This is a genomic window from Irregularibacter muris, from assembly GCF_024622505.1.
Lineage (GTDB): Bacteria > Bacillota > Clostridia > Eubacteriales > Garciellaceae > Irregularibacter > Irregularibacter muris.
Genome location: NZ_JANKAS010000002.1, coordinates 173,014 through 230,684 on the forward strand (window position 1 = coordinate 173,014; position 57,671 = coordinate 230,684).

Sequence of the window (57,671 nt, forward strand, 5' to 3'; positions counted from 1 at the left end):
ATGGTTTTGCATGGCCCTAATTTAAACCTGTTAGGTTTCAGAAAGCCCCATATATACGGAAAAGAAACATTACAGGATATCAATGGAGAGATTTTAGAAAAATCATCAAAATTAAAAGTAAGGGTAGAAATTTTTCAATTTAATAGTGAAGGCCAATTAATAGAACAAATACATAAGGCACATAATATGTATGATGGCATAATCATTAATCCAGCAGCCTTTACCCATTACAGTTATGCTATACGAGATGCTATAGAGGCTATAGAAATTCCGACTATTGAAGTACATCTTAGCAATATTTATAATAGGGAATGTTTTAGAGCTAAATCAGTGATATCTCCTGTCTGCCTTGGTCAGATTTCGGGCTTAGGTAAAGAAGGATATATTTTGGCATTAGAGAAACTAGCATCTTTATAATAGAATTTATGTTTATAATAGAATTTATGAAAATTACAATGGAGGGATAAGAATGATATCAGCAGGTGATTTTAGAAAAGGGCTAACTTTTGAGATGGATGGTGAGGTGTACTCAATCGTAGATTTCCAACATGTTAAACCAGGTAAAGGAGCTGCCTTTGTTCGTACAAAAATAAAAAACATAAAAACTGGGGGAGCGGTAGAAAAGACTTTTAATCCCAATGATAAGTATCCTAGAGCTCATATCGAAACCAAGGAAATGCAATATTTATACCATGATGGAGAGCTTTACTATTTTATGGATTTGGAAAACTATGAGCAAATTCCATTAAATCAGGACCAAGTAGAGGATGCTGTAAAGTACATCAAAGAAAACATGAATGCTGTCATAAGATTCCATAAAGGACAGGCCTTCTCTGTGGAGCCACCTAATTTCGTTGAACTTGAAGTCATAGAAACTGAACCAGGATTTAAGGGGGACACAGCCACGGGAGCAAATAAACCAGCTACTGTAGAAACAGGTGCCACTATAACCGTACCCCTATTTGTGAATATTGGGGATGTTATTCGTATTGATACTCGAACAGGGGAGTATATGGAAAGAGTTTAGTGGTATAATAGATAAAGTAACCTGTTTTTTAATTTAGAATAAAATTTATCATGAGGAGGGGTTATAATGGATTACATTAACGAAAAGGTAGCCTATTTAAGAGGGTTAGCTGAAGGACTTGGGTTAAATGAATCAACTAATGAGGGAAAGGTTATCTTACATATGGTTGATATACTCGATGACATCTCAGATGTTTTAGAAGGTTTAACTGAGGCCCAAAATGATTTAGAAGATTACATGGAAGTAATTGATGAGGACTTAGCTGAAATTGAAGAAGATTTCTATGATCTTGACGATGAAGATGAAATAGATTTCTGCCAAGTGGAATGTCCCGAGTGTGGGGAGATCGTATTTGTAGATATGGATATGTTAGATGAAGAAAATGCCATTACTTGCCCCAATTGTCAAGAAGAAATGGAAGTAGATTTGACAAGTTGCGAAGATGACGACTGCGAATGTAAAAAATAAGTAAACTCTTTAAAGGAATCCTAAGGGATTCCTTTTTTTATTTCAAAAAAAAATAATTATTATCATAAATTAGCCTGTACGTAAATAGTTATTAATATAGAAAGGGAGGACAACTTATATGAGTTTAGAAAAAAACAAAAGAAAAAATAAAACCTTAGTCAGTATTTATCATGATATATTACCTTCATTATCCCATGAAATCAGGGAATGTATCGAGGAAATAGAAGTAAACTATTTGGAAAAAATTGAGGAGATAAGAATTAGAGAAAATCGTCCTTTGATGATTTCATTTAATAATAAAGATTACTTTGTAACCAAAGAAGGAACTTTGACCAATCATCCCCAGAGAGGATATTTGGTTACTAGAAAAGATAGAGAGAGTATTCTTCAATTAATAAGTGATTATTCCCTATATGCCATTGAAGAAGAATTAAAACATGGTTTTCTTACTTTAAGGGGTGGTCATCGTGTGGGGCTGACGGGAAAAACTGTTTTAGAAAATGGTCATATAAAAACCATTAAATATATATCGGGATTTAATTTTAGAATATCTAGAGAAATAAAAGGGGCTGGAGATAAAGTAATGCCCTATATCAGAGAAAAAACAGGAATACTGCATACTTTAATTATTTCCCCTCCCCAGTGTGGGAAAACAACTCTCCTAAGGGACATTATTAGGCAATTAAGCGATGGAGACCAGAGGCGGGGCATTCCGGGGGTGAAAGTAGGAGTAGTGGATGAACGTTCAGAACTGGCTGGCTGTTATCAAGGTGTACCACAAAATGATATTGGTATTCGCACTGATGTCTTAGATGCCTGTCCTAAGGCCCAGGGGATGATCATGCTTATAAGATCCATGTCCCCAGATATCATAGCCACAGATGAAATAGGATGTAAGGAGGATATGGCAGCAATAGAAGAGGCTTTAAATGCGGGAATAAAAATTATTACCACTGTACATGGAAAAACCCTTGAGGAAATAAAGAGAAAGCCCTTTCTAAAGGAGCTAATACATCAAAAAATCTTTCAAAGAATAATTATTTTAAGTAACGCTAAAGGAGTAGGTACCATCGAAAACATAGTAGATGGAAGTACTTTTAAAGAATTACTTATGAAATAAAAAGATTCACGGAGGAAAAATATGATTGTAAAAATTATTGGTATTATAATACTTCTAACATCCAGTTCACTCCTAGGCTTCGTTATATCCAATAAATATAAAACTAGGGTGAGGGAACTAAAGGAAATTAGAAATCATTTTCAAATGATAGAGACGGAAATTATTTATACAGCAACACCCATTATTGAGGTGATGGATAAAATATCCCAACAGGCCAAAGAACCCTTTAAGGACGTATATAAAAATATAGCCTTAGAACTGCGAAAGAAGGAAGGGGAAAGTTTAGGAAGTATATGGAGAAAAGCCTTTGACGATAAAAAAAATTATACCCGATTAAACAAAGAAGACCTAGAAACCATAATTTTTTTTGGGAATGTATTAGGGACTTCAGATAGGGAAAATCAATTAAAAAACTCTCAACTGATCCAAAGCCAACTAAGTAAATTAGAGGAAATAGCGGAAGAAGAACGTCAAAGAAGCGAAAAATTGTATAAAAATTTAGGCGCTTTGTTGGGACTTGCATTAACCATAATACTAATTTAATGAAATATAAAAGAAGGAGTGGTATGAGTGGATGTAGGAATGATTTTTAAAATTGCAGGAATTGGTATTGTTGTGGCAGTGCTTAATCAAGTCTTAAAAAAGACTGAAAGAGATGAAATGGCTACTATGGTCACATTGACAGGTATTGTGGTGGTTTTAATGATGGTTATTACTATGATCGGACAATTGTTTGATGCAGTAAGGACAATATTTCAATTATATTAGGAGTGCTAAATATGGAAATAATACAAGTTGTTTCCCTAGGGATAATAGCTACAATTTTAGCAGTAATACTTAAAGACGAACGACCTGAATTTTCAATGATGATTGGCTTAGTAGCAGGAGTAATTATATTTTTCATGGTATTAAGTAAAATACAAATCGTTTTAGAGGTATTTAATAAAATTTCTTCAAAAATGAATGTGGATATTTTATATCTTTCTACTATTTTTAAGATTATAGGAATAGCCTATATTACAGAATTCGGCGCCCAAGTATGTAGGGATGCAGGGGAGAGCTCAATTGCCTCTAAAATCGAATTAGGAGGAAAAGTTTTAATAATGGTATTGGCCATTCCGATCCTAATGGCTTTACTAGATTTGATCACCAAAATAATGCCTTGAACAGGAGAAGAATATGAAAAAAATCATATTGATTATGCTAATAATATTATTGGTACCTTCAGTAGTAATGGCACAAGAGGACGGGCATGATGAGAATTTGGATAATGAGCAATTGGTGGATGAAATATTAAATAAAATGGATACTAGTGATCTTGAAGAGATTATCGGGCAAACAAATATGGAAATGAATGAATATCTTCCCCAATTAAATCTCAGAGATTTACTTTCCTCTATAGCTAAAGGAAAGTTTAGCTTCGATATTAAAAGTATTTTTACAGGAATGGCAAAATATTTATTTAATGAAGTGATTAATAATTCTGGATTACTATCCAGATTGGTTTTACTATCTATTGTATGTGCAATTCTTCAAAATTTACAAAATTCATTTGAAAGTAATGCTGTAGGACAGATTGCATTTAACGTTGTATATTTGGTTATTTTGGCCATTGCTATTCAAAGTTTTGCGACAGCAATAGAAATAGGTAAGGAGACCATTGACAGTATGGTAGTTTTTATGCAGGCCCTATTACCTACGTTGATAATTTTATTAACATCTATGGGGGCTTTTGCATCGGCTGCATTGTTTCAGCCTCTGATCACCATCACAATTACAATGCTAAGCACCTTTGTGCAAAATGTTATATTGCCTATGATATTTTTCGCATCTATCCTAACCATAATTAATTATATCAGTGAGAGGGTACAAATTTCTAAATTAGCGGGTTTAATTAAACAAGTTTCTATAGTTTTACTGGGTTTTGCTCTAACTATATTTTTAGGCGTCATGACCATACAAGGTGTATCCTCAGCTTCTTTTGATGGGGTGACGGCTAGAACGGCAAAATATGCTGTGGATAATTTATTACCTATTATTGGAGGGTTTTTATCTGATGCTTTAGATACAATTATCGGGTGTTCCTTGTTAGTAAAAAATGCCATAGGAGTAATTGGTTTAATCTTTTTATTTTTAACAATGGCTTTTCCTATTGTAAAAATATTGGCTTTAATTTTTATTTATAAAGTTTCCAGTGCCATTATACAACCCATAGCCGATGGTAGAATTGTAAATTGTTTAAATGATATGGCAAAATCTTTAACTTTAATATTTGTGTCTGTTGTTGCTGTTGCCATGATGTTTTTTATTGTTATAACTATAATTGTGGGAGCAGGTAATGCTACAGTAATGATGAGGTAGGTGTTTTTATGATAGAAATATTAAGTTCTTGGGTACAAAACATTATCTATATCGTAATATTTGTGGTTTTTTTAGAATTACTATTTCCCGATAATTTTATGCAAAAATATGTAAGAATGGTAAGTGGTTTGTTAATCATAGTTGTGATATTAACACCTATTACTAAATTATTTAGTAAAAATTTTAATGTAGAAAATGCCATATCACAAAACTATGTTGATATGGCACAAATTGAAATTAAAAGCCAACAAGAGGCATTACAATCCCATCAAGAGGATTTGGCGATAAATATCTATAAAGATAAGATTACACAACAAATAAAACAGCAACTATCCAAAAAACTAGAGGGTTTAAGTATAAAAGTAGAGTTAGAGATTTTTGAGGATATCGAGGAGGATAATTATGGTGGAATCAAAGAAGTAACTCTTTATCTAGCGAGATCGAAAGAACAGAAAAAAGATATCAAGACTATAGAAAAAATAGAGATTGGAAAAAATACAGATGAAAGCCAGGGACAAGACAGTAAGAAACAAGATTTAATAGACAAGGAGAAGGAAAAGGAAATAAAAGAGTATTTTTTGGACTTCTATAATGTCCCTATAGAGAATATATCTATTAATATACAAGAAAACATTGGGGAAGAGGGGGAAGAATAATGAAAAACATCCTAAAGGAATACATGGAAAAAATCCAAAAAGGCGATATGAAGAAGAAAATACAATATTTAAGTATTATTGGAGTGGTGGGGATTGCATTGATTTTGACCAGTCCTCTTTTTATAAACAAGAATTCAAAGAATCCCCCAGCCCAGAAAGAAGAGTATAATGAAAGTTTAAAAGAGGACGATTATGAGACAAAGGTAAAGATGGAACTGGAAGGGATATTAGAGACGATTGAAGGGGTAGGAAAGGTAGATGTTATGGTGTCCATTGCCAATGAAAGTGAGTCAGAAATTGCCTTTAACACCACCGAATCCCAAAATGTTATTCAGGAAACGGATAATCAGGGTGGTCAAAGAGTAACCGATCAAAATAATTTATCAGAAACGGCTGTTATGGTTAATGAAGGAGGTGGAAATGCTCCCTTTATAACCAGACAAAATAGACCAGAAATAAAAGGGATTATGGTAGTAGCCGAAGGTGCTCACGATCCGGCAATCAAATACCGATTAGATGAAGCAGTGCAGACAGCATTAGATCTACCTTCACATAAAGTTGTCATATATGCTAGAAAAAATAAATAAAGGGGAGTGGACCATATGATGTTTTTTAGAAAAAAAACTTTTTTGATAGTAGCTTTATCTTTATTATTAGGCGTAGTTGCGGTTTTAAATTATAATTATGTGTTAAAGGATAAAAATGTAGCTCAAGAGGATATATTAGAGAAAGAAGGCCCTATGAATGCAGAATTAGTTAAAGGGAAATCAGAAGAAGATATTATGGCCAATAGCAAGAATATTTCTAAAGAGTTTTTTATTGATTATCGTTTGGAAAGAGACAAAAACAGAAGTCAACACATTGTTTTATTGGAGAATATTGTAGGGAATAAGGAAACGGATAAAGATACGAGAGGCCAAGCACAAAAGGAAATGATAAATCTTGTGAAATTAAGTGAAAAAGAAATGGTAATAGAAAATTTAATTCGAGCAAAGGGATTTAATGATGTAATTGTATTTATACATGATGGATATGTAAATGCTATAGTAGATGCAGAGAATTTATCAGCTGCCCATGCGGCACAAATTCAGGATGTGATCTCAAAGGAAACCGGAATAACCCTTGAAAAAATTTCTATAGCTACAACCAATTAATAAAGGGAATGTTTGTTAATTCAATAGGTTTCTGATATAATATATCCATAGTTAAGCCATTGGAGGTGAACAGTTTTGGAGAAAAGTCTACATAATGAAGGGGAACAATTTGGAAAATTAAATATATCGGATGATGTGTTGAGTACAATTGCCAGTATTGCTGCATCGGAAGTGAAGGGTGTTACTTCTATGAGTGGTGGTATTACTGGTGGAATTGTTGAGATGCTAGGGAAAAAGCCAGTGGGAAAAGGCGTAAAGATTGAAATAGAAGAGGAAAAAGTCAAAGTAGATATTTTCCTTGTAGTGAATTATGGTGTTCGAATACCCGATGTTGCTTGGGAAGTGCAAGAAAACGTAAAGAAGTCTATTGAGGCCATGGCAGGGCTAAAAGTTGCTCAGGTGAACATAAATGTGCAGGGTGTTAACTTTCAAAAAGTTAATCCCAAAGAAGGGGATTTGAAAAGTCAGGAAGAAAAATAAAAAATGCTTAAACCCTCTGATTTTAATCAGAGGGTTTATTTAGGTAAAGAATATTCTAAAACTGACATATAGCTGGCATCTATAGGATAAAATACTTTAATAAAGATAGGAGGGAGAGCATTGAGTAGAAGACGAGTTAGAGAAGTTATTTTGCAGATTATTTTTCAAATAGATTACTATAAAGAGGGCTTTGATGAAAATGCTTTTAATTATATGGAGGAACAAAATATCCCAGAGGAAGAACAGACATACATTAGAGAATTTGTAGAAGACCTCATAAAAAATAAAGAGACTATTGATGAAACCATTGGAAAACATCTAAAAAGTTGGACGATTGGCAGATTAAGTAAAATTGATTTGGCTATTTTAAGAGTTTCTACCTATGAAATGTTATTAAGAGAGGATATTCCTAAAAAAGTATCCATGAATGAAGCTATAGAATTAACAAAAAGGTTTAGTGATGAGGAATCCAGCAAGTTTGTCAATGGAGTTTTAGATTCTATTGCCAATAGTAGAGATGAATAATGGAAGGACTATATCTTGGCTTAGATACAAGTAACTATACTACTTCCATCGCCCTAGTAGACGAGAAGGAACAAGTAGTATTGGATAAAAGGAAAATTATACAAGTGAAAAAAGGTGAACGAGGGATAAGACAGTCGGAGGCAGTCTTTCAACATATCAATAATCTTTCCCAATTAATAGAAGAAATAGAAAATAGTACAATAAATAAGAATATATTAGGGGTATGCTCTAGTACATGTCCAAGACCTACCGAAAAATCCTATATGCCGGTATTTAATGTTTCCAAAACCATGGGACAAGCTATTGCGAAATTTTTAAAAGTTCCTTTTTACAGCACTTCCCATCAAGAGGGTCATATCATGGCAGGAATTTGGTCATCCCAAGGAACTATTGGAGAAAAGTTTATCACAGTACATTTGTCTGGGGGGACTACCGAGATTCTAATGACACAAAGGCAGCAAAAGGGTTTTAGGGAAGAGATTATAGGAGGAAGTCAGGATTTAAATGCAGGGCAATTTATTGATAGAGTAGGAGTGGCTTTGGGGCTTAATTTTCCTAGTGGTCCTGAATTAGAACATTTGGCCATGAAGGGGAGCAAAGGAGGCGTAATCATTCCTTCCTCGGTTTCAGGAAATAAGATAAGTTTTTCAGGACCAGAAACGAAGGCACAAAACTTGATTGCACAAAACTGCAAAGATGAAGATATTGCCTTAGGGGTTATTCACTGTATAGCTAAGTCATTGGAGAAAGTTATCATGAATATTGTAAGCACTACCAAAATCACGGATATTTTATTTGTAGGTGGTGTGGCTTCCAATAAACATATAAAAAATCACTTGGTTACCCGTTTGAAACTTAAAGGAATACAGTTGTATTTTTGCCAGCCACGGTATTCTACCGATAATAGTGTAGGAGTTGCCCTAATGGGAAGAGCACAACATCAAAATAGATAGGAGGGAAGTTATGAACTCTAAAATTTTAGACGGCAAAAAACTTGCAAAGAAAATTAGGGAGGAAATAGCTCAAAAAGTTATCCATCTAAAAAATGAAAAAGCCATCATTCCAGGTATTGCAGTAATTATACTAGGGGAAGATCCTGCCTCTCATACATATGTAAATATGAAGGAAAAGGCTTGTAAGGAAGTAGGTTTCTATTCTGAAATACATAGGCTTCAGAATAGTACTAAGGAGGAAGAACTTTTAAAATTGATTGAACAATTAAATCATAATGAAAAGATTCATGGAATATTAGTACAGCTCCCTCTTCCCGATCATATTAATGAAAATATTATCAATGCACATATTAGTCCTTTTAAGGATGTGGATGGTTTTCATCCTTCCAATTTAGGAAAACTATTTTTGGGTCAGCCCAGTTTTGTTTCCTGCACTCCCAAGGGTATAATTAAATTATTAAAATATTATGGCGTGGAAATTCGGGGTAAACACGCTGTGGTCATTGGACGAAGTAATATTGTTGGCAAACCTATAGCTACTCTACTTTTAAATGAAGATGCAACAGTGACTCTTTGTCACTCCAAGACAAGAGACTTGGCTCAATACACCCAACAGGCAGATATTATTGTATCTGCTGTAGGGAAGGCACATCTGATTAATCATAAAATGATAAAAAGAGAAGCGATTATTATAGATGCAGGGATGAATAGATTAAATGGAAGTTTAGTAGGAGATATTGATTTCCATGATGTCATAGAAAAAGTAAAATTGATTACTCCTGTTCCGGGTGGGGTAGGACCTATGACCATTACCATGTTGCTGGAAAACACCTTAGAGGCGGCTTTGAGATCATGAAGATGAAAACTTTTAATGTAAGCGAAGTAAATGATTATATAAACAGACTATTGTCCATAGATGTGATTTTAAATAACTTACAGGTAGTGGGAGAAATTTCAAATTTTAAATTTCACTCCTCGGGACACATGTATTTTACTTTAAAAGATAAAAAAAGTCGCATTCGTTGTGTAATGTTTAATAGTTATTGTCAAGACTTAAAATTTATGCCTGAAGATGGAATGAGAGTGATTATAAAAGGATATATTTCAGTTTATGAGAGGGATGGTCAATACCAATTATATGCACAACAAATGCAGCCTGATGGCATAGGTTCATTATATTTAGCCTTTGAACAATTGAAACAAAAACTAGAATTAGAAGGGCTTTTCGATGATCATATTAAAAAGCCTATACCATTTTTACCAAAAACCATAGGCGTTATAACATCCGCTACTGGAGCAGCAGTAAGAGATATTATTTCAGTGATCACTCGGAGAAATCCCAATGTGGAAATTGTTATCTTCCATGTATTGGTACAAGGGACAGAGGCCTCTGGACAACTGGCTAAGGCCATAGAGTTTTTTAACAAAGAGAATAATGTAGACGTAATTATAATAGGAAGAGGCGGAGGATCTATTGAAGAACTTTGGGCATTCAATGAGGAAAAAGTTGCAAGGAGTATAGCCGCATCTAAAATACCAATAATTTCCGCAGTGGGTCATGAAACTGATTTTACAATCGCAGATTTTGTAGCCGATATGAGAGCAGCCACTCCTTCAGCTGCAGCTGAATTGGCAATACCACCAAAACTTGATTTGCAATATAATATTGCTATGCTTAAACAAAGATTAATTCAATTGATGAAAGGTATAATAAATAATAATAATCAAAAGCTTAAAGAAATAGAGAGATATTACAATCGGACTAGACTCCTTAATCTTTTAAATCAGTATAAGCAACAAATGGATTGGATAAATGTCAATCTAATAAGAGAAATGAATAAAAGGGCTTTTATTGAGAGGGAAAGGTTCCAAAGTGGATTGAAACAATTACAAAGTATAAGTCCACTGGCAGTATTAAATAGAGGTTTTGGAATGGTTAAGAATCAAGAAGATAAATTAATTGTAAGTATAGAAGAAGTAGAGAAAGGTGAGTCAATACAAATACTTATGAAAAATGGAAGCATTTATTGTAAAGTAGAGGGAACAGAGAAGGGGGGATACAACTTTGAAGGATAGTGAAAAAACCTTTGAACAAGGAGTAGAAAGATTAGAAGAAATTGTATCTATATTGGAAGATGGGAAAATTTCCTTAGAAAGAGCTGTGGAGATATTTGAAGAGGGAATACAACTTACGAAGTATTGCAATAGAAAATTAGAATCTATAGAAAATAAAATTAGTCTTTTGATAGAAGAAGATGGAAGTGTACAGGAGAAAAAGTTTGATTTATTTGGAGAGGAAGGGAAAAATGACATTTAACAAAAGATTAAAAGCATATGTTGAAGAGATTGACCAGTATTTAAAAAACGCTCTCCCAAAAGAACAAGAAATTCCCGATGTATTAATTCAGTCTATGGAATATAGTGTTTTTGCGGGAGGAAAGAGATTAAGACCCATATTACTTCTAGAGGCTATCAAATGCATTGATGAAAATAAGAGAGCACAAGCTATCCCATTAGCCTGTGCCTTAGAAATGATCCATACCTATTCCCTTATTCATGATGATTTGCCAGCCATGGATAATGATGATTTTAGACGGGGAAAACCTACAAACCATAAAGTCTATGGCGAGGGTATGGCTGTACTTACGGGGGATGCCCTTTTAAACTATTCTTTTGAGCTGATGCTCAATAATGTTCCCTTTAATACAGAGAGGGAAAAAGACAATTATATTCGGGCTATTCAAGAAATTGCAAAGGCCGCAGGGATATTTGGAATGATAGGAGGACAAACCAAGGATTTAGAATGTGAGAATCAAGGGTTGAACTTTGAAACACTGCAGTATATTCATTCCCACAAGACAGGAGCATTAATTCGGGCATCTTTAAGAGCAGGAGCTATGTGTGCAGGTGCCAATGAAAAGCAGCTAGAAGCTCTTACCTTGTTTGGGGAAAAAATAGGCCTAGCTTTTCAGATTGTGGATGATATCTTAGATATCATTGGTGATGAAACAAAATTAGGAAAGCGTGTAGGTAGCGATGATAAGAATAAAAAATTAACTTATCCCTCTATTTATGGTTTAGAAGAATCTAAAAAAATGGTAGAGGAACTTTTAAATGAAGCTCTTAAGGCTATAGAATTATTTGGTGCAAAAAGTGAATTTATAGGTGAATTAGGGAAGTTTATATGTATAAGGGATTATTAATTAAGGAGGAACAAGGGTGGAATTTTTTAATGGGATTATCCGGAACAGGGCGTTAAATGTTGCTATTTTATCATGGTTTATCGCCCAGGCTCTAAAGGTTATCATTACATTAATCCAAGAGAAAAAATTTGATTTTACGCGATTTATGGGTTCTGGAGGTATGCCTAGTTCTCATTCATCTTTTAGTATGGGATTAACCACCACCATAGGAAAAATGTATGGTTGGGATTCACCTATATTTGCCATATCTTTGTCTTTTGCTCTTATTGTTATGTATGATGCTGCCGGTGTTAGAAGAGCAGCAGGAAAACAAGCAAAAATTTTAAATAAAATGATTTATGATATACATGCAAGTAAAAAGCTTACTGAGGAGAGGTTGAAGGAATTATTGGGGCATACTCCTAAAGAGGTTTTCATGGGTGCACTATTAGGAATTATTATTGCAAATTTAATATATTAACTTTTGATTTCCATAATAATTTATGCTATAATTTATTTATTTTAAAATATAAAAGTTTATCCAATGGTAAAGAAGTAAATGTTCATATTTTATAAGTATGAAGATCGCCGTTTCTATTCTAATGACGTAGTATTTTAGTCAGGACTATCCAATCCGAAGGCCGCCAGAGGACATATGGATAAAGTTTCTTGGTTTGACTGCTGACGTCCAATGATGTTTAAATAGACCTTTAATACAATATTGTGTACATTATAGAGGAATTATGAATTTCATAATTCCTCTATAATTATCTAATAAGGTATGAAGGTAATTGTTGCTGATAATGAAAAATACATAAGAATGCCTAAAAAAGTGAAGAGAAGTTCAGAAAAAAAGAAAATCACAGTGCAGATGGGTTATACTAGTATCCATAGAGACCTTGATTATATCCATATTCTAAGTCTTTTTTAGAGATTCCACTGAAAAATACAAACTTATATAGTGTTTTTGTTCTTCTAATCTTTATTATTTTTATTGGTATAATATTTAATATGATGAAGATAGCTGTTCGCGCGATAAATGAAATACCTTTTCATTAAATAACTACAAATAGGTATAAACAAGTACAAAGTCTAAAAAGGTTGAAGATGTATAGGGAAATAAAAAATGGGTAGAAAAAATAGATTTACCATATTAATTTAGGAGAGAATAGAATGAAAAAAAGATTAGATACAATCCTATATGAACAGGGTTTTTTTGAAAGTCGTGAAAAAGCCAAGGCGGCTATCATGGCTGGAATAGTGTTTGTCCAAGGGCAGCTTAGGGATAAACCCGGGGAAAAAATAGATGAAAAGGCAACAATCAAAGTAAAAGGTGATGCTAATCCTTATGTTAGCAGGGGAGGACTAAAACTACAAAAAGCTTTTGAGATTTTTACCTTTGATGTAAAAAATAGGACGGTATTGGATATCGGTGCTTCCACAGGGGGATTTACCGATTGTCTTCTACAGCATGGGGCACAAAAAGTATATTCCATAGATGTAGGCTATGGACAATTGGCTTGGAAACTTAGACAAGATCCACGGGTAGTTCCCATGGAACGTACAAATTTTAGATATATAACCTTAGAGAATATCGGAGAAATTGCCACCCGTGCTACCATAGATGTATCCTTTATTTCTCTTGCAATTATACTAAAAAATTTATATCATTTAATAGACTCAAAGGGAGAGATTATTGCATTGATAAAGCCTCAGTTTGAAGCGGGAAGAGAAAAAGTAGGGAAAAGAGGTGTGGTAGCCGATCCCAAAACCCATATTGAAGTTATTAAAAAAGTTACTGATCAAATGAGGGATATAGGCTTTTTTATAAAGGGATTGTCTTATTCACCTATAACAGGTCCCCAAGGAAATATTGAGTTTCTTTCCTATATTACTAAAGATCCAAACAGTGGGATGGATTTAATAGAAGAGGAAATAGTCCGGGTTGTGGAAGAAGCTCATAATAGCTTGGAGAAAAACTAATATCTGTGAATAGAGAGCACATTTTTATGATGAATATATGATGAAAATGCAGGAAAAATACATAAGGTAGTAGAATAATTATAGATAAACAGGCGGTGGTGATGTGAAAAGGGTAGGTATTATCCCTAATTTTACTAAAGACAAAAATTTAGACTTAACGAAAAAAATAATACAATGGATTGAACAACATGATGGGGAAGTATTGTTGCAAAAAATAGACGCGGAAAAAATACATAGAAAAGATTTAGCATATAAAGCTGATGAAATATACGCTTATGCTGATTTTATCATCGTTCTCGGTGGAGATGGTACACTCCTAGGTGTATCTAGAAGGGTAGGAAAAAATGAAACTCCAATTCTAGGAGTAAACTTAGGACATTTAGGCTTCCTTACAGAAGTAGAAATAGGAGATATTTATCAAGCCCTAGAAAATATTATGGCAGATCATTATGCTTTAGAAAAGAGAATGATGTTAGAAGTTGCTGTTTTTAATAACAATAAATTAGTAAAAACTTTTTTTGCCTTAAATGATGTTGTTATCACCAAAGGAGCCTTTGCAAGAATTATAAACTTAAAAACCTTTATTGATAATAATTATTTAGATACTTATCCTGCTGATGGGCTTATTATTTCCAGTCCTACTGGTTCTACAGCTTATTCACTTTCTGCCGGTGGACCTATAGTAGACCCCAAAAATAGCTTGCTAATTATTACTCCCATATGTCCCCATAGACTTAATGCAAGGTCAGTTATTATCTCGGATAGAGAAAAAATCCGAGTGGAAATAGAGGATAGGAAGAATGATATTTTATTGACAATAGATGGTCAGGAGGGATATAAACTTCAAGATGAAGATGACATTGTTGTGAAAAAAGCTGAGTTTTCTGCTAACTTTATTAGGGTTAATCATCGGACCTTTTACGATGTATTAAGAAATAAATTAGCGGAAAGAACAGTGCTCCACAAGGATAATGTTTAGGGAGGAATAATATTGAAGATCTCAAGACATGCAAAAATATTAGAAATTATTAAAGAAAATAAGATTGAGACCCAAGAAGAATTAGCAGAAATTCTTAAAAAAAATGGATTTAATGTAACTCAGGCCACTGTATCACGGGATATAAAGGAATTAAGACTCATAAAAGTAATGTCAGATAATCATCGTTATCATTATGCACCATTACAAAACACCGACAATTTAATGAATGATCGTATTATAAAGGTATTTAAAGAGTCTGTTCAAGGTATTGACTATGCTGGTTATACCATAGTCATAAAAACATTATCGGGTACAGCCTCAGCCGCATCAGTAGCTATTGATGCTTTGCATTGGGGAGAGATCGTAGGGTGTATTGCGGGAGATGATACCATTTTTGTTCTAATAAGAGATATTAGCATGATGGAAAATATGGTAGAGCGATTTAAAAAATTAATCAAATAGTTAGTGAGGAGAAGAGTAATATGTTATTAGAATTAAATATATCTAATTTTGCTTTAATTGACTCCTTAAAGATAAACTTTAATCAGGGTTTAAATATACTAACAGGTGAAACTGGTGCAGGGAAGTCTATAATCATAGATGCTCTGGGTCTAATATTAGGTCAACGAGCTAATAGAGAAAGCATTAGACAAGGTCAAAAAAAGATGATTATAGAAGCATTATTTCAAGTGATTCCCCATAATCAATCAAGAATACAAAATCTTTTAGAGGAAAAAGGAATTGATATGGAAGAGGATTACACCATGATTATGACTCGTGAGTTAACCAATAATGGGAAAAGCATATGCCGGATAAACGGTAGAATAGTCCCTGTAAGCACGATGAAAGAGCTGGGAGAATTATTAGTGGATATACATGGGCAACATGAACATCAATCCTTATTACACTGGGAAACCCATAAAGAGCTTTTAGATTCCTATGGTGGAGATACTATTGGAGAGTTAAGTAGTGAAACGAAAAAGCATTATCAGCAATATAAGAATGTCCAAAAATCCTTAGAAGAACTTATACAAGATGATATGTATCTAGAAAGGCAAAAGGATATTATAAAATTTCAGGTGGTAGAAATTGAAGAGGCTAAGTTAAAGGAAAGTGAAGAAGAGCTGCTGGAAGAAAGAAGAAATTTATTAGTAAATGCAGAAAAACTTTTTCAAAATGCAAATCAAGCATATGAATTGCTCTATGGAAGAATAGACGGACAGGCTTCTATTTATGACCAATTGAGCCAGGCTTTGGATTGTATTGAAAAAATAAGTACTATTGATTCGGGAATGAAATCTGTTTTAGATCAATTAAATAATGCTTTTATACAAGTTGAAGACGTTAGTTTTGCCATAAGAGATTATAATGAAGATATGGAGTTTAATCCCCAAGAACTGGATCAAATAGAAAAACGGCTGAGTACAATAAATGATTTAAAAAGAAAATATGGTGGAAGCATAGAAGAAATACTGCTGTATAAGCAAGAACAACAAAAAAAATTATTGAGAATAGAAAATAAAAATGATGAAATTGAAAAACTTCAAATGAATATGAAAAAATGCTGGCAGGATTATATCACAGTCTCACAAAAACTATCCTCCACTCGACATATAATCGCCAAGCAATTGGAAGACAATATCATCAAAGAACTCAGAAGCTTAGGTATGGAAAAAGCGCAGTTTAAAGTCAATATACAGACTTCAGAAAAGTACGCCAGTGACAATGGTATAGATAAAATTGAATTTTTAATATCCACTAATCTTGGACAGGAAGCAAGGCCTTTAATCAAAATAGCTTCTGGAGGAGAAATATCAAGGATTATGTTAGCTTTTAAGACAATTTTAGCTAATGTAGATAAAAAAGAAACTTTAATATTTGATGAAGTAGACACAGGGATTAGTGGAAGAACTGCACAAGTAGTAGCAGAGAAAATGGCAAAGATTGCTAAGACCTATCAAGTGATATGTATAACCCATTTGCCACAGCTGGCTTCTATGGCTGATACGCATTATCTTATTGAGAAAAAAATAGAAAATAATGAAACCAGAACCAATATCTATGAACTCTTAACCAAAGAACAAACAGGAGAATTAGCTAGAATGCTTGGAGGAGCAGAGCTTACAACTCTTACTCTTAGTCATGCAAAGGAAATGTTGCATATGGCAAAACAAATAAAAAGTAATTTAAAATAGGATTATCCTATTTTTTTTGCAAAAATTATTTTGCGGCAAGATCATATGCAAAAATTCAAGCCAGAACTAAAAATATTTTAGATGCTTTTCAATTTATTCATGGAAATATTTAAAAATATCCAATTGAATAACAGATTACGCAAAAGGAAATCTTAATAGTAATGCTTTTATTTTGGAGGTGAAAAATATTATAACAAAAATATTGGGAGAGTGGTTTTTTTGAATAAAATAAAAATAAAAAAAATTCTAGGGATTTTTTTAATTATATTATTATTATCTGTTAATTTTAGCGATTCTTTTCAAAAGATAGTAAATTTCCCTCATGAAATATACGTCATAGAGGGGGAAGAAAGAGTGCTAAACTTTAACCTCCCGATTAAATTAAAGGCAACAGCTGAGGAAAATTATATTATGGAAGTTAATGGTTCAAAAAAAGCTGACTATAATTTAAATCTAAAAAATCCTATTAAACTTCAGTCAGATAAGACAGGAGAAATAGATTTAAATATTAAACTATTTGGTTTCTTGCCTATACGTTCTATGAAAGTTAAGGTATTGCCAGATGTTAAATTATATCCTGGCGGTCAATCTATAGGAGTAAAATTAAAAACAAAGGGTGTAATCGTAGTAGGATTATCTGAGATAGAAGCAGAGGATGGCAAAGCTCATTCTCCAGGGCTAGATGCCAATGTAAATGTAGGAGATATCGTGTATAAGATAGATGACCAAAAAGTAAATACAGCAGAGGAAGTATCTAAGGTTATTAATAATATTTCTGATCGGCCAGTAAAGCTTGAAATCAAAAGAAAAGATACATGGGAAAAAATTAGTGTCCAACCTATTAAGGATAAAACAGATGGCAAATACAAAATTGGATTATGGGTAAGAGATAATACTGCAGGAGTAGGAACATTAACATTTTATCATGATAAATCAAAAAAATATGGTGCATTGGGACATGCTATTACAGATATAACAACTGGCATTATTATGCCAGTGAATAATGGAGAAATAGTCTCTTCCAAGGTTGCCTCTGTTATACAGGGTAAAAAGGGTAAGCCAGGGGAAATAAGAGGTATTTTTTATAATGAGGATAAGAAAATAGGAAATATCGAAAAAAACACCTCACAAGGTCTTTATGGAACAGTTTATTCCCAACTCATTAATGATAAAATACCCAAAGCGCTTTCCATCGGATTACAGCAGCATATAAAGGAAGGACCTGCAAAAATACTAACGACTCTTGATGATAATCAGGTAGAAATGTATGATATAGAAATAGAAAAACTAACAATGCAGCCCTCAAAGACAGGAAAAAGCATGATCATTAAAGTTACTGATCCTAGATTATTAGAAAAGACTGGTGGTATAGTACAAGGAATGAGTGGTAGTCCTATTATACAAGAAAATAAAATAGTAGGGGCGGTAACCCATGTTTTTGTGAATGATCCTTCCAAAGGTTATGGAATATTCATAGAATGGATGCTAGAAGAGGCAGATATCAATTTAATGGAAAAACAGTAGGAATACTTTAAAAGAACTCTTAAAAGGGTTCTTTTTTTTGAAAGAATAAATCCTGTCTTCCCCTTGATGATTAAACTCATTTCTTTCTCTAGAGTAAAGATAGTTGCTCTCATAAAAAAATTCAAAATATCCTATTAAAAATAAAGTATTTAGAAAAAGTTCATAAATTTGAAGGATAAAATTAACTATTGTCGAATAATTTAAAAAGATGTACTTTAGGAATGGAATAATAAGGGGGATATGAACAATGGAAAAAATCAAAATAGTGATTGCAGATGATAATAAAGATTTTTCTAACATTTTAAGTGATTTTTTGGAGCAACAGGAGGATATGGAAGTAATAGGCGTTGCCAAAGATGGCATGGAGGCCCTGGAAATAATAGGAGATATGCAACCAGATGTATTAGTCTTAGATATTATTATGCCAATTCTGGATGGGTTAGCTGTGCTAGAAAGGCTAGACTCTTTAAATACACCTAAGAAACCTAAGGTAATTGTTTTGTCAGCAGTAGGACAAGATAAAATTACCCAAAGGGCTGTGGAATCAGGAGCGGATTATTATGTAGTAAAGCCCTTTGATATGGAGATTTTTGCAAAACGTATTCGTCAGATCGTGGATACTACTTCAGTTGCACAGGAAAATGATATCGTACATAGACCTTTACCTATTACCAATGTACACAAAATGGCCCAAGGAAATAAAGCAAATATAGATTCTCAAATAACAAATATCATCCATGAAATTGGCGTACCTGCACATATCAAAGGATATATATATCTTAGAGAAGCAATAAAAATGGTAATAAAAAATATTGATTTATTAAGTGCAGTTACCAAAGAATTATATCCTTCCATTGCAAAAAAACATAACACTACTCCTAGTAGAGTAGAAAGAGCTATTCGACATGCTATAGAAGTGGCATGGAGTAGAGGGAAACTAGATACAATTAACGCTTTGTTCGGATATACTATAAATAATGAAAAGGGAAAACCTACAAATTCAGAGTTTATTGCTATGGTAGCAGATAAGCTTCGTTTAGATGTCTATGCGGAATAAGCAAAATAAATTGTATACAAAATTCACAGGATATATGTTACAATATTGACTAGAAATAATATTAAACATGGTATGAGGAGGAAATGATATGAAAAACATGATACCAGTAGCTATGTCCAATAGACATATTCACCTAAGTCAGGAAGACTTAGACATTTTATTTGGAGAAGGATATCAATTAACGAAAATGAAAGACCTATCACAGCCAGGACAATATGCCTGTGAAGAAAAGGTAGATATTGTTGGACCAAAGGGAACCCTTAAAGGAGTTAGAATACTAGGACCAGTAAGAACCCATACGCAAATTGAAATATCTGTTTCAGATGGATTTGTTTTAGGAGTAAAGGCACCTACTCGTGACTCTGGAAATATTGAAGATACACCTGGAGCAAAAATTATAGGACCTAAAGGTGAAGTTGAAATCGAAAAAGGCATAATTGTAGCGGCAAGACATATTCATATGCACGCAGAAGAAGCCAAGCAATTTGAAGTGAAGGACAAAGACATAGTCAATGTGAAAATCAATGGCCCAAGGGGATTGATCTTTAATAATGTTTTAGTCAGAGTAAGTCCTTCTTATGCTTTAGAAATGCACGTGGATGTTGAAGAAGGTAATGCTGCGGCAATAAAAAATGGACAAATGGTAGAATTAATTAAATAAAAAATATAAAAATATCTCTCTAGGTAGAATGTGATTTGCCCAAAAGAGATATTTTTATCTTTAAAAACTAAAAAGAATATTCCTTTCTGTATTACATAAATATTTAAGTAATAGGAGGGTGGAATATGATTTTTAAGAATACTAAGTCCTATTTGGTCCATGGAATATTGTTAGGTTGCTTTGCTACAAGTTATATGACAAGTTCAGTTTTGATGGAAAATAAGATGCTTTTTGTTGCTATATTTTTATTGTTTTGGGCAATAAATAGATTTAAGAGCATCAAAGATAAAAAGGCTTTTACAAAAATCATGATTTTAGGAATATTTATTGGTTACTTTCTAAACTTCCTATTTCTATATGGTGGTCAGATTGATTATCAATATTCAGTAGAACAGCAAGCAGAACAGGAGATAAATGAAAATGCTGCAATATTAGTTTTACCAACATACCCTAAATTTTATGAACCTAAAACTTGGAAACATATCATATCAAACTCTCCCAATTATTCAAAAATTCAGAAAAAAATATTTTCTCCATTTATACTCTATAAATATAAGAAAATATATAAGAAGGCCGGATTAGATCCTTCTACACAGATTGCAAAAGAATTCGAAAATACCATAAAAAAGTCATGGAAAAACAATGATGGGAATTTATATATTGCTTATTTAAATCAAAAGCCACTTTTAGAAGAACAAATTATAAAAGCTATACAAGGGGGAGCAACAAATATAGGGATAATAAATATCCTATTGGATCAATCAGACCAGTGGTTTCAAATTCAGGAAAGAGTAGAAAAAGTTAGATTTTATAACTATAATGCCCATGTTTTTTATAATAACCCATTTTGGGAAGAGGAAGATTTAAAACAAGCATTGGTAAAAAAAATAGAAGATGCTACAAAAGAGAAAAAGAAATCCAAGGTAGGGGTATTATTGGTGGGCAGTGGATATACAGATAGAGCAAATATAAATGTGAAAGAGGCGGATAAACAGCAAATCGCCTTTGCAAGAGATATAAAAAACCATCTAATGCTAAGGGGTTATGAAAATAAAAAGACCAAAATGGCATTTTTAAATAGCAATCAATATTCTATAAAAAGAAGCATGTCAGAAATCCTAGACCAAGGTATTTCAGAACTAGTTGTAGCACCTATATATATTCCTTTTGATAATCTATATAGTACAATAATTATTCCAGAGCAGGTAGAAAAAATAGAAATTCCCTCTTCAATTAAGGTGAATTATGTTTCAGGTTGGAACACTCACCCAGATTTTATGAAAGCAGTTTATAGGAAACTAGATGACATATATAATGAGAAGTCGCCCATGACTAAGTAGAAAACATAGGATTAAAACCTTGAAACATTCAATAAAGAATTCTATAATATTTAAGAAGAATAATTTAAAAAAATTATATAAAAGGAGAGTGCACAGTGGATCCAATAGCTTTTAATATATTTGGTTTACCAGTAAGATGGTATGGATTATTAATGTCAAGTAGTATTCTAATAGGATTACTCTTAGCTATGCATTTAGCGAAAAAAAATAATTATGATGCTGAAAAAATATTAGATTTAGTTTTTTATGCCACTCCAGCGGCTATAATTGGTGCTAGACTATATTACGTGATTTTCAAATGGGAATATTATTCCCAATATCCAAAGGAAATATTTGCCATATGGCATGGAGGATTGGCAATTCATGGAGCAGTTATTGCAGCTATAATTGTGGCTATAATCTATACTCGTAAAAAGGGGCTGTCATTTTGGGAGATCGTTGACTATATGGCACCTAGCTTAATCCTAGGACAGGCTATTGGAAGATGGGGGAATTTTTTTAATCAAGAGGCCTACGGGGGAGAAACCAATCTACCTTGGGCCATTACAGTCAATGATCCTATTAAGGGAATGATCAAGGTGCATCCTACATTTTTTTATGAGTTTCTATGGAATTTAGCTATCTTTTTTTTCCTTCTTTGGTATGGAAAAAGAAAAAAAGCTAATGGTGAAGTATTTCTGTTGTATGCAATACTATATTCAGTAGGCAGATTTTTTATTGAAGGACTAAGAACGGATAGTCTAATGTTTGGAGAAATTCGTGTAGCTCAACTCATCAGTGTTTTAACCATAATAATGGGAGTAGTTATAATAAATTATTTAAGAAAAAATAGAACTTCATGAAGTTCTATTTTTTTTTGCCAAAAAGAAGGATTTTCATGATAAATGTGTAATTAAATAACTTAGTGGGTAAAAGTGGGGATAAGTGGTAGAATCCTCAATGAGGTGTGATCATATGTTTATTGGGGAATATCAACACAACATAGATAATAAAGGAAGAATGATTATTCCGTCTAAGTTTAGAGAAGGATTAGGAGAACATTTTGTACTTACCAAGGGACTAGATGGATGTTTATTTGTATATTCTATTGACGAGTGGAAAATACTTGAGGAGAAATTGCGTTCTCTTCCTTTAACCAGCAAAGATGCAAGGGCTTTTGTGCGTTTCTTCTTTGCTGGAGCAACAGAATGTGAATTTGATAAACAAGGTAGAATTGTTATTCCCGGTAACTTAAGAGAGTACGCTGGCATAGTTAAGGAAGCTATCATTATAGGGGTTTCCAATAGACTAGAAGTATGGAGTAAAGAAAAATGGTTGGATTATAATGATGATGAAGACCTAAGCTATGATGCCATTGCAGAGAAAATGTCTTTGCTAGGGATATAAAGATATCAAAATGACAAAATAAAATAAAAAAGTGATTAGGAGAGTGACAAAATGGAATTTAATCATATCCCTATTATGCTGGATGAATGTATTGAACATTTAAAAATCAATCCCACAGGAACATATATAGATGGCACCTTAGGTGGTGCTGGCCATGGACAAGCTATTTGTAGCAGATTAGAAGAAAAAGGACATTTTATAGGCATCGACCAAGATGAAAACGCCATTCATATAGCAACAGAAAGATTAATAGGACAAAGACCTCAAATATCCATTGTAAGGGACAATTTTAGAAATATAAAACAAATATTAAATAGTCTTAAAATAGATGAAATTGATGGAATGTTATTGGACTTAGGAGTTTCTTCCCATCAATTGGATGAACCTGAAAGGGGATTCTCCTATCAACATGACGCTCCGCTTGATATGAGAATGGATAATAGACAATCCCTTAGTGCTGAATATATTGTAAATAATTATTCACAGGATGAATTAACAAGAATTATAAAGGAGTATGGAGAAGAGAACTGGGCCAATAGGATTGCAAAATTTATTATTGATTACAGAAAAAATAGAACAATTCATACCACCGGGGAACTAGTGGAAATAATCAAAAATGCAATTCCAGCAAAAGCTAGGAGAACCGGAGGTCACCCCGCCAAAAGAACATTTCAGGCATTAAGAATAGAGGTGAATAATGAATTAGGCATTCTTGAAAATACCATTCGGGATATTCTTGAACACCTGATTCCAGGAGGAAGATTATGTATTATTACTTTTCACTCATTAGAAGATCGTATAGTGAAAAAAGTGTACAAACATTTTGAAAATCCTTGTACATGTCCTCCAGAATTTCCCCAATGTATATGTAATCAAAAATCCTTAGTAAAAGTAATTACTCGAAAACCAATAATTCCACAGGCACAAGAAATAAAAGATAATCCAAGATCTAGAAGTGCGAAATTAAGGGTGTTAGAAAGGAATAGTTCTAAATAAAAAAGGAGTGAATAAAAATGTTAGTAGCAGAAAAACGAAATTATCAATATGCATTAGAAGAACCTGTATATAAACCTAATAGGAAACCAAAAAGCAATTCAAAGAGCAAAACAAAAACTCATGCTAAGACAAAAAGAATAGTAAAGGTAAAGTACATGGCATTTACTATGCTGATTTTTGTGGTGGCATTAACAATACTTTTTCAATATACAAAACTAAATACTATGAATGCAGAAATTCTAAATCTAGAGCAGGAATTAAATGAATTACATATGTTAACGGATAGTGTTGAGGGTCAGTTATTGGCAAGTGAAGACCTAGGAAAAATAGAAGATATCGCAAAAAATCAACTGGGCATGATAGAGCCTACAGCTGAACAAATGGTTCCTATAAAGGTGAGTCATTCTGAAAATGCAAAATTAGGTGCTAGTAATTCAAATACCACTCCTAATCACGATAATTCGGTAGCTTTCCTTTCTAAAATCCTAAATTTTATTGATTAGTTTGGTTAAGGGGGTTGTATTACTTGTCTGCATTACAACTGCGACTTAAAAGAAGATTAATTTTTAGTTTGCTTACTTTGGTAATTCTATTTATGGTGCTCGTAGGAAGATTAACTTATCTACAAATTTTCGCCTCTGTAGACTTAATGGAAAAGAAGCTAGATCAGTTGGTGGCTACTATACCCATTACGGCTGCTAGAGGCGATATTTATGATAAAAACATGGAAATCTTGGCAAAGGATGCAACCAGTACCAGCATATATGCCAGACCTAAAGATATAAAAGATGTTCAAGAAGTAGCAAACGTCTTATCAGAAGTATTAGAGTTAGATCAAGAAAATATTTATAAAAAATTGAAAGATGATACCCAGAGTATTGTACTCATTCAAAGAAAAGTCGATAATGACAAAGCACAACAGATTAGAAAACAAAACTTAAGAGGACTGGAGTTTGCGGAAGATAAGAAAAGATACTATAAAAATGGTCACTTTGCTCCCTATGTACTAGGTTTTACAGGCGTGGATCATCAAGGACTTTATGGTATTGAACGACAATATGATGATGCATTGAAGGGGCAAGATGGTACATTAACATATCAAAGAGATGCAAGGGGAAGAAAAATTGCAACAGGCACAGAAACACGTGTTGATCCAATCTCTGGTAATAGCATACAATTGAGTTTAGACTCTACTATACAACATTTTTCAGAAAGAGCTGCTGAAAAGGCTATGTATGAAAATGATGCTAAACGAGTAACAATATTAGTAATGGAACCTAAAACAGGAGATATTCTTGGGATGGCTACTAAGCCAGACTATGATCTAAATAATCCACGGGAAATTCCAGATATTTTAAATACCAAATTATATCATGATTTTACTGAAAAGAGTGATGATGATTCAGAAAGAAAAGAAAAAGATTTAGGACAAAAACAACAAGAAATGTGGAAAAATCCAGCGGTTGCATTTAATTATGAACCGGGTTCAACGTTTAAGATTATTACCTCCTCTGCAGGGTTAGAAGAAGGGGTAGTTACACCAGAGTCATCCTTCTATGATAAGGGCTTTATCGTTGTTGGAGATAGAAAACTTAAGTGCTGGAGGTATCCAAGGGCCCATGGGGCTCAAACCTTTAAAGAAGCTGTACAAAACTCATGTAACCCTGCCTTTGTAGAGGTCGCTTTAGAATTGGGGGCAGATCGCTTTTATAAACATATCTATGGATTCGGCTTTGGTGAAAAAACAGGTATAGATCTAGAAGGGGAAGAAGCAGGAATTGTGCCTGCAAACCATGATGTTAGTGATGTATCCCTTGCAACAAGATCCTATGGCCAGGGAATTACAGTAACGCCCATTCAATTAATTTCTGCTGTCTCGGCTGTGGCTAATGATGGGGTATTAATGAAACCACGGATAGTGAGAAGTCTACTTGAATCGGATAGCAATAAAGTGATCCATGAGTATAAACCAGAGGAAGTGAGACAAGTAATTTCAAAGGAAACGTCACGAACTCTTTTGGATATACTTGAAACAGTTGTTAGCGAAGGTACTGGGTCTAAAGCTCAAGTGCCAGGTTATGCAGTAGGAGGGAAAACAGGAACGGCAAACAAAGTAATTGATGGTAAATATGGTGATGGAAAATATGTAGCCTCTTTTGTTGGCATAGCCCCTACAACTGATCCAAAAGTAACTGTTTTAGTAATTATTGATGAGCCTGGTCCATACAATCACTATGGGGGTCAAATTGCAGCTCCTGTAGCCGGCGAAGTGATGGGAGAAGTTTTGAAATATTTGGATATTCCTCCAAACTATGAAGAAGAAATAGACCAGGTAGAAAAGGTGACTATTCCAGAGGTACGAAATATGACCATGGATGAAGCCGCACAAATATTGTCAACCAAAAAATTATCTTTCATCACAGATGGTATAAAGGGAGAGGATATCATTATTGATCAAAGTCCTTTACCAGGTGTTGAAGTAGATGTGAATACAAAAATACAATTGAAAATAAAGCACGCCCAAGGAAACTCCACAGAAGATAGCAAAAAAATTATGGTGCCAAATGTGATTGATAAATCCATTCAGCAGGCCCATGAGATTTTAAAAGAGAATGACCTAAATATCCAGATAGTGGGAAGTGGAATTTCGGTAAAACAAAATCCTTCACCGGGAGAATATGTTGAAAAAGGATCTCACATAACAGTAGAATTTAAACCAGTAGAATAAAATTACTAAAGATGTGAAATGCAACTTGATAATTCATTAAGTTGCATTTCTACATTAGGTGAAAAATGACATGGAAACAACTCTTTTTCACTGCCATTATTAGAGAATATAATGAGAAATCAAGCATACATAGTTAAAAATGTGCAAATAATAGGCAAAGAGCCTTCTAATATAGAGGAGGATATATGCTTTGAACTTAAAAAAATTAATCCAAGGACTTGATATTGTATCCTGTGAAGGAGAAACCAATAGGGAAATAACGAGTATACACTATGATTCTAGAAAATGTCAAAAGAATAGCATGTTTATTGCTATAAATGGTTTTAACACAGATGGACATGAATATATATCAGAGGCAATAGAAAATGGTGCGACTACAATTTTATATAAAAATGAAGTGAATAAAAAGCAATCCCATATCACCTATATAAAAGTAAAAAACAGCCGTTTAGCCATGGCTACTTTATCCAATAGATTTTATGATTATCCCTCTAAAAAAATGAAGTTAATCGGTATAACAGGTACAAATGGCAAAACTACTATTTCTTTCTTATTGGGGGAAATTTTCAAACAATGGGGCGTAAAACTGGGGATAATCGGCACTTTAGGAAACTATCTAGGAGAAACTCTATATAAAGGAACCCATACAACTCCTGAATCCGTTGATTTACAACAAATTTTACATCAAATTAATGAAGAACATATTCCCTATACAGTTATGGAAGTATCTTCCCACTCTTTGGAGTTAAATAGAGTGGAAGACACAAATTTTGATATTGGAATCTTTACAAATTTATCTCAGGATCATTTAGATTTTCATAAAAATTTTCAAAACTATTTTCAAGCCAAGGCAAAACTTTTTCACATGACCGATAAAGCGAATATTATTAACGGAGATGATATATACGGGGAAAAATTAATCAGTCTTTCCAAGGGGAGAGAAATTCCCGTATATAGTTATGGTATTAAAAATAATTGTGATTTTGTGGCTAAAAATATTAAAATAGATAATAAGGGTGCCTTTTTTACTGTAAATATTGAAAATAATAGTGAAGGCTTTTACATAAATATTCCTGGCATTTTTAGTATCTACAATGCTTTAGCAGCAATTGTACTGGCTTATACAGAGGGAATACCCCTAGAAATAACAAGAAAGGCCTTGTCTAATTTACCTGGGGTACCAGGACGATTTGAAATGTTAGATACAAATACCCCTTATGGTATTATTATTGACTATGCGCATACTCCCGCCGGATTAGAGAATATTTTAAAAACCATAAGAGAATTTTCTAAGGGCAATGTAATTGTAGTCTTTGGATGTGGGGGAGATCGGGATAAAGGAAAGAGACCCATTATGGGAGAGGTTGCAGGTCTTTATGCTGACTTTATGATCATTACATCGGATAATCCAAGAAATGAGGAACCTTTATCCATTATAAAGGATATTGTTCCTGGAATTAAAAAAACTGGAAAACCTTATAAAATAATTGAAGATAGGAAAAGTGCTATTAAAAGTGCACTTGCTATAGGGAAAAAAGATGATATTATATTAATTGCAGGTAAAGGTCATGAAAGATATCAAATTATTCAAAATGAGATAATTCCTTTTGATGAAAAAAAAATAATTAACCAATTATTAGGTGAGGGTGAAGTAGATGCAAAAGATGACTAAAAACGAAATTATAAGGGCTGTAGAGGGTAATTTAATTCATGATGCAGAAGGAGAAACTATAAGTGGAATCTGTATAGATAGTAGGAGGGTAAAAAAGGGAGATTTGTTTATTGCCATTAAGGGTGAAAATTTCGATGGACACGAATTTATTCATCATGCCATAGAAAGCGGTGCTTCGGCATGTATAATTAGTGATCCAAATAAAAGGAATAAAAATGCGGATATGATTTTGGTTGAGAACACTCTCACAGCGCTTCAAAAGCTAGCTTTTCATTACAGAAAAAAGTTTACCATTCCATTTATTGCGATCACGGGAAGTAGTGGAAAAACAACCACCAAGGATATGATTGCTGCGGTTTTATCTCAGAAATATGATGTATTAAAAACCCAAGGGAACTATAATAATGAGATTGGCTTACCTTTGACACTTTTTCAATTAGAACCGCATCATGAAATTGCTGTCATTGAAATGGGAATGAGTGATCTAGGAGAAATTAGCACATTAGTACATATGGTATATCCAGATATAGCCGTAATAACCAACATTGGTTTAACCCATATCGAAAACTTAGGAACACAGGAAAAAATATTTGAAGCAAAAAAAGAAATATTAGAAACCTTAGGCACAAATCATATTGCCCTATTAAATGGTGATGATCAATATTTACAAGGGATAAATAGTGAGAAATATAGGGTTGCTCATATTGGTATAGAAGGGAAAAAACTTGGGTTAAAGGCCAGTAATATAATAAAAGATCAAAAGGAAGTAGCCTTTTCTGTAGAGGAAGGCAGGAAAAATATAGGAAATTTTAAACTAAGTTTACCGGGTATTCATAATATATATAATGGCCTGATGGCAATATATATAGGAAAACATTTTAACCTTTCCCAACAGGAAATTCAGCAAGGATTAGACAGATTTAAACCTAGTCAGATGAGAATGGATATATTTAAGGCTGGTGAAATCGAGGTAATAAATGATGTTTATAATGCCAATCCTGATTCCATGAATGCGGCTCTACAAGTGTTAAGGGATTTTAATAAATCCAGTAGAAAGATTGCCATTTTGGGGGATATGTTAGAAATGGGTGATTGGTCAAAGAAAGCACACGTTGAGATCGGCCATTATGTTTCAAAGATGGGGATAGAAGTTTTATTAACCCTCGGCGAGTACTCTTCCTATTATATACAGGGGGCAAGAAATGGAGGAATGCCTAAAAATCGAACATTGGCATTTTCATCCAATAGCGAAGTTATAGAATACTTGACATCTTTTATTGAAAATGGGGATGTGTTTTTAGTGAAGGGTTCCAGGGGATTAAAAATGGAGAAAATTGTAAATTTTTTACAAGAGAGGAGTTAGAGGATGCGACAATTAATATATGCAACAGTTATATCATTTATCATATCAATTTTAATAGGACCCATAATTATCCCTATACTGGAAAAATTAAAATTTGGACAAAGTATCCGAGAAGAAGGTCCGCAAAGTCATATTAAGAAAACTGGAACACCTACTATGGGTGGGATAATTATGATGTTCGCTGTATTTGTTACAAGTTTGTTATTTGCATGGAAAAATACCAATTTAATCATAGCGATGATTGTAACATTATCCTTTGGGTTAATAGGACTAATAGATGATTTTATTAAAGTAGTGTTAAAAAGAAATTTGGGATTAAGAGCTTATCAAAAACTAATCGGCCAACTGATAATAGGAGCTGTAGTGGCAATATATGCCGCTAATCATCCTTATATTGGAACTACACTTCTAATACCTTTTACATCTGAATATCTTAATTTAGGGATATTTTACATTCCCCTTACTATTTTTGTTGTAGTGGGTACAGCCAATAGCGTAAATCTAACAGATGGATTGGATGGTTTGGCTACAGGAGTTACATTGGTCGTTGCAGCTTTCTTTGCTATAGTCAGTTTAGGAAGTGGATATACTGGATTGAGCATTTTTTCTGGAACAATAGCAGGAGCATGTCTAGGATTTTTGAAGTTTAATGCCTATCCTGCACAGGTGTTTATGGGGGATACTGGCTCTATGGCACTTGGAGGAGCAGTTGCAGCTCTAGCTGTACTTACACGAATGCAACTTTTTCTCCCTCTCATAGGTGGTGTATATATGATTGAAGCTCTATCGGTAATTTTGCAGGTTTCCTTTTTTAAACTGACAGGAAAAAGGATTTTAAAAATGAGTCCTTTACATCATCATTATGAACTAAAGGGGAATCATGAAACTAAGGTTGTGGTTAGTTTTTGGATAGCTACTGCAATTTTGGCACTTATAAGTATGTTAGCATTATCCATATTTTAAATTGAAAAAGGGTGAATATATGATAGTTAGAAATAAAAACTTTCTTGTAATAGGAGTGGCCAAAAGTGGTATAGCTGTGACAAAATACTTACTGTCTAAAGGTGCCCATGTAGTATTAACTGACATCATGTCCAAAGAAAAAATAAGCACAGAGGTTGGCCAATTATTAAAACATCCTAATCTAAAAGGGATATTTGGGGAGCAGCCCCCACAATCTCTTTTAGTTAGCATAAATTATATTATTACAAGTCCAGGCGTACCTATGGATATCCCTATATTAGAAAGGGCAAGAAAAGAAAATATTGAGATTTTAAATGAGATAGAACTCTCTTATAGATTAATTTCCTCATGGACTATTGCTATAACGGGCACCAATGGTAAAACTACGACAACTTCCTTGGTAGGAGAAATAGTAAAGGCTTCTAAAAGGGAAACCTTTGTGGTGGGAAATATAGGAACCCCTATGATTTCCTTTATTGATAAAGCCACGCAAAATTCTTGTTTTGTAGTAGAGATAAGTAGTTTTCAATTGGAAGGAATTCAACAATTTCATCCTAAGATTTCAGCGATATTAAACATTACACCGGACCATTTGAATAGACATAAAACAATGGAGAATTATATCTTTACCAAAAGCAAGGTTTTCTCTAATCAAGTTGAGGGGGATATCACCATACTCAATGCGGATAATGTGAATACATTTTCCCTAGTGAATAGAACCAAGGGAAGAGTAGTATTATTTAGCAGAAGCCTATCCCTAGATGAGGGAGTTTGTATAAAGAGCAATGAGATTGTGGTTAAAGATCAAGGGAAAACCATACCTATATGTCCTATTTCTGAAATAAAAATGCCTGGCAGTCATAATCTGGAAAATGTATTAGCAGCTGTTGCGATTACCTATTATGCCAATATTCCTGTAGAAGTTATAAGAAGTGTGTTAAAGAAATTTAAGGGTGTTGAACATAGAATAGAGTTAGTAGAGACGATTAAGGGTATAGATTTTATCAATGATTCTAAGGGCACAAATCCAGAGGCTACCATTAAGGCTATAGAAGCCATGAGTAAACCCATTATTTTGATTGCAGGTGGAATGGATAAAGGAACTGATTTTACTGAATTGATCAGCTTCTTTCAAGGAAAGGTAAAGCATTTGGTATTATTGGGAGAGACTTCGGATCAAATTGAACATATTGCAAGGAAACAGGGGTACAATAATATAATTAAGGTAAGTAGTATGGAAAGTGCTGTTACAAAGTCCTATGAAATAGCGAATGAAGATGATGTTATCTTATTATCTCCTGCATGTGCTAGTTGGGATATGTTTAGTAGTTTTGAGGAGCGAGGAAACTTATTTAAAGAAATAGTAAGGTCTTTAAAGGGGGTTTAGTGTATGGCTAAAAAAAATCCTGCTGATTTTATTATTATTTTTTCAGTTGTTTTATTAACATCGCTGGGTATTATTATGGTATTTAGTGCTAGCCAATATTCTGCGGGGATAAGATTTAATGATGATTTTTACTTCCTAAAGGGGCAGCTACGGTGGGCAGTCTTAGGATTCATTGTCATGGGAGTTGCATCAAAATTTCCTTATAAAAAGCTGCGTAAGTTTTCAAAAATTATTTTGTTAATTTGTATTATATTGCTGATAGTGGTATTAATTCCTGGATTAGGCAGAAATGTAAAAGGTGCTACAAGATGGATTGGCATAGGACCTTTTACTCTCCAACCATCGGAAGTTGTAAAGCTGGGTATGATTATATTTATGGCAGATAGTCTATCCAAGAAAAGAGAGGAAATTAGGACTTTTTCCAAGGGGATTTTACCCTATTTAGCTCTGGCTTTGTTAGTCTGTGGCCTAATTTTTGTAGAACCAGACTTAAGTACATCGGTTGTAGTCGCAGGAATAATTTTTGCAATGATGTTTGTAGCGGGTGCAAACTTAAAACATATAGTGGGGTTGGGCAGTCTATCTATTCCCGTTTTGGGTGTTTTAATAGCCACAGCAAGTTATAGATTAAAAAGGTTTACCTCTTTTTTAAATCCATGGGAAGATATAGCTGGAGATGGCTATCAGGTGGTACAATCTTTATTGGCGCTGGGTTCAGGGGGATTATTTGGTCAAGGCCTGGGAAATGGAAAGCAGAAGCTTTTATATATACCTGAAGCACAAAATGACTTTATACTTGCTCATATTGGTGAGGAATTGGGCCTCATTGGCACAGTAACCATATTGTTCCTATTTATGTTATTGATATGGAGAGGGATTAGAATTGCCCTCCATGCTCCAGATATGTTTGCTTCATTATTTGCCTGTGGTATAGTATTTATGATTGGATTTCAGGTTCTAATTAATGTTGCCGTAGTAACTTCTTTTATGCCTGTTACAGGAATGCCGCTACCCTTTATTAGTGCGGGAGGATCATCTTTGGTGTTTTTATTGGGTGGAATTGGAGTCTTATTGAATATTTCAAGGTATACTAAGTTGGACTCTTAGAGAGAAGTAAATATCTCGTCGATATCTATTGAAAAAGCTGTTTGCCTAAATGTTTCAGTCACACCTAAACAGGAAGTGCATATTATAATTATAGATTATTTCTTTTAATAAATATTGAAATAATTATATGGGCTTCTCGGAGGTGTAAATAAACATGAGCCAATTCTATATTAAAGGTGGCTTGCCATTAAAAGGAGAGGTAGAAGTACATGGGGCAAAAAATGCTGTCTTGCCCATTTTGGCAGCTGTGATATTAAATGAGTCAGAAAGCATTATTCATAATGTGCCTAATTTGAAAGATGTAAGAACAATGATACTCATTCTTGAATCCATGGGTTGTACTATAAAAAGAGAAAAAAACACCCTAATCGTCGACTCCAGTTCTATTCATACCAACGAAGTACCAGAAGATTTAGTCAGAGAAATGCGTTCCTCCATCATTTTATTGGGAGCTATATTGGCTAGACATAAACAGGCTAAGTTTTCTTATCCTGGTGGATGTGATATTGGACTAAGGCCAATTGATTTGCATTTAAAAAGTCTAAAGGCCCTTGGAGCAGAAGTGAAGGAATCCCATGGATATATTTATTGTAAGTCTAGCAAATTAAAAGGAGCACATATACAATTAGATTATCCTAGTGTAGGAGCTACAGAAAACATAATGTTGGCAGCATCTTTAGCAGAAGGGATTACGATCATCCGCAATGCAGCAAAGGAACCAGAAATTCATGATTTGCAAGAGTTTATCAACGAAATGGGGGGCAAAGTAAAAGGTGCTGGTAGCAACACGATAATCATTGAAGGAGTAAAAAAATTAAATAAAGTAGAATACACAATTATGCCCGATAGAATTGTAGCAGGAACCCTAGCCGTGGCTACAGCTATAACTCAAGGAGAAGTGGTATTAAAAAATGCACAGATTGAACATATTCGATCAGTTATTTCTAAATTGGTAGAGGCAGGCTGCACGATCTATGAAGAAAAAAAGAATATTATCGTCAAAGCACCGGAAAAGTTAATGGCTATAGAAACCATTAGAACTTTACCCTATCCAGGTTTTCCCACAGATATGCAGGCCCAAATGATGGCTCTTATGACAGTAGCCGAGGGAATTAGTATTTTTACCGAGACAATATTTGAAAATAGATACAAACATGCAGCACAGTTAATTAGAATGGGTGCCAATATAAAAATAGATGGGCGAGTTGCCATTGTTGAAGGCGTGAAAAAACTAACAGCAACTCGTGTAAGTGCTATGGATCTAAGAGGTGGAGCAGCTTTAGTTCTAGCAGGTCTTGTGGCTGAAGGGGAAACCATAGTAGAAAATATTTATCATGTAGACAGGGGATACGATAGATTCGAAAACTGTTTGCAGAGTTTAGGAGCATCAATTGTACGTAAAAATTAATAAAAGTAGCCTTAGCTACTTTTATTAATAAAAAATAGGACAAGATATTGGATTTATGGAGAGATGAGGATGTCGCAAAAATATAATAGAATGAGAAATTATAAACAATATAAAAGAATTACAAGAAGAAAATATGGTATAATGGCATTAGTTTTATTATTTTTTGTTCTTCTTACAATTTCATTTTTGCTATATACTGATTTTTTTGACATTAAAGAGGTTAATATAATAGGAAATGATTATGTAAGTGAGAAAGAGATTCTAAGAAATGGAGATTTAAATATTGGTGCAAACATATTTAAATTTAATAAAAAGAAGATTCAAGAACAAATTGAAAGACATTCTCTTATTAAAACAGCTGAAATAACTAGAAAATATCCCAATAGGATAAATATAGAGGTGTTGGAGAGGGAAGTCATTGGTATAATACCTTTTGAAGATGGAAGTTTTATTTATATCGATCAAGAGGGGGTAGTATTGAAAAAATATGACATATTAAATACCTATCATAGCCCTCTGATCACAGGTTTAGAGAATATAAGCTTCATTGTTGGAAATCCAATTGACATTCAACCTAGTTGGCTGGCAGAATCTCTATTAGATATTTTATCAAGACTAAAAGATAATAAATTGATTGAGAAAGTTTCAGAGGTTAATGTATTAGAAGATAATACAATACAAATATATACTAAAGATGGCAGTGTAATAAAGATTGGCGATGCAAAAACAATGGAAAAAAAGATGGATTTTTTAAAAGCATTTTTATCAGAAACTCATCCTAAAAGCATTATAGATATAAGCCACGGAGGAGATCCTGTGTCTAAGCCTCGCGCTAACTAGAGGAGGGATTGATATGAAAAAAATATTAAAGGGCCAAGTAGAGATTGCGTTTATTTGTATTATAATAGGTTTAATGCTAGTCATGCAGTATAAATCCGTTACCCAACTGGGTGGATCGGTATCTACAACTAGAGCTCAGGAATTGGCAGGACAATTAAATCAATTAAAAAAACAAAAAGAAAATCTTACTTCTAAAGTAAGTGCTTTAGAAAAAGAAATTAACCAATATGAAGATCAAGTAGCACAGGATAATAAAATGGTAGAAAATCTAAGAACAAATACTAGGGAAGCAAGGATGATTGCAGGATTATCGGATGTTAAAGGACCTGGTATAACGATCACATTAGATTATACACCCTTAGAGGGAGAAGAAGGATTTGACCCTTTCCTTGTATATCCTGAATACTTATTATTATTATTAAATGAGTTAAATTCTTCAGGAGCAGAAGCCGTATCCATAAATGACCAGAGAATTATTTCCACATCAGAAATACGGTTAGCTGGCAATCATATTGTAATCAACGGGGAAAAGTTTTCTAGACCTTTTGTATTTAAAGCAATTGGCGACAGTCAAACATTACAATCAGCTATACAGCTAAGAGGTGGAATTGTGGAATTATTAAATTCTAACTATATTCAAGTGAATATAAAAAGAGAAGAGGAAATGAATATTCCAAGATACAATGGAGTAATTGAATTAGATTATGCAAAGCCAGTAGAGGATCAATAATGGCGGGAGGGCCATAAATGAGAAATAATAATAAACTATGGATTATTATGATTACTTTTATGATTACCGGTATAATTACGAGTATACAGTTTAAACAGGATAAAAACAGGACCGATATTATCACTATGAAATCCCTGTATGAAGAACAAAAAAATATCGATAATGAAAATTTAGAAATAGAAAGATTAGGAAAAACCCTTGTGGAATTAGAAGAAAAATTAAAGAGCTATCAATCAAAGGAATATGGAGATGAAGATATTGTTTCTTCCCTAGAAGAAGAATTGGAAGCCAATAAAATAGCAGCGGGTTTTAAGGAATTGCAGGGTCCAGGTATAAGCATACATATGAAAGATAGTGAACAATTGGGCGATGCACAAGATGTCATGAATTTTGTTATTCATAATAGCGATGTCCTGCAAATAATTAATGATCTTAGGAGTGGAGACGCGGAACGAATAGCTATTAATGGATCACCGGTAGGATGGGATTCAGAAATTGATTGCAATGGGGCAACGATAAGAGTAGGAAATGATATTTTTGCACCTCCTTTTATTGTGGAAGCTATTGGAGATCCTCAAAAATTAGAAGGAATATTAAATGCTCCCAATAGTATAGTACAATTAATGAAAATTTGGGATATACAAATTGATATACAACAAGTAGATAACATTACAATCAGAGGGATTAATTCGACCCCAACATATAAATATCTAAAAAAAGATGAGGAGGGTGACAAAAGATGATACTGCCATTAATTGGTCTTCTTATAGGGATTGTTTTGGGTTTTATTATTCCTTATAGTGTACCTTTAATATATTCTTCCTATATGTCAATAGCGGTACTTGCGGCTTTAGACTCAGTATTTGGTGGAATTAGGTCTAGTTTAGAACAAAAATTTGATAGCAATATTTTTATTTCTGGATTTTTCGGTAATACAATATTAGCAGCATTTTTGGCCTATGTCGGAGATCGGCTAGGTGTGCCCTTGTATTATGCTGCTATATTTGCTTTTGGAACTAGGCTCTTCCAAAATTTTGCCATTATCAGAAGACATTTAATAAAAAATATACTTAAAAAGTGAAATTTCTTAATAAAAAAAGAGGAAAAAATCTAATTATGTTGAATTAATTAATATTAGAAGCAAAGAAAATAATATTAAACATTGACGCAATATACTAGTTATAATCATTTCACGTCCAACAAAAGGGAGGTCTCAATTGTGCTAGAATTTGATATGGATTTACAACAATTTGCTCAAATAAAGGTCATTGGTTGCGGTGGCGGAGGAAATAACGCAGTAAATAGAATGATTGAAGCTGGGCTTCAAGGAGTGCAGTTTATTGCTCTTAATACAGACAAACAAGCTTTGGTGTTATCTCAAGCTGAGCATAAAATCCAAATTGGAGAAAAAATTACAAAGGGATTAGGTGCAGGTGCTAATCCAGAAATTGGTCAAAAATCCGCTGAGGAAAGTAAGGAAGAGATTTACAAAGTATTGGAAGGCGCAGATATGGTATTTATTACCGCAGGTATGGGCGGGGGTACAGGAACTGGAGCTGCACCTGTTGTCGCGTCTATAGCAAAAGAATTAGGAATTTTAACTGTGGGTGTGGTCACAAAACCTTTTACCTTTGAAGGCAGAAAAAGAATGGTACATGCAGAAAAGGGAATTGAGGAGTTAAAGTCTAAAGTAGATACTTTAGTAACCATTCCCAATGATCGCTTATTGCAAGTTGCTGAAAAGAAAACATCCCTAGGGGATGCTTTTAAAATAGCTGATGATGTTTTATTACAAGGGGTGCAGGGTATCTCTGACTTAATCGCAGTACCAGGGCTTATTAATCTTGATTTTGCCGATGTTAAAACCATTATGGAAGATACGGGCTTAGCTCATATGGGAATAGGTCGAGCAAGTGGTGAAAATAGAGCTACTGAAGCTGCACAAATGGCTATACATAGTCCATTATTAGAAACATCAATTCAAGGTGCTAAGGGTGTGCTTTTAAATATCACTGGCGGTTCACAATTAGGACTCTTTGAAGTAAATGAGGCAGCTGAGCTTGTGGCTCAAGCAGCAGATCCAGATGTAAACTTAATATTTGGAGCAGTTATTGATGAAAGTCTTCAAGATGAAATGAAGATCACTGTTATTGCAACAGGATTTGAAAATGTGGTCAGCCAATCCTTTGATGAAGTTGCTGCTACCATTAATAAGACTTCAAAACAATTAAAAAGTGATAATCTAGATATACCAACTTTTTTAAGAAAACATAATTAATCGTAGATATTCGCAGAATAGACCTAAGGTCTATTCTTTTTTTTTTCATAAATTAACCTTTTTCGACGTCTTGAAGTGACAAATTTCTAATATTAGTTCAGATATAATAAACATAAAATATTATGGAAAAGCATATTTTTAAATAGGGGAATCATTATATATAAAGGTGTGAGACTGTGACTTATATCTATGGAGATATTATAGTTGTAGAAAACTTTATTATAAATTTTATTATCATTTGGCTTACAGTAAGATTTAGTAAAATAAGGACTCATGTATGGAAAATATTAATAGGTGCTTTTATAGGAGCGGCATATACTTTATTAATTTATTTTCCTTTATTAAATATTTTTAATGAAATAACTATGAAGATTTGTCTATCCATTATAATCATTATCGTAGTATTTACACCCAAAAAGATAAAAGACTTTATCAGGCCCTTTGCTATATTCTATTTAATATCCTTCATTTTTGGGGGCTCTGCTTTTGCTTTAATATATATGACCCAATATGGTGGTTTATCATCTAAAGGTTTTTTTTATGTATCCAAATTTCCCATAAGTTTGTTACTTATAACTTGTTTGTTGAGTTATTTTCTGATAAAAGTTTCCTGGGATTATATACAAAGTAAAATATCTAAAGACAATATTCTTACCAATATACATATAGATATCGATGGCAAAGTAAAGGAACTAAAGGGTTTATTTGATACTGCTAATTTTTTGAATGATCCTATTTCAAAATCACCAGTGATTGTAGTAGAATACAGCATAATTAAAGATGTTCTACCTATAGAAATAAGAGAAATTTTTAATGAAAACCAGGAAAAAGACTTTGAACATATTTCACAGGTATTGATTCATTCAGATTGGATAAATCGCTTTAGAATGATTCCCTTTACCTCCCTAGGAGAAAAAAATGGACTACTGGTAGGATTTAAAACCGATAAGATAACAATTGTTGAGAAAGAAAAAAATAAAGAGGTTAATAATGTAATCATGGCAATATATAATCAAAAGTTAAGCAATGAGGGAGAGTATAATGCATTATTAAATCCAGAAATATTAAACATACAAACATAGGGGGATGGACATGAAAAAAAGAATTAAAATATTATTATTGAAACTTAAAATATTATATGTAAAAATACTTCACAGATTAAACTTAAAAGGTGAGGATGAAATATTTTACATAGGTGGGAGTGAAGCATTACCTCCTCCTTTGACACTGGATGAGGAACAATATCTTATTGCTCATTTAAAAAAGAAAAATAATAATGGATCAATAAAAACAATCCTAATTGAAAGAAATCTAAGGCTAGTGGTTTACATTGCACGGAAATTTGAAAATACTGGAATAGGTGTTGAAGATTTAATTTCAATAGGAACTATAGGGCTTATTAAGGCAGTAAACACCTTTGATCCTGATAAAAATATAAAATTAGCCACATATGCATCGAGATGTATTGAAAATGAAATACTTATGTTTTTACGTAGGAATAATAAGATACGTCTAGAGATATCCTTTGATGAACCTCTAAACATAGATTGGGATGGAAATGAACTTCTCCTTTCTGATATTTTAGGTACAGAAAATGATATTATTCATAAATGCCTAGAGGAAGAAGTCGATAAAGAATTACTTCAAATTGCCATGAATAAACTAAGTGAAAGAGAAAAAAGAATCATGGAATTACGCTTTGGACTAATGGATGGTGTTGAAAAGACTCAAAAAGAAGTTGCAGATATGCTGGGTATTTCCCAGTCCTATATATCTAGATTGGAAAAAAGAATTATTAAAAGACTGAAAAAAGAAATAAGCAGAATGATATAGACACCCATTAAACCTTCTATAATATTATAGAAGGTTTTTTATTGAATAAATTACCATATAAAAATTGAATAATTACATTCCTAGGGGCAATAATCTAGATATTAAAGGTGAAGAGAAAGGAATGACAAAATACCGTGACAAATAAAGTTGAAATATGTGGAGTAAACACTTCAAAACTGCCTGTGTTAACAAATAAAGAAATGAGAAAATTATTTGATCAAATACATCAGGGAGATTATAAAGCACGAGAAACCTTTGTGCAAGGAAATTTGAGATTAGTTTTAAGTGTAATTCAAAGATTTAATAATAGAGGAGAAAATTTGGATGACCTATTTCAAGTAGGTTGTATAGGTCTTATAAAAGCAATAGATAATTTTGATTTAAGTCAAAATGTAAGATTTTCTACTTACGCTGTACCTATGATTATAGGGGAAATTAGAAGGTATTTGAGAGATAATAATCCTATTAGAGTGAGTAGGTCCTTAAGAGATATAGCCTATAAAGCACTACAAGTTAGAGACCAGTTGATTAATAAAAACAACAAAGAACCCACGCTAACTGAAATTTCCAAAGAATTGGGAATGTCTCAGGAAGAAGTAGTCTTTGCTCTAGATGCCATACAAGATCCTATCTCATTATTTGAACCAATATACCATGATAGTGGAGATGCCATTTTTGTTATGGATCAAGTAAGTGATGAAAAAAGTCAGGATGAAATATGGTTAGAAAATATAGCCCTACAAGAAGCTATGCAAAGATTAAATCATAGGGAGAAATTAATACTAAATTTAAGGTTTTTTGAAGGAAAAACCCAGATGGAAGTTGCAAAAGAAATAGGTATCTCCCAGGCACAAGTTTCTCGGCTGGAAAAGACCGCCTTAGGTCAGATGAGAAAACATATTTAATGGACGTGAGATTACTCATAATGATGTGAAACAGAGGGGTTTGAGAAGAATGGACAATTCTAAATAGGTATTGTATAATGAGTCCAGAAGGAAATTCAAGGAGGAATTCATTGTGAAATGTCCATTCTGTAATTCAATTGAAAGTAAGGTAGTTGACTCAAGACCCACAGAAGATGGAAGTGTTATACGAAGACGAAGAGAATGTATACAATGTCTTAAACGGTTTACCACCTATGAAAAAATAGAGGACATACCTTTAATGGTTATCAAAAAAAATGGTCATAGAGAACCTTACAATCAGAATAAAATAATGAACGGAGCCTTAAAGGCCTGTGAGAAAAGGCCAGTATCCCTTGGACAACTAGAGAAAATTGTGGAAAGAATTGAAAAAAGATTATATAATACCATGGAAAAGGAAATATCTAGTAACTATATTGGGGAACAATTGATGATGGAGCTTAAGGAGCTAGATGAAGTAGCTTATGTAAGATTTGCTTCAGTATACCGACAATTTAAGGATATCAATACCTTTATGGAAGAATTGAATATATTGTTAAAGGAAAAATAAAACCTCATAGGACGGTTGTCTTATAAGGTTTTATTATTTGATCGTAATGATCATTGTTATAAAAAAGGTTGGTTGTGTTACAATATATAAAATAGGCTTTCATAGTAAAATATTGAAAACTCTTGAATAAAGTATTCTGTGGAGGGGTTTATTGGTGAAAGGTATAGCAAGAGTAGATAAAAAGACTAAAGATTTGGCAAAAAGAATAAGGCCAGGAGAGATTGCTATTATCAAGCATAGGGATATTGATGAAGTTGCGGCAGAATCCTTAGTTAATGCCAAAGTGAAACTTGTCATAAATTTGGATAAATCCATCAGCGGTAAATATCCAAACCTTGGTCCTAAAACTTTAATAGGGTCTAATATCGCAATTATTGATGAAGCTAGCAAGGACCTTATGGAGAAAATTAATGAAGGAGAAGAAGTAGAAGTTATAGAAAATAAAATATTTAAAAGTGGAGAGCTCATAGGAGAAGGGAGATGGCTTACTAAGGAGGATGTTCAACAACAAACCGAGGAAGCCAAGAAAAATATCGCCCATGAATTGGATAAATTCATTGAAAATACGTTAGAATATGCAAAAAAAGAGAAGGATATTATTTTAAATGGAATTTCTATTCCCAATATGAAAACTCAGATAAAGGATAGACATGTTGTTGTGGTTGTGCGGGGGCAGAACTATAAAGAGGATCTAAGTATTTTACAATCCTATATCAGGGAAGAGAAACCAGTTTTAATTGGAGTAGATGGGGGAGCAGATGCACTGATAGAATTTGGACATAAACCCCATATTATTGTAGGAGATATGGATAGTGTCAGTGATGAGGCACTTAAAATTTGCGATGAAATTGTTGTACATGCATATCCTGATGGTAGAGCTCCTGGTATGGAAAGAATAAATAAATTAAATCTGGAAGCTAAAGTAATACCTGCCCCTGGGACAAGTGAGGATATTGCTATGCTGATTGCCTATGAAAAGGGTGGAGATTTAATTGTTGCATTAGGAAGCCATTCCAATATGATTGACTTTTTGGAAAAGGGAAGAAAAGGTATGGCTAGTACTTTTCTAGTGCGTTTAAAGATTGGATCTAAATTGATTGATGCTAAGGGTGTTAATAAGTTATATCATACAGGAGTGAAAATAAAATACATATTTGCTTTAGTTTTATCAGCTTTATTGCCAATTATTATTATCTCAATGTATTCACCCATTATTCAATATTTGTTAAAATTGTTTCAGATGCGATTGAAAATTTTATTTGATTTTTAAGGGAGAGAATATCATGTTAAACATTAGATATCTAATCGTTTCATTAGCAGCCGTATTTCTTGCTTTGGGAATAGGTATTTTTATAGGATTCATGTTTGATGGGCAAGAGATATTTATTAATCAACAGGAGACATTAGTTCGTCAGCTAGAATCTAAATTTGGTGAAATTAGAGAAGAAAAAGAAGTCTTGGAAGAAGAAATTGAATTACAAAGAAAACAACTTAAAAACTATGAGGAATATAGTGAAAATACTTTACCCCTTTTAATTAATACCAAACTACAGGATACCAATATTGCAATCATCGAAACAAATGATGATTACATTTATAATGGAATCATTTCGCCTATAGAAAAGGCACAAGGGAATATAACTTCCATTACATATGTTAAAAAAGACTTTTTACTAGAGGATTCTAAGATGTTAGAAGAAGTATATGATTATTTTGTGAATAAAAAAGGCATAAGTATTGATAAGAATAATTTTATACAATACTTATCAGATGAATTAGCCAGAGCAATATTAGATCAGGATGAAGAAATCTTACAATATTTAAAAGAAAAAGAAATCATTGAAATTAAAGGTGATTATAGTAGTACCATAGATTATTTTATTATTGCGGGTGGAAGCGCTTCGGAAAAAACAAAAACCATTGAAAAAATAGATATTCCTTTTATTAAAAAAGCAAAGCAATACAATATCCCTATAGTAGGGATAGAGCAGAGCAATGTCAGATATTCTTATATGGATGCCTATAGAAAGGAAAAGATTTCTACAATTGATAATGTAGATACTATTATAGGTCAATATTCTTTAATCCAGGTAATGCAGGGACAAGAGGGTAATTTTGGCTTTAAAACTTCAGCAGATAGACTTATACCATAAAAAGCGAGGTAGAACAATGATAAAAAAAACGGTGACCATTCTAATTCCTGCATTTAATGAGGAGGAGCGAATTGGTAATACATTAAAACCATTGTTAAATAGCAAATGGATAGACGAAATCATTATTATAGACGATGGTTCTAGTGACTATACAGCTAAAAAAGCGAGAGAATATAATGTCATTGTGAGTAGATTAGAAAAAAACATGGGAAAAGGATGGGCTTTACAGCATGGCATTAAGCAAGCTACCGGTGATATTATAGGATTTTTAGACGCTGATGTAGAAGAAAGTTCAATAGAAATTGAAAAGCTTATTAAACCAGTTGCTAAGGGGGAGTGTGATGTTACCATTGCACAGTTTCCTTCTGCCAAGAAAAAAGGTGGTTTTGGGTTAGTAAAAAACCTTGCAAAATGGGGGATTTATTACTATACCAAAAAATCCATTACGTCATCCTTATCAGGACAAAGAGTATTTAATCGAGAGGTATTGGAAAAGATAAAACTTCCCGAGGGAGGGTATGGCGTAGAAGTGGAAATGACCATAGACATACTTAATCAGGGATATAAAATTTTGGAAGTTCCAGTTCAAATGAAACATGCTGAAACAGGCAGGGACTTAAAAGGATTTCTTCATAGGGGGAAGCAATTTTTACATATTTTTTTAGCCTTATTAAGGTATTCCCAAAAGAGGTGATAAGATGTTAATTCATTTTTTTATAATTATTATAACAGTATTAAATGCAATTGTTATGACCCATTTAATCTATAATATGTTAGGAAATTCTAGGGCTAAGGGAAAAAACTATCGTGGAGAGGAAATTCCTGTTGGCATGGGGATGGTGTTTTCTTTATCCCTCTTCATCCCTTTTATTCTTTATAATTTATATTTTCAATGGGGAGAGACACTTCACATTTTTATTTTAGGTATTATAGGTATGTCCTTTATAGGCATTATTGATGATTTATTAGGAAGTCGGGACACTACAGGATTGAAGGGACATATCGGGAAACTTTTTCATATGCAGCTAACTACAGGTGGGCTTAAAGCCCTAATGGGTGGGATAATATCTATATATGTGACGAGTTCATTTTCCAATAATATTTTCATTATACTTCTTAATGCCCTTATCCTATCACTATTTACCAATCTAATAAACTTATTGGATCTTAGACCTGGGCGAGCGATAAAGGGATATCTATTTTATTCCCTAATCCTTTTGGGCCTATTTTATAATCAGGAAACTGTGTATTTACTTATTATTTCATCTATACCAGTAATCATTTATTTCCCTAAGGATTTAAAAGCAAAGGCCATGATGGGGGATGTTGGATCTAATGCTCTTGGGTTTATATTAGGATTTTGTACAATCCTATATTTTACCAATATCCTCAAGCTAATCATCTTATTTTTACTAATTTGTATACATATCTATGCAGAAAAATCATCGATTACAAAATTAATTGAAAGAAACCCTATATTACATTTTATAGATCAGTTAGGAAGAGGATAAAAGACATTAATTTATGTAAAAATTAAGATAAAAATATTTTTTAGGAATGAGGTAGGAATTATATGCTGGATAGAGAAATAGGTACGGTAATAGAAATATTATTTGAGGATGAAGATTTTCAGGAACTGATTGTATCTATAGGGGAATTCAATGCTAAGGCAATGAATTATATTTCCCTTTCAGGAAAATGTAACATAGGCAATAAAGTATTGCTAAACACCACAGCTGTAAGATTGCAATTGGGAACAGGAGGATACCATTTTGTTATTGCCAATCTAGATAAGGGTGAAGATATACAAAAAAAGACAGGTCATATTATGAAAATGAGATATACACCTCTGCAATTGGTCACTCCAACCATGGAAGAACAAGATAGTCCATATCATGAGGCCATAAATTCTTTTCATTCTTTAGAAGGCATACCCGTCATTGTAGGTTCTTTACACAGTATGCTGGCACCAGCAATAACCATGATAAAATACCATAATCCTAAAATTAAAATAACATATATCATGTCTGATGGTGCAAGTTTACCCATGACCATGAGTAAGACGGTAAAAAGTCTAAAAAGTAAAAACCTTATTGATTCTACGATAACTTATGGACATGCTTTTGGTGGAGATTATGAGGCTGTAAATGTATATACTGCCCTAATAGGCGCTAAGGAAGTAACCCATTGTGATATTGCAATTGTTACAATGGGACCTGGTATAGTAGGGACAGGTACAAAATATGGCTTTACAGGGGTAGAACAAGGAAATATTATTGATGCGATAAATACTTTGCAAGGCTTTCCTATAGCCATTCCTAGAATAAGCTTTGCCGATCGAAGATCTCGCCACTGTGGATTGAGCCATCATTCAATTACCACCCTTACTCATATTGTGAATAGTTCATGCCTTGTGGCTTTTCCAGAAATAAAAGACAATGAGAAAATGGGAATAATTGAAGAACAAATAAAAAACAATAGGATAGCAGAATTACATTCCATTCAGTTTAAGAATGTTGATCATTTAGAAAGAGTATTGCTAGAAAATGAAATAAAAGTCTCGACTATGGGGAGAAACTATATGCAAGACCCAGAATTTTTTAATAGTGCAGCTGCTGCAGGCTTAATCGCCCTAGAAAAATTAAATACAAAGGGGAAGTAATATGAAGTATTATGAAAAAACCATTCATAGTGAGGAAATATTTGAAGGAAAAATAATCAATGTAAGACTTGATGATGTATTACTTGTAAATGGAAAAACATCAAAACGTGAGATTGTACACCACAATGGCGGGGTGGCAATATTGCCCATGCTTACAGAAAATAAAATATTTCTTGTCCGACAGTTCAGAAAGCCCATTGAAAGTGAACTTATTGAATTACCAGCAGGCAAACTAGAAAATAATGAAGATCCAGTAAAATGTGCTCTAAGAGAATTAGAAGAAGAAATTGGGTATAAAGCCGGCAAGATAGAGAAAATAAGCTCTATATATACTTCACCAGGTTTTGCAGATGAAATCATTCATATTTTTGTTGCCAGTGAATTGAGTAAGACAACAATCAATAGAGACGAGGATGAATTTATGGATATTCTAGAATTAGATATCAAGGAGGCTGTTAAAATGATTCACGATGGACGAATAGTCGATGCAAAAACCATTGTGGGTATATTATCCTATATATCAAAATAATAAACTTCTCTAATCATATTCCCCCCTTTCTTTGCATATTTTTAAAACATAGGAAGGGGGTTTTATTTTGAAAAAGTTAAAAGCTATTATTGAAAAGCATATACGTGCTCATATTCCTATTTATTTTATTTCTATTTTAATTTTCACCATAGGAATTGTTGCAGGGACCTACACTGTGAAAGCTCTACCGGATCCACAAAAAGTAGAATTAATACAATATTTGAAGGGTTTTTTTCAATTATTGAAAAATGAGGATATTGATAATTATCAGTTACTATTTCAATCTATTTTCAATAATCTAAAATTATTTCTACCTATATGGTTGATCGGCTTAACATTAATCGGGACACCGATAATTTTATTAATTTTGGGTTTTAGGGGCTTTATATTAGGATTTACTTTGGGCTTTCTTATTGATGAATTATCATTAAAGGGAGTAATGTTTATCCTATTGACCATCATTCCCCAAAACCTATTTCATATTCCAGGGCTCATTGGTATTGGAGTATTTGCTATTAGTTTTTCCAATTTTATCTTTAAAAATAAAATTAAAAAGCAACCAATTCATAATTTAAAAAGCCAGATCTGGACCTATACCATTATTATGCTGTCTATAGCTCTCTTGTTAGTAATAGGAAGTTTAGTGGAGGCTTATATTACGCCAATATTCATGAAAATATTATCACCTAATCTAATATTATGACAGTAATGATGAAAGATATTTTCAGAATGATTGATTATAAAATATGAAAAGGGTATAATAACAATATTAAATTTGTGTAGCAGGGAGCGAAGTCGATGATTATTGGAGTACCTAAAGAAATCAAAACAAATGAAAATCGAGTAGGAATTACACCGGCAGGAGTGGAGTCATTTTTAAATTTTGGACATGAAGTATACATTGAAAAGTCTGCGGGTTTGGGTAGTGGATTTACCGATGAAGAATATATAAAAGCTGGAGCAAAAATTCTAGAGAATAACGTAGAAGTATTTGAAATTGCAGATATGATTTTGAAAGTGAAACAACCCTTAGAAGTTGAATATAACCTTTTTAAAGAAGGACAAATACTATTTACATATCTTCATTTAGCACCAGAACCAGAATTAACAAAAGTACTCTTGGAGAAGAAAATTATAGGGATAGCTTATGAAACAGTCCAACTCCCAGATGGTTCACTCCCCCTACTTTCTCCTATGAGTGAAGTAGCAGGAAGAATGTCTATTCAAGTAGGAGCTAATCTTCTAGAGAAAATTAATAATGGACGAGGCGTACTATTAGGAGGGGTGCCAGGGGTTGCACCAGCTGAGGTTGTTGTAGTCGGTGGTGGAAATGTAGGGACAAATGCAGCAAAGATAGCAATTGGTCTAGGCGCCCGGGTGACTATAATTGATATCAGTCCAAAAAGATTAGCATATTTAGATGATATTTTTGGTGGTAGAGTGATAACCCTTATGTCCAATAGTTTCAATATTGCAGAAGCAGTAAGAACAGCAGATTTAGTTGTAGGAGCTGTTTTGATACCAGGATCAAGAACACCTAAACTAGTGACGGAAGAGATGGTAAAAACCATGAAACCAGGTGCTGTATTAGTAGATGTAGCCATAGATCAGGGAGGGGCTATAGAATCTATTGATAGAATAACCACTCATGAAAATCCTTATTTTGTAAAACATAATGTTATACATTATTCTGTTGCGAATATGCCGGGGGCAGTACCAAGAACATCTACCCTTGCTTTAACCAATTCTACCATACCTTATGCACTTGAAATTGCTAATAAAGGATGCGAAAGAGCTTTAAAAGAAAATGAATCTTTGCGAAAGGGTTTAAATCTATATAAAGGGAGACTAACTTATAAAGCAGTTGCAGATGATCAGGGGTTAGAGTATATTGAAGCCCAAAAAGTTCTTTTATAAGAATAGGTAATTAAAAGACCTGGAACAGGTCTTTTAATTTTATTTTGCAAAATAAAGAGGATTTCCTATGTAATTGTGGAATAATAATAATTCAGTGTATTTTTTTAAAAAAAGGGGAATAGGTATGGACGTTACGATATACATAGAAAAATTTGGGTTGTATTTACGAGAAGAAAAGGAATTGTCTCCCCATACAGTAGAGAGTTATATTAGAGATACGAAACAATTCTTTGAATACTGCCTTGCTGAGAAGGTAAATCATCTAGAAAGAATTACAAAAACATATATTATATCCTATCTATTGTTTTTGCAAAAAAAAGGAAGGGCAACATCCACAATATCTAGGAATTTAGCCTCTTTAAGGGGATTGTTTCAATTTCTTTTAAGCAGAAATTATATCACTGTAGACCCTACACTGAATTTAGAAACACCTAAAATTGAAAGGAAAATTCCTCAGACCTTAACCCTTCAAGAGGTAGAAATATTATTAAGTGCACCAAATACAAATACGAAGAAGGGATTAAGAGATCAAGCTATTTTGGAGGTTCTCTATGCTACGGGTTTAAGGGTAAGTGAATTAATTGATCTAAATGTTCAAGATGTTGATCTTGAAAACCGAATAATTTATTGTAATCATGAAAACAATGAAAGAATAATCCCTATAGGCAATATTGCTATAGATGCATTGGAAAAATATATCATTGAGAGTAGAAACAAAATTATTAATGATGCAGAGAATACTGATTTATTTGTTAATATGCAGGGGCATAAAATCACCAGGCAGGGTTTGTGGAAAATAATAAAATATTATACCCAAAAAGCAAATATAAATAAGCCCATTACTCCCCATATGATTAGACACTCTTTTGCCTTACATTTAATTGAAAATGGGGCAGATGTGCGGTCAGTTCAAGAAATGTTAGGACATTCGGATATTTCTAGTACTCAGGTATATATTAAAGCTTCAACTTTTAAAATAAGTGAAATATATAAGCGAGCCCATCCAAGAGCTTAAGGAATATGAATTTTTTAATAAAACCAATCAATTAACTATAATATGAAGTTATTTACTAACAAATGAGAAAGGAGAAGGAAGATGATAAAAAGAGTAATTTGGATGATAATCGATAGTGTAGGGATTGGAGAATTGCCCGATGCTACTTTATATGGTGACGTAGGAAGCAATACTCTAGGAAATATCTATAAAAATATAGATGGTTTTTCATTGCCAAATTTAGAAAAAATGGGATTAGGAAATATTCAGGGGGCTGATGCAATTCCTGCTGAAGTAAATCCTATTGCTGCTTATGGAAAATCTGATGAAAAATCTCCAGGTAAGGACACCACCACTGGACATTGGGAAATGACAGGCATTGTTTTACAAAAGCCTTTTCCTACTTTTCCTAAAGGATTTCCAATGGAAATTATAGAAGAATTTGAACAAAGAATTGGGAGAAAAACAATTGGGAATTATCCTGCTTCTGGCACAGTCATCATAGAAGATTTAGGAAAAGAACATATGGAAACAGGCTACCCAATAGTGTATACTTCTGCAGACAGTGTATTTCAAATAGCTGCACATGAAGGCGTAATTCCTATAGACACCTTATATGAATATTGTAAAATTGCACGGGAGTTTTTAATAGGATCCTACGGGGTAGGAAGGGTAATCGCTAGACCCTTCATAGGCGAGCCAGGATCTTTTACTCGAACTTCAAATAGAAGAGACTTTTCCTTAGAACCTGTAGAACCTACTCTTTTGGATAGGATAAAGGAACAAGGCTTAGATGTTATGGGTGTTGGGAAAATTGAAGATATATTCGCAGGACGGGGCTTAACCCATGCCGTCCATACAACGGATAATATGGATGGGATAGATAAAACAATTGAATATATGAAACAAGAAAAACCAGGGCTGATTTTTACCAATTTAGTGGATTTTGATAGTGTATATGGTCATAGAAATGATGTTCAAGGCTATGCTTCAGCTTTATCTGATGTCGATAGAAGAATACCAGAGATAATAGATCTAATGAAAGAGGATGATATATTAATCATTAATGCAGATCACGGCTGTGATCCTACAACAGCTAGTACAGATCATTCACGGGAGTATATACCCATTTTAATATATGGAAAAAAGATTATACCCCAAGATATTGGAATTAGGGATACCTTTGCAGACATAGGAGCTACAATCTCTGAATTTCTAAAATTAAAAAAATTACAAAATGGTAATAGTTTCGCTTCTAAACTTTTAAGGAAGGAGTAAAAGCATGGATTTATCAAGAAAGATTAAAGAAACTACGGATTTTATTAAAAAGAAGACAAAAATTGCACCACAATTGGGATTAGTGTTGGGCTCAGGTTTAGGGGAAATGGCAGAAGAGTTAGAAGATCGGACAGTAATACCCTATAGTGAAATTCCTCATTTTCCAGTATCAACTGTTTCTGGACATGCGGGTAATTTAATTTTAGGGAAATTAATGGGGAAAAGCATTGTAGCCATGCAAGGACGATTTCACTATTACGAAGGCTACTCCTTAGATGAAGTGATCTTTCCCATTCGCGTCATGAATAAGCTGGGTATAAAAATTCTAGTGGTAACAAATGCAGCCGGAGGGGTAAATAAGCAATTACAACCGGGAGACCTTATGATTATTGAAGATATGATTAATCTACAGGGCAATAATCCTCTGATAGGAGAAAACCTAGAAGAGTTTGGTCCAAGATTTCCTGATATGTCTACAGCCTTTAACCAAAACCTAAGAAATGTCCTAAGAAAAAGTGGAGAGAAAATAGGAGTTGAATTACAAGAAGGGGTGTACGCTGCAATGACTGGACCTAGTTATGAAACACCGGCAGAAGTTAGAATGCTTAGAAAATTGGGAGTAGATGCCGTAGGGATGTCCACCGTACCAGAAGTTATTGTTGCAAGGCATGCCAGCGTAGATGTCTTAGGAATTTCCTGTATCAGCAATATGGCGGCTGGAATCCTAGAACAACCATTAAGTCATAAGGAAGTAATTGAAACAACAGACAAGGTAAAGGATAATTTTAAAAGCTTAATAAGAAAATTTTTACAAGAACTTTAACAATAAAATTGGTTTAAATTACAAGGAGGTTACCATAGAGTAATCTCTTTTTATTTTGTATAACATTTTATTTTAGCGAAACACTAAAGATAAATAAACTAGAAATAATAACTTAGGAGGGAACAATATGAATAACAGGAGAATTATTCTCATGATAACCATTTTTGTTTTTAGTTTTTTTATTTTTGAGCCTATGGTTTTTGCTGATGAAACTGTTATAGAATCAAAATCAGCTGTGTTAATAGATGCCGCGACTGGTGAAGTTTTATTTGAACAAAACAAAGATGAAAAATTGCCACCAGCTAGTATTACAAAAATAATGACAATGCTTCTTACTATGGAAGCGGTAGACAGTGGTAAAATAACATTAGAGGATAAGGTAAACATAAGTGAATTAGCATCCAAGATGGGGGGAACACAACTATACTTAGAACCAGGTGAACTAAGAACAGTTGAGGAATTACTCATCGGTGTTGCAGTAGAGTCAGCAAATGATGCAGCTACTGCCCTTGGGGAATATATAGGGGGAACTCAGGAATCCTTTGTTAAAATGATGAATGATAGAGCAAAAGAACTGGGAATGAATAATACAAAATTTAAAAATGCCAATGGCTTGTCTGAGGAAGGACACTATACTACAGCTTATGATATAGCTATAATGTCTAAAGAATTAGTTAAACATCCCAAGATACATCAATACTTAACCATGTGGATGGCTAACGTAACGGTAGGAAAAAATAATGACAAAACTAGAACCCTAGCAAATACAAACAAACTTTTAAGAAGTTATGATGGTCTAGATGGAATAAAAACAGGATATACTTCTGAAGCTAAACATTGTCTTTCTGCTACCAGCAAAAAGGGGAATCTTCGTTTAATCAGCGTTATCCTAAGTGCACCAGATTCTAAAGTAAGATTTGAAGAGGCTGCAAAATTATTAGATTATGGATTTGCTAATTATGACGGTATTCAAGTAGTCGACAAAGGTGAAGAAGTAAAAGAAATAGACATTGAAAAAGGAAAAAGCGAAAAATTAAAAGTCATAACAGAGGAGCCCTTAAATGTTTTAATAAAAAAGGGTGCAGATCAAGAAATAGATAAAAAGATTGTTTTGAAAAAAAGTTATAAAGCCCCCATTAAAAAGGGCGAGAAATTAGGAGAGATAGTAGTTTCAAGTGAAGGTAAGGAAATTGGAAAGGTCAATTTAGTTGCTAGCCAACCTATAGAAAAAACCAATGTACTTTTTATGTATAAAAAACTAATTAACAATCTATTATCCCCATCAAAATAATAAAGTAAGGAACTAAATGATAAAAAAATTATTTAAAGGCTGTCCAACAGCCTTTTTTCTTTTGTTTTAAGCTTTAATATGGTAAAATTCATATTGTCTATTAAATACCCTGATGGAGGTAAAAAATGTTTAATTATAATTTAATGGATTTGTTATATACATTACCACCTTTGATTATTGCTCTGACCTTCCATGAGTTTAGCCATGCCTTTGTGGCCTATAAACTAGGGGATATTACGGCAAAAAGTCAAGGTAGATTAACCATTAACCCGATCAAGCATATAGATCCAATAGGCTTTTTTATGTTTGTATTTTTTAAATTTGGGTGGGCTAAACCAGTTCCTTATAATCCTATGTATTTTAAAGATAGGAAAAGAGGCACATTTCTTGTAGCATTGGCAGGTCCTATGTCTAATCTCCTTCTTGCTTTTTTATCTATAATTTGCATGTTTATTATTCAGCCCCGTAGTGTGATAGGCCATAATCTTTTACAGTCTTTTTTTATCTATAATTTAATCTTAGCGGTATTTAATCTAATTCCCATACCTCCTTTGGATGGGTCTAAAATATTTGCGAGTATTCTTCCAAATAAAATCGAAAGGTATTTTTGGGAGTATGAAAGGTATGGATATCCAATTTTATTAATCCTTATAGCAACCAATTTACTTGATAAAATACTATCACCTGCTATTGCCTTAGTTGGGGGTGGATTAATAAATATTGTAACAGTTTTATTTAAAGGAGTATGAATATGTCATACAAAATAGTATTAAATTCTTTTCAAGGTCCTCTAGATCTATTATTACATCTAATTGAAAAAAATAAAGTAGATATATATGATATTCCCATTGCCGAAATTACATTCCAGTACATGCAATATATAAATCAATGGAAATCTATAGATCTTGAAATTGCTAGTGAGTTTTTAATCATGGCAGCCACTTTATTAGAAATAAAATCAAAAATGCTTTTGCCTGATAATGATGAGGTTGAAGAACAATTAATGATTGAAGAAGTGGATCCAAGACAAGAATTAATGAGAAGGCTTATAGAATATAAAAAATTTAAACAATTGAGTTTATATTTGAAAGAAAGAGAAAAAAGTGAGATAAAGGTTATATATAAAGACCCTGAATATTATCCTGAGTTGGAGATAAGGAAACCTGATGTTGATCTAGATATGGATGTCTTATTTAAAACCTTTCAACGACTATTAATAAAAAAGAATATGCTAAGCCGAGCGAAGGAAGATTTTCATCAAATAAAAAGAGAAGTTTTTACCATTGAGGAGAAAACAAAGGATATATTAAAATATCTTGAACAAGATGGACAAAGTTTAAACTTTAATACTTTGCTTGAACAATGTGAATCTAGAAATGAGCTCATTACTATGTTTTTAGCCGTACTGGAATTAATGAAAATGAGAATAATTGTAGTAAAACAACAGGAACTATTTGATGAAATCCTAATTATAAAGAAGGACGGCAAATAATGAGTCAGTGGGGTGTTATGAGTGAACAACAAAGAAAAAATAGGAATAATAGAAGGTGTTCTCTTTGCCGCTGGAGAAACTGTAAATATTAGTGATATTGCAAGAATTATAGATGAAGATATGAAAACCACTGAGAATATTCTAAGGGAAATGGCAGATTTATTTGATTATGAACGTAGAGGGGTTCAAATTAAAAAAACGGGTAATGAATATCAACTGGCAACAAGGCCAGAACATTATGAATATATTCAGTCGGTTATGGCACCGAAAACAGCTACGGGATTATCCAAGGCAGCCTTAGAAACTTTAGCAATTATTGCCTATAAACAACCCGTGACTAGGGCTGATATTGAGGCAATAAGAGGGGTAAAATGTGAAAAAGCTATACAAACTCTTATCGATAAATTTATTATTAAAGATGTAGGTAGATTGGATAGTCCAGGCAAACCAATTGTTTATGGAACAACAAAAGATTTTTTAAGGTATATAGGTATTGAATCCTTGGATAAATTACCTAAGATAGAAGAATTACAGTGGGAAATAGAGGAAAATGATATCCCTTAGGAAAAGAATAGAAAGCTTAGAGAAATACACTATTTCGTGTATTTCTTTTTTTATGTATAAAATCTTCCTGTATTAGAGAGAATTTATTTGAGGGGATAAAAGAAAAGAGGGATAAAATGATTACCTTAATAGTCATTATCATTATGCTAATTGTCCTTTACAACTTGTATATTCATATAGAAATAGGTTACAAACAGAAGGATTGCAGCAATCAAATGTTCATATTGATTTCCATGATGAAAGGATTAATTAAATTTCATGTCAAATTACTGGATATTTATATTGATACGGAAGAAAAGACCTTTAGAATTGAAAGCATAAAAAGTAAATCATTAAAGGATAAAGAGAATAAATATACTTTTAAAGAATTAAAACATTCCATTAAAAGAGCCCAGTACCTACATAATAAATATAGAAATATAGTAGAATATATGATGAATAAAATGAAAATTAAAAAGATATTATTTAATATAGAATTTGACACTAAAAATGCAGCTGTTACAGGTATTCTATCAGGTATAATTTATACGGTAGTAACAAATATATTTTTTTGGATTTCAAGTTATAAAAATATTGAAACCCATCAACTCGATGTTAAACCTTTATTTATTCAACAAAACTTATTACATATTGATTTTTCCTGTATAATTACGTTTAAGTTAGGTCAAATTATTAATGTAGGTATAAAAATTTTAAAGTTATATTTAAAAGGCGGTGATTAGATGGAGGGGCATCCAATAGAAGGATTAATGAAAACAGCAATGGAAAGTATTAAGGATATGGTGGATGTAAATACAATTGTTGGAGATGCTGTGGAAACACCAGATGGAACGGTAATCATTCCCATATCAAGAGTGGGTTTTGGATTTGCATCTGGCGGTGGAGAGTATAAAAAAGAAGAATTGAAAGATTTACAACAAAATATGGAAAATAAAGATTTTCCATTTGCTGGAGGCGCAGGAGCAGGAGTTTCTGTTCAACCGGTAGCTTTTATGGTAGTGGGTCAAGGACAAATAAGATTATTGCCTGTAGACCAAAATACAACAGTTGAAAGAATAATAGAAATGGCGCCACAGTTTATTACAGATGTTCAAAATATATTCAGTAAAAATAATAATATGGGAAACAATCCAACCAACAATCAAGTAAATCCACCTAATGTTCAATAAGCTAAATATCATGGATTTACAATAGGGCGATAATGCCCTATTTTTTTTAGAAGTATTATCTTATGAGAGTTTATCATAAATGATAAGATTATAAGGTATGAAATAACAAAAAATAAACATAATAATATTATCTACAAAAGGTGGTGCTTATTATGAAAAGAAAGCTCGTGATATTTAGCATAATTTTTATTATGTCTTTTTTCTTAACTTCTACTATGATCTATGCAGAAGAAATTAATGTAACCTCGGAATCAGCTATAGTTATTGAACAAAAAACAGGGAGAATTCTATTTTCAAAGAATATCGATGAGCAAAGAGCCATGGCCAGTACGACAAAAATAATGACTGCTATTGTCGCTATAGAACATGGGAATCTCAATGACAAAGTTAAAGTAAGCAAAAATGCATCAGGGATAGAAGGATCCTCCATATGGCTAGAGGAAAATGAAGAATTAACCTTAGAAGAACTTCTATATGGTTTAATGTTAAGATCTGGGAATGATGCTGCTTATGCAATCGGAGAGCACATCGGGGGAGGAGACATTGAAAATTTTATTCGCATGATGAATGATAAGGCTAAAGAAATCAATGCATTGAATACCAGTTTTGCTAATCCTCATGGCTTAGATGACAATAATCATTATACTACGGCCCATGATCTTGCAAAAATCACAGCATATGCCATGAATAATGATGTGTTTAAAACCATAGTTTCTACAAAGAAAAAAAATATATCCTGGCAAAATCATCAATGGAACCGTGCATTGCATAATAAGAATAAAATATTGTGGAATTATGAAGGTGGAAATGGAGTAAAGACTGGCTATACTTCTAAAGCTGGAAAATGTTTAGTGTCTTCAGCTTATAGAAATGAAATGCAGTTAATCACGGTCGTATTGAAATCAAATAATATATGGGATGATTCGACGGCTTTATTTGATTACGCATTTGATACTTATCAGCCTTACCA

65 protein-coding genes (2 of these 65 only partly in view) are annotated in these 57,671 nt (G+C 33.1%); all 65 read left to right on the plus strand.

The annotated features are described in order from the left end of the window. Positions 1-417, plus strand: the 3' portion of a protein-coding gene (gene aroQ, locus NSA47_RS03155) for a type II 3-dehydroquinate dehydratase (RefSeq protein WP_257529449.1). It extends 12 nt beyond the left edge of the window; 417 of the gene's 429 nt are visible here — the last part of the coding sequence; its start codon lies beyond the left edge, outside the window; its stop codon occupies positions 415-417. Positions 418-469: 52 nt separating this feature from the next. Next, positions 470-1,027 carry an elongation factor P gene (gene efp / locus NSA47_RS03160; protein ID WP_257529450.1) on the plus strand — a complete coding sequence of 186 codons (558 nt, stop codon included), beginning with the start codon at positions 470-472 and terminating at the stop codon, positions 1,025-1,027. 66 nt (positions 1,028-1,093) lie between these two features. Beyond that, the gene (locus NSA47_RS03165) at positions 1,094-1,495 is read left to right on the plus strand and encodes a CD1247 N-terminal domain-containing protein (protein WP_257529451.1); all 402 of its coding nucleotides are present in this window, start codon (positions 1,094-1,096) and stop codon (positions 1,493-1,495) included. Positions 1,496-1,613: 118 nt separating this feature from the next. After that, positions 1,614-2,615, plus strand: a complete 1,002-nt coding sequence (spoIIIAA, locus tag NSA47_RS03170) for a stage III sporulation protein AA (protein ID WP_257529452.1) — start codon at positions 1,614-1,616, stop codon at positions 2,613-2,615. Positions 2,616-2,636: 21 nt separating this feature from the next. Then, positions 2,637-3,158 (plus strand): stage III sporulation protein SpoIIIAB, encoded by a 522-nt coding sequence (gene spoIIIAB, locus NSA47_RS03175; protein WP_257529453.1) that lies wholly within the window; start codon positions 2,637-2,639, stop codon positions 3,156-3,158. Positions 3,159-3,185: 27 nt separating this feature from the next. Next, positions 3,186-3,383, plus strand: coding sequence for a stage III sporulation protein AC (gene spoIIIAC, locus NSA47_RS03180; protein WP_257529454.1), 198 nt, complete (start codon positions 3,186-3,188; stop codon positions 3,381-3,383). Between the two features lie 11 nt (positions 3,384-3,394). Next, positions 3,395-3,781, plus strand: a complete 387-nt coding sequence (gene spoIIIAD, locus NSA47_RS03185; protein ID WP_257529455.1) for a stage III sporulation protein AD — start codon at positions 3,395-3,397, stop codon at positions 3,779-3,781. A 13-nt stretch (positions 3,782-3,794) separates the two neighbouring features. Next, positions 3,795-4,976 carry a stage III sporulation protein AE gene (gene spoIIIAE / locus NSA47_RS03190; RefSeq protein WP_257529456.1) on the plus strand — a complete coding sequence of 394 codons (1,182 nt, stop codon included), beginning with the start codon at positions 3,795-3,797 and terminating at the stop codon, positions 4,974-4,976. A gap of 8 nt (positions 4,977-4,984) precedes the next feature. Then, positions 4,985-5,632, plus strand: coding sequence for a stage III sporulation protein AF (gene spoIIIAF, locus NSA47_RS03195; protein WP_257529457.1), 648 nt, complete (start codon positions 4,985-4,987; stop codon positions 5,630-5,632). Then, positions 5,632-6,219 carry a stage III sporulation protein AG gene (spoIIIAG, locus tag NSA47_RS03200; protein WP_257529458.1) on the plus strand — a complete coding sequence of 196 codons (588 nt, stop codon included), beginning with the start codon at positions 5,632-5,634 and terminating at the stop codon, positions 6,217-6,219. The genes spoIIIAF and spoIIIAG overlap by 1 nt, the downstream gene beginning before the upstream one ends. Positions 6,220-6,237: 18 nt before the next feature. Next, complete coding sequence (locus tag NSA47_RS03205; RefSeq protein WP_257529459.1) at positions 6,238-6,786, plus strand: SpoIIIAH-like family protein; 549 nt, start codon at positions 6,238-6,240, stop codon at positions 6,784-6,786. Positions 6,787-6,861: 75 nt separating this feature from the next. Beyond that, complete coding sequence (locus tag NSA47_RS03210; protein ID WP_257529460.1) at positions 6,862-7,266, plus strand: Asp23/Gls24 family envelope stress response protein; 405 nt, start codon at positions 6,862-6,864, stop codon at positions 7,264-7,266. Positions 7,267-7,386: 120 nt separating this feature from the next. Beyond that, positions 7,387-7,791: a transcription antitermination factor NusB gene (nusB, locus tag NSA47_RS03215; protein ID WP_257529461.1), complete on the plus strand. Its 405-nt coding sequence runs from the start codon at positions 7,387-7,389 to the stop codon at positions 7,789-7,791. Then, positions 7,791-8,744, plus strand: coding sequence for a Kae1-like domain-containing protein (locus NSA47_RS03220; RefSeq protein ID WP_257529462.1), 954 nt, complete (start codon positions 7,791-7,793; stop codon positions 8,742-8,744). The genes nusB and NSA47_RS03220 overlap by 1 nt, the downstream gene beginning before the upstream one ends. Before the next feature lie 10 nt (positions 8,745-8,754). Then, on the plus strand, positions 8,755-9,600 hold the full coding sequence (gene folD, locus NSA47_RS03225; protein ID WP_257529463.1) for a bifunctional methylenetetrahydrofolate dehydrogenase/methenyltetrahydrofolate cyclohydrolase FolD: 846 nt from the start codon (positions 8,755-8,757) through the stop codon (positions 9,598-9,600). Between the two features lie 2 nt (positions 9,601-9,602). Beyond that, complete coding sequence (gene xseA, locus NSA47_RS03230; RefSeq protein WP_373370304.1) at positions 9,603-10,820, plus strand: exodeoxyribonuclease VII large subunit; 1,218 nt, start codon at positions 9,603-9,605, stop codon at positions 10,818-10,820. Continuing rightward, entirely contained in the window at positions 10,810-11,061 is a 252-nt protein-coding gene (locus NSA47_RS03235) for an exodeoxyribonuclease VII small subunit (RefSeq protein ID WP_257529465.1), read from the plus strand. Before xseA ends, NSA47_RS03235 begins: the two co-directional genes overlap by 11 nt. Beyond that, positions 11,051-11,947, plus strand: coding sequence for a polyprenyl synthetase family protein (locus NSA47_RS03240; protein ID WP_257529466.1), 897 nt, complete (start codon positions 11,051-11,053; stop codon positions 11,945-11,947). The genes NSA47_RS03235 and NSA47_RS03240 overlap by 11 nt, the downstream gene beginning before the upstream one ends. Before the next feature lie 16 nt (positions 11,948-11,963). Beyond that, positions 11,964-12,407 (plus strand): divergent PAP2 family protein, encoded by a 444-nt coding sequence (locus NSA47_RS03245; protein WP_257529467.1) that lies wholly within the window; start codon positions 11,964-11,966, stop codon positions 12,405-12,407. Positions 12,408-13,099: 692 nt separating this feature from the next. Then, the gene (locus NSA47_RS03250; RefSeq protein ID WP_257529468.1) at positions 13,100-13,909 is read left to right on the plus strand and encodes a TlyA family RNA methyltransferase; all 810 of its coding nucleotides are present in this window, start codon (positions 13,100-13,102) and stop codon (positions 13,907-13,909) included. 103 nt (positions 13,910-14,012) lie between these two features. Further along, complete coding sequence (locus tag NSA47_RS03255; RefSeq protein ID WP_257529469.1) at positions 14,013-14,888, plus strand: NAD(+)/NADH kinase; 876 nt, start codon at positions 14,013-14,015, stop codon at positions 14,886-14,888. A gap of 12 nt (positions 14,889-14,900) precedes the next feature. Then, entirely contained in the window at positions 14,901-15,350 is a 450-nt protein-coding gene (locus NSA47_RS03260; RefSeq protein ID WP_257529470.1) for an arginine repressor, read from the plus strand. 20 nt (positions 15,351-15,370) lie between these two features. Next, positions 15,371-17,083, plus strand: a complete 1,713-nt coding sequence (gene recN, locus NSA47_RS03265) for a DNA repair protein RecN (protein WP_257529471.1) — start codon at positions 15,371-15,373, stop codon at positions 17,081-17,083. 210 nt (positions 17,084-17,293) lie between these two features. Next, complete coding sequence (gene spoIVB / locus NSA47_RS03270; protein ID WP_257529472.1) at positions 17,294-18,607, plus strand: SpoIVB peptidase; 1,314 nt, start codon at positions 17,294-17,296, stop codon at positions 18,605-18,607. A 247-nt stretch (positions 18,608-18,854) separates the two neighbouring features. After that, positions 18,855-19,664 carry a sporulation transcription factor Spo0A gene (gene spo0A / locus NSA47_RS03275; RefSeq protein ID WP_257529473.1) on the plus strand — a complete coding sequence of 270 codons (810 nt, stop codon included), beginning with the start codon at positions 18,855-18,857 and terminating at the stop codon, positions 19,662-19,664. A gap of 88 nt (positions 19,665-19,752) precedes the next feature. Then, positions 19,753-20,325 (plus strand): phosphate propanoyltransferase, encoded by a 573-nt coding sequence (gene pduL / locus NSA47_RS03280; protein ID WP_257529474.1) that lies wholly within the window; start codon positions 19,753-19,755, stop codon positions 20,323-20,325. 125 nt (positions 20,326-20,450) lie between these two features. Beyond that, positions 20,451-21,665 (plus strand): hypothetical protein, encoded by a 1,215-nt coding sequence (locus NSA47_RS03285; protein ID WP_257529475.1) that lies wholly within the window; start codon positions 20,451-20,453, stop codon positions 21,663-21,665. A gap of 95 nt (positions 21,666-21,760) precedes the next feature. Then, positions 21,761-22,507, plus strand: coding sequence for a prolipoprotein diacylglyceryl transferase (lgt, locus tag NSA47_RS03290; protein ID WP_257529476.1), 747 nt, complete (start codon positions 21,761-21,763; stop codon positions 22,505-22,507). A 112-nt stretch (positions 22,508-22,619) separates the two neighbouring features. Further along, positions 22,620-23,051 (plus strand): division/cell wall cluster transcriptional repressor MraZ, encoded by a 432-nt coding sequence (mraZ, locus tag NSA47_RS03295; RefSeq protein ID WP_257529477.1) that lies wholly within the window; start codon positions 22,620-22,622, stop codon positions 23,049-23,051. 51 nt (positions 23,052-23,102) lie between these two features. Continuing rightward, positions 23,103-24,047, plus strand: coding sequence for a 16S rRNA (cytosine(1402)-N(4))-methyltransferase RsmH (gene rsmH, locus NSA47_RS03300; RefSeq protein WP_257529478.1), 945 nt, complete (start codon positions 23,103-23,105; stop codon positions 24,045-24,047). A gap of 17 nt (positions 24,048-24,064) precedes the next feature. Continuing rightward, on the plus strand, positions 24,065-24,550 hold the full coding sequence (locus NSA47_RS03305; protein ID WP_257529479.1) for an FtsB/FtsL family cell division protein: 486 nt from the start codon (positions 24,065-24,067) through the stop codon (positions 24,548-24,550). Positions 24,551-24,573: 23 nt separating this feature from the next. Continuing rightward, the gene (locus tag NSA47_RS03310; RefSeq protein WP_257529480.1) at positions 24,574-26,775 is read left to right on the plus strand and encodes a penicillin-binding transpeptidase domain-containing protein; all 2,202 of its coding nucleotides are present in this window, start codon (positions 24,574-24,576) and stop codon (positions 26,773-26,775) included. Between the two features lie 190 nt (positions 26,776-26,965). After that, on the plus strand, positions 26,966-28,447 hold the full coding sequence (locus NSA47_RS03315) for a UDP-N-acetylmuramoyl-L-alanyl-D-glutamate--2,6-diaminopimelate ligase (RefSeq protein ID WP_257529481.1): 1,482 nt from the start codon (positions 26,966-26,968) through the stop codon (positions 28,445-28,447). Next, the gene (locus NSA47_RS03320; protein WP_257529482.1) at positions 28,431-29,810 is read left to right on the plus strand and encodes a UDP-N-acetylmuramoyl-tripeptide--D-alanyl-D-alanine ligase; all 1,380 of its coding nucleotides are present in this window, start codon (positions 28,431-28,433) and stop codon (positions 29,808-29,810) included. Before NSA47_RS03315 ends, NSA47_RS03320 begins: the two co-directional genes overlap by 17 nt. Before the next feature lie 3 nt (positions 29,811-29,813). Further along, positions 29,814-30,773, plus strand: a complete 960-nt coding sequence (gene mraY / locus NSA47_RS03325; RefSeq protein ID WP_257529483.1) for a phospho-N-acetylmuramoyl-pentapeptide-transferase — start codon at positions 29,814-29,816, stop codon at positions 30,771-30,773. Positions 30,774-30,792: 19 nt separating this feature from the next. Continuing rightward, entirely contained in the window at positions 30,793-32,160 is a 1,368-nt protein-coding gene (gene murD / locus NSA47_RS03330; protein WP_257529484.1) for a UDP-N-acetylmuramoyl-L-alanine--D-glutamate ligase, read from the plus strand. A gap of 3 nt (positions 32,161-32,163) precedes the next feature. After that, the gene (gene spoVE, locus NSA47_RS03335) at positions 32,164-33,267 is read left to right on the plus strand and encodes a stage V sporulation protein E (RefSeq protein ID WP_257529485.1); all 1,104 of its coding nucleotides are present in this window, start codon (positions 32,164-32,166) and stop codon (positions 33,265-33,267) included. Positions 33,268-33,421: 154 nt separating this feature from the next. Then, the gene (murA, locus tag NSA47_RS03340) at positions 33,422-34,675 is read left to right on the plus strand and encodes a UDP-N-acetylglucosamine 1-carboxyvinyltransferase (RefSeq protein ID WP_257529486.1); all 1,254 of its coding nucleotides are present in this window, start codon (positions 33,422-33,424) and stop codon (positions 34,673-34,675) included. A gap of 69 nt (positions 34,676-34,744) precedes the next feature. After that, positions 34,745-35,515, plus strand: a complete 771-nt coding sequence (locus tag NSA47_RS03345) for a cell division protein FtsQ/DivIB (RefSeq protein ID WP_257529487.1) — start codon at positions 34,745-34,747, stop codon at positions 35,513-35,515. A 13-nt stretch (positions 35,516-35,528) separates the two neighbouring features. Further along, positions 35,529-36,245 (plus strand): DUF881 domain-containing protein, encoded by a 717-nt coding sequence (locus NSA47_RS03350; RefSeq protein ID WP_257529488.1) that lies wholly within the window; start codon positions 35,529-35,531, stop codon positions 36,243-36,245. A 17-nt stretch (positions 36,246-36,262) separates the two neighbouring features. After that, positions 36,263-36,988: a DUF881 domain-containing protein gene (locus tag NSA47_RS03355; RefSeq protein WP_257529489.1), complete on the plus strand. Its 726-nt coding sequence runs from the start codon at positions 36,263-36,265 to the stop codon at positions 36,986-36,988. Continuing rightward, on the plus strand, positions 36,985-37,326 hold the full coding sequence (locus NSA47_RS03360) for a DUF1290 domain-containing protein (RefSeq protein WP_306811083.1): 342 nt from the start codon (positions 36,985-36,987) through the stop codon (positions 37,324-37,326). Before NSA47_RS03355 ends, NSA47_RS03360 begins: the two co-directional genes overlap by 4 nt. A gap of 138 nt (positions 37,327-37,464) precedes the next feature. Further along, positions 37,465-38,523 carry a cell division protein FtsZ gene (gene ftsZ / locus NSA47_RS03365; protein ID WP_257529490.1) on the plus strand — a complete coding sequence of 353 codons (1,059 nt, stop codon included), beginning with the start codon at positions 37,465-37,467 and terminating at the stop codon, positions 38,521-38,523. A 176-nt stretch (positions 38,524-38,699) separates the two neighbouring features. Continuing rightward, a complete protein-coding gene (gene spoIIGA / locus NSA47_RS03370) occupies positions 38,700-39,605 on the plus strand; it encodes a sigma-E processing peptidase SpoIIGA (RefSeq protein ID WP_257529491.1) in 906 nt (301 codons plus the stop codon). Between the two features lie 10 nt (positions 39,606-39,615). Next, positions 39,616-40,356 (plus strand): RNA polymerase sporulation sigma factor SigE, encoded by a 741-nt coding sequence (gene sigE / locus NSA47_RS03375; protein ID WP_373370300.1) that lies wholly within the window; start codon positions 39,616-39,618, stop codon positions 40,354-40,356. A 134-nt stretch (positions 40,357-40,490) separates the two neighbouring features. Continuing rightward, positions 40,491-41,261 (plus strand): RNA polymerase sporulation sigma factor SigG, encoded by a 771-nt coding sequence (sigG, locus tag NSA47_RS03380; protein WP_257529493.1) that lies wholly within the window; start codon positions 40,491-40,493, stop codon positions 41,259-41,261. A gap of 112 nt (positions 41,262-41,373) precedes the next feature. Continuing rightward, positions 41,374-41,829, plus strand: coding sequence for a transcriptional regulator NrdR (gene nrdR / locus NSA47_RS03385; protein WP_257529494.1), 456 nt, complete (start codon positions 41,374-41,376; stop codon positions 41,827-41,829). 154 nt (positions 41,830-41,983) lie between these two features. After that, on the plus strand, positions 41,984-43,099 hold the full coding sequence (gene steA / locus NSA47_RS03390; RefSeq protein WP_257529495.1) for a putative cytokinetic ring protein SteA: 1,116 nt from the start codon (positions 41,984-41,986) through the stop codon (positions 43,097-43,099). 13 nt (positions 43,100-43,112) lie between these two features. After that, entirely contained in the window at positions 43,113-43,982 is an 870-nt protein-coding gene (locus tag NSA47_RS03395) for a copper transporter (protein WP_257529496.1), read from the plus strand. Positions 43,983-43,998: 16 nt separating this feature from the next. Next, a complete protein-coding gene (locus tag NSA47_RS03400; RefSeq protein ID WP_306811086.1) occupies positions 43,999-44,676 on the plus strand; it encodes a glycosyltransferase family 2 protein in 678 nt (225 codons plus the stop codon). A 4-nt stretch (positions 44,677-44,680) separates the two neighbouring features. Further along, positions 44,681-45,493, plus strand: coding sequence for a glycosyltransferase (locus tag NSA47_RS03405; protein ID WP_257529497.1), 813 nt, complete (start codon positions 44,681-44,683; stop codon positions 45,491-45,493). A 62-nt stretch (positions 45,494-45,555) separates the two neighbouring features. Then, entirely contained in the window at positions 45,556-46,644 is a 1,089-nt protein-coding gene (locus NSA47_RS03410) for a DUF3866 family protein (RefSeq protein WP_257529498.1), read from the plus strand. A gap of 1 nt (position 46,645) precedes the next feature. After that, complete coding sequence (locus NSA47_RS03415; protein WP_257529499.1) at positions 46,646-47,173, plus strand: NUDIX hydrolase; 528 nt, start codon at positions 46,646-46,648, stop codon at positions 47,171-47,173. 67 nt (positions 47,174-47,240) lie between these two features. Then, a complete protein-coding gene (gene spoIIM / locus NSA47_RS03420; protein WP_257529500.1) occupies positions 47,241-47,876 on the plus strand; it encodes a stage II sporulation protein M in 636 nt (211 codons plus the stop codon). Positions 47,877-47,971: 95 nt separating this feature from the next. Beyond that, positions 47,972-49,090 carry an alanine dehydrogenase gene (gene ald, locus NSA47_RS03425; RefSeq protein WP_257529501.1) on the plus strand — a complete coding sequence of 373 codons (1,119 nt, stop codon included), beginning with the start codon at positions 47,972-47,974 and terminating at the stop codon, positions 49,088-49,090. A 124-nt stretch (positions 49,091-49,214) separates the two neighbouring features. Further along, positions 49,215-50,105, plus strand: a complete 891-nt coding sequence (gene xerD, locus NSA47_RS03430) for a site-specific tyrosine recombinase XerD (protein WP_257529502.1) — start codon at positions 49,215-49,217, stop codon at positions 50,103-50,105. Between the two features lie 84 nt (positions 50,106-50,189). Beyond that, a complete protein-coding gene (locus NSA47_RS03435) occupies positions 50,190-51,362 on the plus strand; it encodes a phosphopentomutase (RefSeq protein WP_257529689.1) in 1,173 nt (390 codons plus the stop codon). A 4-nt stretch (positions 51,363-51,366) separates the two neighbouring features. Further along, complete coding sequence (locus tag NSA47_RS03440) at positions 51,367-52,185, plus strand: purine-nucleoside phosphorylase (protein ID WP_257529503.1); 819 nt, start codon at positions 51,367-51,369, stop codon at positions 52,183-52,185. A gap of 127 nt (positions 52,186-52,312) precedes the next feature. Next, the gene (locus NSA47_RS03445) at positions 52,313-53,476 is read left to right on the plus strand and encodes a D-alanyl-D-alanine carboxypeptidase family protein (protein WP_257529504.1); all 1,164 of its coding nucleotides are present in this window, start codon (positions 52,313-52,315) and stop codon (positions 53,474-53,476) included. Positions 53,477-53,601: 125 nt separating this feature from the next. Continuing rightward, positions 53,602-54,225, plus strand: a complete 624-nt coding sequence (locus tag NSA47_RS03450; protein WP_257529505.1) for a site-2 protease family protein — start codon at positions 53,602-53,604, stop codon at positions 54,223-54,225. Positions 54,226-54,227: 2 nt separating this feature from the next. Continuing rightward, on the plus strand, positions 54,228-54,968 hold the full coding sequence (locus tag NSA47_RS03455) for a segregation and condensation protein A (protein WP_257529506.1): 741 nt from the start codon (positions 54,228-54,230) through the stop codon (positions 54,966-54,968). Between the two features lie 21 nt (positions 54,969-54,989). Next, positions 54,990-55,532 (plus strand): SMC-Scp complex subunit ScpB, encoded by a 543-nt coding sequence (scpB, locus tag NSA47_RS03460; protein WP_257529507.1) that lies wholly within the window; start codon positions 54,990-54,992, stop codon positions 55,530-55,532. Between the two features lie 116 nt (positions 55,533-55,648). After that, the gene (locus tag NSA47_RS03465) at positions 55,649-56,254 is read left to right on the plus strand and encodes a DUF2953 domain-containing protein (RefSeq protein WP_257529508.1); all 606 of its coding nucleotides are present in this window, start codon (positions 55,649-55,651) and stop codon (positions 56,252-56,254) included. Next, positions 56,255-56,701: a GerW family sporulation protein gene (ytfJ, locus tag NSA47_RS03470; protein WP_257529509.1), complete on the plus strand. Its 447-nt coding sequence runs from the start codon at positions 56,255-56,257 to the stop codon at positions 56,699-56,701. It begins immediately after the preceding gene. A 152-nt stretch (positions 56,702-56,853) separates the two neighbouring features. Then, positions 56,854-57,671: the 5' portion of a D-alanyl-D-alanine carboxypeptidase family protein gene (locus NSA47_RS03475; RefSeq protein ID WP_257529510.1), read on the plus strand. 313 nt of this gene lie beyond the right edge of the window; 818 of the gene's 1,131 nt are visible here — the first part of the coding sequence; its start codon is at positions 56,854-56,856; the stop codon falls past the right edge of the window.

Bases quoted from the DNA above. Each gene is read 5' to 3' on its own strand.
- efp (WP_257529450.1), top strand. From the start codon at position 470: ATGATATCAGCAGGTGATTTTAGAAAAGGGCTAACTTTTGAGATGGAT.
- NSA47_RS03165 (WP_257529451.1), top strand. From the start codon at position 1,094: ATGGATTACATTAACGAAAAGGTAGCCTATTTAAGAGGGTTAGCTGAA.
- spoIIIAA (WP_257529452.1), top strand. From the start codon at position 1,614: ATGAGTTTAGAAAAAAACAAAAGAAAAAATAAAACCTTAGTCAGTATT.
- spoIIIAB (WP_257529453.1), top strand. From the start codon at position 2,637: ATGATTGTAAAAATTATTGGTATTATAATACTTCTAACATCCAGTTCA.
- spoIIIAD (WP_257529455.1), top strand. From the start codon at position 3,395: ATGGAAATAATACAAGTTGTTTCCCTAGGGATAATAGCTACAATTTTA.
- spoIIIAE (WP_257529456.1), top strand. From the start codon at position 3,795: ATGAAAAAAATCATATTGATTATGCTAATAATATTATTGGTACCTTCA.
- spoIIIAF (WP_257529457.1), top strand. From the start codon at position 4,985: ATGATAGAAATATTAAGTTCTTGGGTACAAAACATTATCTATATCGTA.
- spoIIIAG (WP_257529458.1), top strand. From the start codon at position 5,632: ATGAAAAACATCCTAAAGGAATACATGGAAAAAATCCAAAAAGGCGAT.
- NSA47_RS03205 (WP_257529459.1), top strand. From the start codon at position 6,238: ATGTTTTTTAGAAAAAAAACTTTTTTGATAGTAGCTTTATCTTTATTA.
- NSA47_RS03220 (WP_257529462.1), top strand. From the start codon at position 7,791: ATGGAAGGACTATATCTTGGCTTAGATACAAGTAACTATACTACTTCC.
- folD (WP_257529463.1), top strand. From the start codon at position 8,755: ATGAACTCTAAAATTTTAGACGGCAAAAAACTTGCAAAGAAAATTAGG.
- xseA (WP_373370304.1), top strand. From the start codon at position 9,603: ATGAAAACTTTTAATGTAAGCGAAGTAAATGATTATATAAACAGACTA.
- NSA47_RS03240 (WP_257529466.1), top strand. From the start codon at position 11,051: ATGACATTTAACAAAAGATTAAAAGCATATGTTGAAGAGATTGACCAG.
- NSA47_RS03250 (WP_257529468.1), top strand. From the start codon at position 13,100: ATGAAAAAAAGATTAGATACAATCCTATATGAACAGGGTTTTTTTGAA.
- recN (WP_257529471.1), top strand. From the start codon at position 15,371: ATGTTATTAGAATTAAATATATCTAATTTTGCTTTAATTGACTCCTTA.
- spo0A (WP_257529473.1), top strand. From the start codon at position 18,855: ATGGAAAAAATCAAAATAGTGATTGCAGATGATAATAAAGATTTTTCT.
- pduL (WP_257529474.1), top strand. From the start codon at position 19,753: ATGAAAAACATGATACCAGTAGCTATGTCCAATAGACATATTCACCTA.
- NSA47_RS03285 (WP_257529475.1), top strand. From the start codon at position 20,451: ATGATTTTTAAGAATACTAAGTCCTATTTGGTCCATGGAATATTGTTA.
- mraZ (WP_257529477.1), top strand. From the start codon at position 22,620: ATGTTTATTGGGGAATATCAACACAACATAGATAATAAAGGAAGAATG.
- rsmH (WP_257529478.1), top strand. From the start codon at position 23,103: ATGGAATTTAATCATATCCCTATTATGCTGGATGAATGTATTGAACAT.
- NSA47_RS03305 (WP_257529479.1), top strand. From the start codon at position 24,065: ATGTTAGTAGCAGAAAAACGAAATTATCAATATGCATTAGAAGAACCT.
- NSA47_RS03320 (WP_257529482.1), top strand. From the start codon at position 28,431: ATGCAAAAGATGACTAAAAACGAAATTATAAGGGCTGTAGAGGGTAAT.
- mraY (WP_257529483.1), top strand. From the start codon at position 29,814: ATGCGACAATTAATATATGCAACAGTTATATCATTTATCATATCAATT.
- murD (WP_257529484.1), top strand. From the start codon at position 30,793: ATGATAGTTAGAAATAAAAACTTTCTTGTAATAGGAGTGGCCAAAAGT.
- spoVE (WP_257529485.1), top strand. From the start codon at position 32,164: ATGGCTAAAAAAAATCCTGCTGATTTTATTATTATTTTTTCAGTTGTT.
- murA (WP_257529486.1), top strand. From the start codon at position 33,422: ATGAGCCAATTCTATATTAAAGGTGGCTTGCCATTAAAAGGAGAGGTA.
- NSA47_RS03345 (WP_257529487.1), top strand. From the start codon at position 34,745: ATGTCGCAAAAATATAATAGAATGAGAAATTATAAACAATATAAAAGA.
- NSA47_RS03350 (WP_257529488.1), top strand. From the start codon at position 35,529: ATGAAAAAAATATTAAAGGGCCAAGTAGAGATTGCGTTTATTTGTATT.
- NSA47_RS03355 (WP_257529489.1), top strand. From the start codon at position 36,263: ATGAGAAATAATAATAAACTATGGATTATTATGATTACTTTTATGATT.
- NSA47_RS03360 (WP_306811083.1), top strand. From the start codon at position 36,985: ATGATACTGCCATTAATTGGTCTTCTTATAGGGATTGTTTTGGGTTTT.
- sigE (WP_373370300.1), top strand. From the start codon at position 39,616: ATGAAAAAAAGAATTAAAATATTATTATTGAAACTTAAAATATTATAT.
- NSA47_RS03395 (WP_257529496.1), top strand. From the start codon at position 43,113: ATGTTAAACATTAGATATCTAATCGTTTCATTAGCAGCCGTATTTCTT.
- NSA47_RS03400 (WP_306811086.1), top strand. From the start codon at position 43,999: ATGATAAAAAAAACGGTGACCATTCTAATTCCTGCATTTAATGAGGAG.
- NSA47_RS03405 (WP_257529497.1), top strand. From the start codon at position 44,681: ATGTTAATTCATTTTTTTATAATTATTATAACAGTATTAAATGCAATT.
- NSA47_RS03410 (WP_257529498.1), top strand. From the start codon at position 45,556: ATGCTGGATAGAGAAATAGGTACGGTAATAGAAATATTATTTGAGGAT.
- NSA47_RS03415 (WP_257529499.1), top strand. From the start codon at position 46,646: ATGAAGTATTATGAAAAAACCATTCATAGTGAGGAAATATTTGAAGGA.
- ald (WP_257529501.1), top strand. From the start codon at position 47,972: ATGATTATTGGAGTACCTAAAGAAATCAAAACAAATGAAAATCGAGTA.
- xerD (WP_257529502.1), top strand. From the start codon at position 49,215: ATGGACGTTACGATATACATAGAAAAATTTGGGTTGTATTTACGAGAA.
- NSA47_RS03440 (WP_257529503.1), top strand. From the start codon at position 51,367: ATGGATTTATCAAGAAAGATTAAAGAAACTACGGATTTTATTAAAAAG.
- NSA47_RS03445 (WP_257529504.1), top strand. From the start codon at position 52,313: ATGAATAACAGGAGAATTATTCTCATGATAACCATTTTTGTTTTTAGT.
- NSA47_RS03450 (WP_257529505.1), top strand. From the start codon at position 53,602: ATGTTTAATTATAATTTAATGGATTTGTTATATACATTACCACCTTTG.
- NSA47_RS03455 (WP_257529506.1), top strand. From the start codon at position 54,228: ATGTCATACAAAATAGTATTAAATTCTTTTCAAGGTCCTCTAGATCTA.
- NSA47_RS03465 (WP_257529508.1), top strand. From the start codon at position 55,649: ATGATTACCTTAATAGTCATTATCATTATGCTAATTGTCCTTTACAAC.
- ytfJ (WP_257529509.1), top strand. From the start codon at position 56,255: ATGGAGGGGCATCCAATAGAAGGATTAATGAAAACAGCAATGGAAAGT.